Annotated in this window: 63 protein-coding genes, 1 tRNA gene and 1 riboswitch (2 of these 65 only partly in view); of the genes, 28 read left to right on the plus strand and 36 right to left on the minus strand. The window is 62.1% G+C overall.

Annotated features, from left to right (window positions below):
• The 3 genes in view from LCM24_RS07835 to ispG are tightly spaced (at most 22 nt apart) and all read right to left on the minus strand, a layout consistent with a single transcriptional unit that may run on beyond the window.
• A protein-coding gene (locus LCM24_RS07835) for an NAD(P)-binding protein (protein ID WP_224803529.1) crosses the window boundary here: on the minus strand, positions 1-538 show its start. The gene continues 881 nt to the left of window position 1, outside the view; only the first 538 of its 1419 coding nucleotides appear in the window; the start codon lies at positions 536-538; the stop codon falls past the left edge of the window.
• Positions 539-560: 22 nt separating this feature from the next.
• Complete coding sequence (locus LCM24_RS07840; protein WP_224803530.1) at positions 561-1052, minus strand: thioredoxin family protein; 492 nt, start codon at positions 1050-1052, stop codon at positions 561-563.
• Positions 1049-2188 (minus strand): flavodoxin-dependent (E)-4-hydroxy-3-methylbut-2-enyl-diphosphate synthase, encoded by a 1140-nt coding sequence (ispG, locus tag LCM24_RS07845; protein ID WP_224803531.1) that lies wholly within the window; start codon positions 2186-2188, stop codon positions 1049-1051. The genes LCM24_RS07840 and ispG overlap by 4 nt, the downstream gene beginning before the upstream one ends.
• Positions 2189-2258: 70 nt before the next feature.
• Here ispG and LCM24_RS07850 point away from each other — a divergent pair, with 70 nt between their 5' ends.
• Positions 2259-3260: a zinc transporter ZntB gene (locus tag LCM24_RS07850; RefSeq protein WP_224803532.1), complete on the plus strand. Its 1002-nt coding sequence runs from the start codon at positions 2259-2261 to the stop codon at positions 3258-3260.
• Between the two features lie 127 nt (positions 3261-3387).
• On the opposite strand, the gene LCM24_RS07855 is transcribed toward LCM24_RS07850, so the two are convergent.
• The 5 genes from LCM24_RS07855 to LCM24_RS07875 all read right to left on the minus strand — a co-directional run bounded on the left by LCM24_RS07855 (position 3388) and on the right by LCM24_RS07875 (position 7237).
• The gene (locus tag LCM24_RS07855) at positions 3388-5169 is read right to left on the minus strand and encodes a DUF885 domain-containing protein (RefSeq protein WP_224803533.1); all 1782 of its coding nucleotides are present in this window, start codon (positions 5167-5169) and stop codon (positions 3388-3390) included.
• A 75-nt stretch (positions 5170-5244) separates the two neighbouring features.
• The gene (locus LCM24_RS07860) at positions 5245-5886 is read right to left on the minus strand and encodes a DUF1109 domain-containing protein (RefSeq protein WP_224803534.1); all 642 of its coding nucleotides are present in this window, start codon (positions 5884-5886) and stop codon (positions 5245-5247) included.
• A 2-nt stretch (positions 5887-5888) separates the two neighbouring features.
• A complete protein-coding gene (locus tag LCM24_RS07865; protein ID WP_224803535.1) occupies positions 5889-6419 on the minus strand; it encodes a sigma-70 family RNA polymerase sigma factor in 531 nt (176 codons plus the stop codon).
• Positions 6420-6444: 25 nt separating this feature from the next.
• Positions 6445-6903 carry a DoxX family protein gene (locus tag LCM24_RS07870; RefSeq protein ID WP_224803536.1) on the minus strand — a complete coding sequence of 153 codons (459 nt, stop codon included), beginning with the start codon at positions 6901-6903 and terminating at the stop codon, positions 6445-6447.
• A 46-nt stretch (positions 6904-6949) separates the two neighbouring features.
• Positions 6950-7237: a DUF2282 domain-containing protein gene (locus LCM24_RS07875; protein ID WP_412093800.1), complete on the minus strand. Its 288-nt coding sequence runs from the start codon at positions 7235-7237 to the stop codon at positions 6950-6952.
• Between the two features lie 182 nt (positions 7238-7419).
• Between LCM24_RS07875 and LCM24_RS07880 the strand changes: the two genes are divergently transcribed.
• The 3 genes from LCM24_RS07880 (at position 7420) to LCM24_RS07890 (ending at position 9422) form a co-directional block, all read left to right on the plus strand.
• On the plus strand, positions 7420-7707 hold the full coding sequence (locus LCM24_RS07880) for a hypothetical protein (protein ID WP_224803537.1): 288 nt from the start codon (positions 7420-7422) through the stop codon (positions 7705-7707).
• 99 nt (positions 7708-7806) lie between these two features.
• On the plus strand, positions 7807-8655 hold the full coding sequence (locus LCM24_RS07885) for a DUF692 domain-containing protein (RefSeq protein WP_224803538.1): 849 nt from the start codon (positions 7807-7809) through the stop codon (positions 8653-8655).
• Positions 8652-9422: a DNA-binding domain-containing protein gene (locus LCM24_RS07890; protein ID WP_224803539.1), complete on the plus strand. Its 771-nt coding sequence runs from the start codon at positions 8652-8654 to the stop codon at positions 9420-9422. The genes LCM24_RS07885 and LCM24_RS07890 overlap by 4 nt, the downstream gene beginning before the upstream one ends.
• Here the strand turns inward: LCM24_RS07890 and LCM24_RS07895 are convergent.
• Both LCM24_RS07895 and LCM24_RS07900 read right to left on the minus strand, forming a co-directional pair.
• Positions 9419-10381 carry an SDR family NAD(P)-dependent oxidoreductase gene (locus tag LCM24_RS07895; protein WP_224803540.1) on the minus strand — a complete coding sequence of 321 codons (963 nt, stop codon included), beginning with the start codon at positions 10379-10381 and terminating at the stop codon, positions 9419-9421. The genes LCM24_RS07890 and LCM24_RS07895 overlap by 4 nt on opposite strands.
• Before the next feature lie 110 nt (positions 10382-10491).
• The gene (locus LCM24_RS07900) at positions 10492-11739 is read right to left on the minus strand and encodes a mechanosensitive ion channel (protein ID WP_224803541.1); all 1248 of its coding nucleotides are present in this window, start codon (positions 11737-11739) and stop codon (positions 10492-10494) included.
• Positions 11740-11850: 111 nt separating this feature from the next.
• Here LCM24_RS07900 and LCM24_RS07905 point away from each other — a divergent pair, with 111 nt between their 5' ends.
• Positions 11851-12954: an isoaspartyl peptidase/L-asparaginase family protein gene (locus LCM24_RS07905; RefSeq protein ID WP_224803542.1), complete on the plus strand. Its 1104-nt coding sequence runs from the start codon at positions 11851-11853 to the stop codon at positions 12952-12954.
• A gap of 196 nt (positions 12955-13150) precedes the next feature.
• A complete protein-coding gene (locus LCM24_RS07910) occupies positions 13151-13600 on the plus strand; it encodes a hypothetical protein (protein WP_224803543.1) in 450 nt (149 codons plus the stop codon).
• 57 nt (positions 13601-13657) lie between these two features.
• On the opposite strand, the gene LCM24_RS07915 is transcribed toward LCM24_RS07910, so the two are convergent.
• A complete protein-coding gene (locus LCM24_RS07915; RefSeq protein ID WP_224803544.1) occupies positions 13658-14551 on the minus strand; it encodes a prephenate dehydratase in 894 nt (297 codons plus the stop codon).
• A gap of 133 nt (positions 14552-14684) precedes the next feature.
• Between LCM24_RS07915 and LCM24_RS07920 the strand changes: the two genes are divergently transcribed.
• Entirely contained in the window at positions 14685-15389 is a 705-nt protein-coding gene (locus LCM24_RS07920) for a c-type cytochrome (protein ID WP_224803545.1), read from the plus strand.
• 71 nt (positions 15390-15460) lie between these two features.
• Here LCM24_RS07920 and LCM24_RS07925 read toward each other — a convergent pair whose 3' ends face one another.
• Positions 15461-16123, minus strand: coding sequence for an RlmE family RNA methyltransferase (locus LCM24_RS07925; protein WP_224803546.1), 663 nt, complete (start codon positions 16121-16123; stop codon positions 15461-15463).
• Positions 16120-17358, minus strand: coding sequence for a Ppx/GppA phosphatase family protein (locus LCM24_RS07930; RefSeq protein WP_224803547.1), 1239 nt, complete (start codon positions 17356-17358; stop codon positions 16120-16122). The genes LCM24_RS07925 and LCM24_RS07930 overlap by 4 nt, the downstream gene beginning before the upstream one ends.
• 176 nt (positions 17359-17534) lie before the next feature.
• On the opposite strand from LCM24_RS07930, the gene LCM24_RS07935 reads away from it, so the two are divergent.
• From LCM24_RS07935 to LCM24_RS07975, 9 genes are all read left to right on the plus strand, one after another.
• Positions 17535-17608: transfer RNA gene (locus LCM24_RS07935), tRNA-Gln, on the plus strand.
• 104 nt (positions 17609-17712) lie between these two features.
• Positions 17713-19086: an MFS transporter gene (locus LCM24_RS07940; RefSeq protein ID WP_224803548.1), complete on the plus strand. Its 1374-nt coding sequence runs from the start codon at positions 17713-17715 to the stop codon at positions 19084-19086.
• 49 nt (positions 19087-19135) lie between these two features.
• A complete protein-coding gene (locus LCM24_RS07945) occupies positions 19136-20002 on the plus strand; it encodes an AraC family transcriptional regulator (RefSeq protein WP_224803549.1) in 867 nt (288 codons plus the stop codon).
• Between the two features lie 75 nt (positions 20003-20077).
• Positions 20078-20183, plus strand: a riboswitch (TPP riboswitch).
• Between the two features lie 34 nt (positions 20184-20217).
• The gene (thiC, locus tag LCM24_RS07950; protein WP_224803550.1) at positions 20218-22122 is read left to right on the plus strand and encodes a phosphomethylpyrimidine synthase ThiC; all 1905 of its coding nucleotides are present in this window, start codon (positions 20218-20220) and stop codon (positions 22120-22122) included.
• Positions 22119-22607, plus strand: a complete 489-nt coding sequence (locus LCM24_RS07955) for a hypothetical protein (RefSeq protein WP_224803551.1) — start codon at positions 22119-22121, stop codon at positions 22605-22607. The genes thiC and LCM24_RS07955 overlap by 4 nt, the downstream gene beginning before the upstream one ends.
• Positions 22608-22928: 321 nt before the next feature.
• Entirely contained in the window at positions 22929-24386 is a 1458-nt protein-coding gene (locus LCM24_RS07960) for an AAA family ATPase (RefSeq protein WP_224803552.1), read from the plus strand.
• Positions 24387-24566: 180 nt separating this feature from the next.
• Positions 24567-25082 (plus strand): hypothetical protein, encoded by a 516-nt coding sequence (locus LCM24_RS07965; protein WP_224803553.1) that lies wholly within the window; start codon positions 24567-24569, stop codon positions 25080-25082.
• 303 nt (positions 25083-25385) lie between these two features.
• Positions 25386-25790, plus strand: a complete 405-nt coding sequence (locus LCM24_RS07970) for a nuclear transport factor 2 family protein (protein ID WP_224803554.1) — start codon at positions 25386-25388, stop codon at positions 25788-25790.
• A gap of 102 nt (positions 25791-25892) precedes the next feature.
• Positions 25893-27377, plus strand: a complete 1485-nt coding sequence (locus LCM24_RS07975; protein WP_224803555.1) for a serine hydrolase domain-containing protein — start codon at positions 25893-25895, stop codon at positions 27375-27377.
• 3 nt (positions 27378-27380) lie between these two features.
• Here the strand turns inward: LCM24_RS07975 and LCM24_RS07980 are convergent, their stop codons facing one another.
• Together LCM24_RS07980 and LCM24_RS07985 are read right to left on the minus strand one after the other, a co-directional pair.
• On the minus strand, positions 27381-27950 hold the full coding sequence (locus LCM24_RS07980; RefSeq protein WP_224803556.1) for a lipocalin family protein: 570 nt from the start codon (positions 27948-27950) through the stop codon (positions 27381-27383).
• Positions 27951-27998: 48 nt separating this feature from the next.
• A complete protein-coding gene (locus LCM24_RS07985) occupies positions 27999-28418 on the minus strand; it encodes a pyridoxamine 5'-phosphate oxidase family protein (protein ID WP_224803557.1) in 420 nt (139 codons plus the stop codon).
• Between the two features lie 157 nt (positions 28419-28575).
• On the opposite strand from LCM24_RS07985, the gene LCM24_RS07990 reads away from it, so the two are divergent.
• On the plus strand, positions 28576-28920 hold the full coding sequence (locus LCM24_RS07990) for an HPF/RaiA family ribosome-associated protein (RefSeq protein ID WP_090477610.1): 345 nt from the start codon (positions 28576-28578) through the stop codon (positions 28918-28920).
• A 210-nt stretch (positions 28921-29130) separates the two neighbouring features.
• On the plus strand, positions 29131-29343 hold the full coding sequence (locus tag LCM24_RS07995; protein WP_224803558.1) for a cold-shock protein: 213 nt from the start codon (positions 29131-29133) through the stop codon (positions 29341-29343).
• A 293-nt stretch (positions 29344-29636) separates the two neighbouring features.
• Here LCM24_RS07995 and LCM24_RS08000 read toward each other — a convergent pair whose 3' ends face one another.
• Entirely contained in the window at positions 29637-30314 is a 678-nt protein-coding gene (locus tag LCM24_RS08000) for a hypothetical protein (protein ID WP_224803559.1), read from the minus strand.
• Positions 30315-30538: 224 nt separating this feature from the next.
• Here LCM24_RS08000 and LCM24_RS08005 point away from each other — a divergent pair, with 224 nt between their 5' ends.
• On the plus strand, positions 30539-31117 hold the full coding sequence (locus tag LCM24_RS08005; protein ID WP_224803560.1) for a fasciclin domain-containing protein: 579 nt from the start codon (positions 30539-30541) through the stop codon (positions 31115-31117).
• A gap of 80 nt (positions 31118-31197) precedes the next feature.
• On the opposite strand, the gene LCM24_RS08010 is transcribed toward LCM24_RS08005, so the two are convergent.
• A complete protein-coding gene (locus LCM24_RS08010) occupies positions 31198-31749 on the minus strand; it encodes a hypothetical protein (protein ID WP_224803561.1) in 552 nt (183 codons plus the stop codon).
• A 111-nt stretch (positions 31750-31860) separates the two neighbouring features.
• On the opposite strand from LCM24_RS08010, the gene LCM24_RS08015 reads away from it, so the two are divergent.
• Genes LCM24_RS08015 through LCM24_RS08025 form a run of 3 tightly spaced genes read left to right on the plus strand, consistent with a single transcriptional unit; the run spans position 31861 to position 33711 of the window.
• Positions 31861-32784: an alpha/beta hydrolase fold domain-containing protein gene (locus LCM24_RS08015; RefSeq protein WP_224803562.1), complete on the plus strand. Its 924-nt coding sequence runs from the start codon at positions 31861-31863 to the stop codon at positions 32782-32784.
• Complete coding sequence (locus LCM24_RS08020; RefSeq protein WP_224803563.1) at positions 32781-33200, plus strand: COG3650 family protein; 420 nt, start codon at positions 32781-32783, stop codon at positions 33198-33200. Before LCM24_RS08015 ends, LCM24_RS08020 begins: the two co-directional genes overlap by 4 nt.
• Before the next feature lie 58 nt (positions 33201-33258).
• Positions 33259-33711, plus strand: coding sequence for a DUF3429 domain-containing protein (locus tag LCM24_RS08025; RefSeq protein ID WP_224803564.1), 453 nt, complete (start codon positions 33259-33261; stop codon positions 33709-33711).
• Positions 33712-33719: 8 nt separating this feature from the next.
• On the opposite strand, the gene LCM24_RS08030 is transcribed toward LCM24_RS08025, so the two are convergent.
• A complete protein-coding gene (locus LCM24_RS08030; protein ID WP_224803565.1) occupies positions 33720-35126 on the minus strand; it encodes a S41 family peptidase in 1407 nt (468 codons plus the stop codon).
• Between the two features lie 234 nt (positions 35127-35360).
• Between LCM24_RS08030 and LCM24_RS08035 the strand changes: the two genes are divergently transcribed.
• Positions 35361-35942, plus strand: coding sequence for a YbhB/YbcL family Raf kinase inhibitor-like protein (locus tag LCM24_RS08035; protein WP_224803566.1), 582 nt, complete (start codon positions 35361-35363; stop codon positions 35940-35942).
• 35 nt (positions 35943-35977) lie between these two features.
• Positions 35978-36229, plus strand: coding sequence for an SWIB/MDM2 domain-containing protein (locus tag LCM24_RS08040; protein WP_221537994.1), 252 nt, complete (start codon positions 35978-35980; stop codon positions 36227-36229).
• A 3-nt stretch (positions 36230-36232) separates the two neighbouring features.
• On the opposite strand, the gene LCM24_RS08045 is transcribed toward LCM24_RS08040, so the two are convergent.
• Both LCM24_RS08045 and LCM24_RS08050 read right to left on the minus strand, forming a co-directional pair.
• Positions 36233-36634 carry a DoxX family protein gene (locus LCM24_RS08045; protein WP_090477625.1) on the minus strand — a complete coding sequence of 134 codons (402 nt, stop codon included), beginning with the start codon at positions 36632-36634 and terminating at the stop codon, positions 36233-36235.
• Entirely contained in the window at positions 36631-36921 is a 291-nt protein-coding gene (locus LCM24_RS08050; protein ID WP_224803567.1) for a DUF427 domain-containing protein, read from the minus strand. The genes LCM24_RS08045 and LCM24_RS08050 overlap by 4 nt, the downstream gene beginning before the upstream one ends.
• A 76-nt stretch (positions 36922-36997) precedes the next feature.
• Between LCM24_RS08050 and LCM24_RS08055 the strand changes: the two genes are divergently transcribed.
• Complete coding sequence (locus LCM24_RS08055) at positions 36998-38272, plus strand: dipeptidase (protein ID WP_224803568.1); 1275 nt, start codon at positions 36998-37000, stop codon at positions 38270-38272.
• Positions 38273-38275: 3 nt separating this feature from the next.
• On the opposite strand, the gene LCM24_RS08060 is transcribed toward LCM24_RS08055, so the two are convergent.
• The 10 genes from LCM24_RS08060 to LCM24_RS08105 all read right to left on the minus strand — a co-directional run bounded on the left by LCM24_RS08060 (position 38276) and on the right by LCM24_RS08105 (position 46183).
• Positions 38276-38605: a DUF3140 domain-containing protein gene (locus LCM24_RS08060; protein WP_224803569.1), complete on the minus strand. Its 330-nt coding sequence runs from the start codon at positions 38603-38605 to the stop codon at positions 38276-38278.
• On the minus strand, positions 38605-38796 hold the full coding sequence (locus LCM24_RS08065; protein WP_224803570.1) for a DUF3008 family protein: 192 nt from the start codon (positions 38794-38796) through the stop codon (positions 38605-38607). The genes LCM24_RS08060 and LCM24_RS08065 overlap by 1 nt, the downstream gene beginning before the upstream one ends.
• A 4-nt stretch (positions 38797-38800) precedes the next feature.
• The gene (locus LCM24_RS08070) at positions 38801-39028 is read right to left on the minus strand and encodes a DUF2945 domain-containing protein (RefSeq protein ID WP_090477636.1); all 228 of its coding nucleotides are present in this window, start codon (positions 39026-39028) and stop codon (positions 38801-38803) included.
• A 17-nt stretch (positions 39029-39045) separates the two neighbouring features.
• On the minus strand, positions 39046-39345 hold the full coding sequence (locus tag LCM24_RS08075) for a hypothetical protein (protein ID WP_224803571.1): 300 nt from the start codon (positions 39343-39345) through the stop codon (positions 39046-39048).
• A 76-nt stretch (positions 39346-39421) separates the two neighbouring features.
• Complete coding sequence (gene dapD / locus LCM24_RS08080) at positions 39422-40246, minus strand: 2,3,4,5-tetrahydropyridine-2,6-dicarboxylate N-succinyltransferase (protein ID WP_224803572.1); 825 nt, start codon at positions 40244-40246, stop codon at positions 39422-39424.
• A gap of 48 nt (positions 40247-40294) precedes the next feature.
• Complete coding sequence (locus tag LCM24_RS08085) at positions 40295-41380, minus strand: phosphotransferase family protein (protein WP_224803573.1); 1086 nt, start codon at positions 41378-41380, stop codon at positions 40295-40297.
• The gene (locus LCM24_RS08090; RefSeq protein ID WP_224803574.1) at positions 41380-42468 is read right to left on the minus strand and encodes a Zn-dependent alcohol dehydrogenase; all 1089 of its coding nucleotides are present in this window, start codon (positions 42466-42468) and stop codon (positions 41380-41382) included. Before LCM24_RS08090 ends, LCM24_RS08085 begins: the two co-directional genes overlap by 1 nt.
• A complete protein-coding gene (locus tag LCM24_RS08095; RefSeq protein WP_224803575.1) occupies positions 42468-43814 on the minus strand; it encodes an acyl-CoA dehydrogenase family protein in 1347 nt (448 codons plus the stop codon). The genes LCM24_RS08090 and LCM24_RS08095 overlap by 1 nt, the downstream gene beginning before the upstream one ends.
• Before the next feature lie 72 nt (positions 43815-43886).
• Positions 43887-45323: an MFS transporter gene (locus LCM24_RS08100; RefSeq protein WP_224803576.1), complete on the minus strand. Its 1437-nt coding sequence runs from the start codon at positions 45321-45323 to the stop codon at positions 43887-43889.
• A complete protein-coding gene (locus tag LCM24_RS08105) occupies positions 45323-46183 on the minus strand; it encodes an SDR family NAD(P)-dependent oxidoreductase (protein ID WP_090477654.1) in 861 nt (286 codons plus the stop codon). The genes LCM24_RS08100 and LCM24_RS08105 overlap by 1 nt, the downstream gene beginning before the upstream one ends.
• Positions 46184-46362: 179 nt before the next feature.
• Here LCM24_RS08105 and LCM24_RS08110 point away from each other — a divergent pair, with 179 nt between their 5' ends.
• The 3 genes from LCM24_RS08110 to LCM24_RS08120 are packed head-to-tail and all read left to right on the plus strand — an operon-like array spanning position 46363 to position 49508.
• Positions 46363-47544: an acyl-CoA dehydrogenase family protein gene (locus LCM24_RS08110; protein WP_090477656.1), complete on the plus strand. Its 1182-nt coding sequence runs from the start codon at positions 46363-46365 to the stop codon at positions 47542-47544.
• A 3-nt stretch (positions 47545-47547) separates the two neighbouring features.
• The gene (locus LCM24_RS08115) at positions 47548-48687 is read left to right on the plus strand and encodes an acyl-CoA dehydrogenase family protein (RefSeq protein ID WP_224803577.1); all 1140 of its coding nucleotides are present in this window, start codon (positions 47548-47550) and stop codon (positions 48685-48687) included.
• Between the two features lie 14 nt (positions 48688-48701).
• Complete coding sequence (locus tag LCM24_RS08120; protein ID WP_221562471.1) at positions 48702-49508, plus strand: SDR family oxidoreductase; 807 nt, start codon at positions 48702-48704, stop codon at positions 49506-49508.
• Between the two features lie 83 nt (positions 49509-49591).
• Here the strand turns inward: LCM24_RS08120 and LCM24_RS08125 are convergent, their stop codons facing one another.
• From LCM24_RS08125 to gmk, 6 genes are all read right to left on the minus strand, one after another.
• On the minus strand, positions 49592-50176 hold the full coding sequence (locus tag LCM24_RS08125) for a JAB domain-containing protein (RefSeq protein WP_224803578.1): 585 nt from the start codon (positions 50174-50176) through the stop codon (positions 49592-49594).
• A 5-nt stretch (positions 50177-50181) separates the two neighbouring features.
• Complete coding sequence (locus LCM24_RS08130; protein ID WP_224803579.1) at positions 50182-50613, minus strand: hypothetical protein; 432 nt, start codon at positions 50611-50613, stop codon at positions 50182-50184.
• A gap of 35 nt (positions 50614-50648) precedes the next feature.
• Positions 50649-50975, minus strand: coding sequence for a hypothetical protein (locus LCM24_RS08135; RefSeq protein ID WP_224803580.1), 327 nt, complete (start codon positions 50973-50975; stop codon positions 50649-50651).
• A gap of 44 nt (positions 50976-51019) precedes the next feature.
• Positions 51020-51526: a helix-turn-helix domain-containing protein gene (locus tag LCM24_RS08140; protein ID WP_224803581.1), complete on the minus strand. Its 507-nt coding sequence runs from the start codon at positions 51524-51526 to the stop codon at positions 51020-51022.
• 113 nt (positions 51527-51639) lie between these two features.
• On the minus strand, positions 51640-52398 hold the full coding sequence (locus LCM24_RS08145; protein ID WP_224803582.1) for a helix-turn-helix domain-containing protein: 759 nt from the start codon (positions 52396-52398) through the stop codon (positions 51640-51642).
• Positions 52399-52400: 2 nt separating this feature from the next.
• Positions 52401-52933: the 3' portion of a guanylate kinase gene (gene gmk / locus LCM24_RS08150; RefSeq protein WP_224803583.1), read on the minus strand. The gene runs 115 nt beyond the window's last position; the window shows 533 of its 648 coding nt (coding positions 116-648); the start codon falls outside the window, past its right edge; its stop codon occupies positions 52401-52403.

Consider the following 52933-nt stretch of genomic DNA (forward strand, 5'->3'; position numbering starts at 1 on the left):
CGGGGTCGCGCCATAGGTCCGGCAGCTTGCCGGGTACTTCGACCCGCACGCCATCGCTCACCTCGAACTTGCGCTTGTGCGTGGTGGGCACCGAGGTGGCGAAATAGGTGGTGTCGACCAGCCTGCGCTTGACCGTCACGCCGGTCTCTTCCCCCGAAAGCACATTCCGGAAGCGGTGATCGCCAATGTATTCGCAATTCGGAAAATAGCGGACGCGCCCCGTCGGCAGCAGGTGATCGCGCATGACCGACTGGAAATAGGCGACCACTTCGGGACCGCTCGCCTGTTCGAAAAAGCCCTTGTTGGGCCCGCTTTCGTCGATCCGGTCGGTGCCGAGCGGCACGCCTTCGACCCCGTAGAGCGCACTCGGCTGGTGCAGTGCGACGAAGGAATAGGCGTCGTTCCAGTGACCGCCGGGCGATGAATGCTTGTCGACCATGACGACATCGCAATCGGGGTCCTGCGCCAGCAGCGTGTCGACGAAGGACAGTGCGGTCGCACCCGCGCCAATGACCAGATAGTCGGTTTCAAGGGTCATCGGCATATTCCTTTGCAATTCGTCAGCTGGCGAGGCGGGCAAGCTCGTCGTAGATTTCGTCTTCGCTCCGGCTGGCGGCGTTGCGCCAGCTAGTTGCAGTCTCGGCATTTACGAGGGTCCCGGACCCGTCGATCACCAGCACATTGGGCGTGCCGGGCAATTCATCGAGGCCGAAGCGCTGCGCAATGTCGAGATTGTGGCCATCGCCCGTCTGCGGCATCCCGACATTGACGAAAACGAGTTCGTATTCCTTCGCGATCAGGTCCTGGAAGCGCGGCGTCTCCAGCCATCCGGCCAATGCGCGGCTGTCATGGCACCAGTTGGCGCCCATCACCAGGAGAACGTGTGTGTCGTTTGCTGCAGCGCTGGAAAGCGCTGCATCGACTTGCGCCGAAGGGTCCTGCATTACTGCGAAGGAACGCGCCTCGGGATGGTCCAGTGCCGTCTCCGCCTCAGCGGTCGCGCAAGCCGACAGGGCAAGCAGCGCCGTGACGGCAAGGCCGGTGCGGATCACTCGGCAGCGACCTTGTGCGGGTCGAATGCCTCGGCTTCGCCGGCCTCGATCTTCGCGGCTTTTTCCTCGACGAGGCGGACGATGTGGTCGAGCATGTCTTCGCTCTCGATATGGTGGTCCTTCACGCCCGAGAGGTAGACCATGTGCTTGCCCGAACCGCCGCCGGTCAGGCCGATATCGGTTTCGCGTGCTTCGCCGGGGCCGTTCACCACGCAGCCCAGCACCGAAAGGCTCATCGGCGTCTTGATGTGCTCAAGCCGCTTTTCGAGCGTTTCGACGGTGCGGATCACATCGAAACCCTGGCGCGAACAGCTGGGGCAGGAGACGACGCGAACGCCGCGAGTGCGCAGGCCCAATGCCTTGAGCATTTCGAAGCCGACTTTCACTTCCTGCTCCGGCTCTGCGGACAGCGAGACGCGGATGGTGTCGCCGATGCCGGCCCACAGCAGGCTGCCGATACCGATGGAACTCTTGACCGTGCCGCCGATCAGGCCGCCTGCCTCGGTAATGCCGAGATGGAGCGGGCAGTCCACGGCCTCTGCCAGCCCGTGATAGGCTGCGACCGCGAGGAACACGTCGCTGGCCTTCACCGCGACCTTGTATTCGTGAAAGTCGTGGTCCTGCAGCAGCTTGATATGGTCGAGCGCGCTTTCGATCAGTGCCTCGGGGCAAGGCTCGCCGTACTTCTCCAGCAGGTCCTTCTCGAGGCTGCCTGCGTTCACGCCGATGCGGATGGCGCAGCCATTGGCCTTTGCCGCACGCACGACTTCGGCGACGCGCTCGGAAGAGCCGATATTGCCTGGATTAATGCGCAGGCAGGCCGCGCCCTTGTCGGCCGCTTCGAGTGCGCGCTTGTAGTGGAAGTGGATGTCCGCGACGATCGGCACGTTTGCCGCGCGCGTGATCTTGTCGAAATTCGCGGTCGATTCCTCGGTCGGGCAGGACACGCGGATGATGTCCGCGCCCACGTCCTCGCAGCGGCGGATCTGGTCGATCGTCGCGGCCACATCCTCTGTCGGGGTGTTGGTCATGGTCTGGACCGTAATCGGGGCATCGCCGCCGACGGCGACGTTACCGACCATGATCTGGCGGGACTTGCGGCGCTCGATATCGCGCCAGGGGCGTACGGAAGACATGGAGAGCGATATAGAGACGCTTCGATGAAGGGGCAATGACAGGCAGCATGACTTGCGGCATGAGAGCCACATGAGCGAAGCGACAGACGACGTAATGACCGATAGCGCCCTACTGTTCGGGCGCGTGCTCGACGGGCAGGGCGGGGCGCGCCCGATCGAGTGGGAAGAGGCCATGGCCTGGCAACCGGCTGCGCCCGAAGAGGTGCTATGGCTGCATATCTGCCGCAACCGGCCGGGGGTGCAGCAATGGCTTCAGGACCAGCTGGGCGTGCCCGAACCCACGGCCGAACTGCTCACCAGCGACCAGACCCGCCCGCGCGCTTTCAGGGAGGGCGAGACGCTGGTCGGCACGCTGCGCGGGATCAACTTCAATCCCGGCGCGCAGCCGGAGGACATGATTTCCATGCAGCTATGGTGCGACGGCCGCCGCCTCATCACGCTGCGCCGCCATCCGCTGCAGACCCCGCGCGAGGTCATGGCGCAGCTCGATCGCGGGGTCGGCCCACCGGACGCGGGTGCGACCATCACCCTGCTGGCCGAGCTGATGATCGCCCGCATGAGCCAGTCGATTGTCGACATGAATTACGTCCTCGACGAGCTGGAGGATGACGATCCGGAAGAACATGCCGAAGTCATGCTCAGCCGCATCTCGACGATCCGCCGCAATTGCCTCGGCCTCAAACGCCACATGGCCCCGCAGCACGAAGCGCTGGAGCAGATCAGCCGCGAAGCGCCATATTGGTTCGAGGAACACGACCGGCGCGAAATCGCCGAATCCATCGCGCGCCTGCGCCGCTATCTCGACGATATCGACATCAGCAAGGAAAGCGCCCTGGTCCTGCAGGACGAATTGCGCGCCCGCAGCCTCGCCAGCAGCGAGCATGCGACCTACATGCTCACCATCGTGGCGGGCATCTTTCTGCCACTGGGCTTCCTCACCGGCCTGCTCGGCATCAATGTCGGCGGGATGCCCGGCATGGACGATCCCGACGCGTTCTGGGCCGTGGTCGCGCTGTGCCTGTTCCTGTTTATCGCGCTGATCGTCGTCTTCAGGCGCCTGCGCTGGCTTTAGACGGCTGCAAATGCAGGAGCGCCCCGCTTCCGGTGCTCACGTGCATTTTGCACGCTGCGCTCCGGGTCGTGGCGCTCCCACATTTTCGCTCGTCTATCGCCTGCGCAGAAACGCGGTTTAGAACCCTTTAGCCCCCGGCCATCTGCGAGGGGATGAATTCCTCGCGCACGGCCTTGGCGATCAGGTCGAGCGGGATGATGCCCTGGCTGAGCAGGAAGTCGTTGAAAGCGCGTTCGTTGAAGGCCGCGCCCAGCGCCAGCTCGGTTTCCACGCGCAGGTCGATCAGCTTGCGATAGCCGTAGTAATAGGACCCTGCCTGGCCGGGCATGCGGAACTGGTAGCGATCGAGTTCTTGCTTGGTCATGCCGGGCGAGAACAGCGCTTCTTCGCGCAAGATCCGCTCTGCCTCTGCGCGCGACATCAGGCCGAGGTTGAGCGCCGGATCGAGGAAGGCGCGGGCCGCGCGCAACAGGCGGAACTGCTGCGCGATGAACTGCCCCTCGATCGGTTCGTGCGGCATCATTTCCGCTTCGGCATAAAGCGCCCAGCCTTCGACGTTCACGCTGTTGAAGGCGTAGAGCATGCGCGCGAGGCTGACGCCCTGTGCGACGAGGGCCGCGAACTGCATTTCATGCCCCGGGCGCGCTTCGTGGGCGCTGAGCGTCCAGCTGGCGGCGGGGAAGTTGAAATCGTCATAGGCGTCTTCCGCGCTTGCAGTCGGATTGCCGACGGTGAGGACGAACGTGCCTTGTTCCCCGGTATTCCCGATCAGGCGCGGCGGGCGCATGTGCGGGGCCGGCTGCGCAGCGCTTTCCGCCTCGCTCGCAACACGCATGTTCATCTCGTAATCGGGAAGTGAGACGATGTCGTGCGCGCGGATCTGGGCTTCCAGCTTCGCGTTCACATCGCGGTAGAAATCCTCGATCTCGTCATTGGGAATGGTCATTGCCTTCAGGCCGGCCATGACCGAGGCCATGTCGGTCTTTTCCCAGCCGTATTTGGCGGCGATCTGCGGGGCGAGCGCTTCCATCTGGGCCCGTATTTCGTAGAACCCCCGGCGCGCGCGACTCATCGCTTCGCGCGGGTCCATCTCGATCCCGACCTCGCGCAGGCGCAGGGCATAGAGTCCTTCCGGCAGGCGCGGATCGGTGCGCGCGGCAGGGACCACGGTTGCAGCGGTCCACTCTCCGTAATCGGTGAGCTGGGCCTCCATCGCATCGAGCGCTTCTTCCGCACCTTCGATCTCGAATTTGGCGAACAGCTCGCGGATCCCGGCGACGAAGGTCGGGATCTTGCCGACCGATTCCTCTACCTCGACGCGGTAAGGGCCCATCTTGCCTTCGCCGCGGCTGGCTTCGAAGCGGGCCTTGGCCAGCTCGGTCATCGGCTGGGTATCGGGCCACAGCCCCGTGTAGCGCTGCAGCAGTTCGAGCGCCTTGGCGCGGCGGTGCTCTGCGGTCTGGTCGGACAGGAGCTGACCGATATTGCCGAACATGGCCTGCCCGACTTCTGCGAATTCGAGCATTTCGCGATTGCTCAGCTCGATGCGCTCATTGTCCATTTCGAGCGAGTCGATCAGGATCTGGAGGTCCTGCAGGACGTAGGGGTTGGTTTCGACCTGCTTGGCCGCTTCATATTCCGCGATCAGCGCACGCGAGGCGGCGACATAGCGCTCGTCCCGGTCCAGCGACATGTCGTTGACCAGCCCGTCATACTGCTCATAGCCCGCCGATGACGCGCCGGTCGGGAAGAAGCTGGCCTGCAAGGCGATCGCCTTCTGGGTGTAGGCATTGCTGGTTTCGACCCAATCAGGCGTAACGGGCGTTTCGGCGGCATCCTGGGCCAGCAGCGGGGCGGCGGGCAGGGCCGATGCGGCGGCAAGGGCGATGGCGGCGGCGAAAGTCTTCATGGGTATTCCCTCCTGTTGGCGGAGGGACTGCCGAGCCGCGCGCCGCTTGGCAAGCGCCGGCCCGACGAATGCGCCTTACCAGCGGACCAGCGGCGGTATCGCAAATCTGCCGGCCAGCGCCATCAGTGCGACGGGTGCAATGTGCCAGATGCCGAGGTGGTCGATCGTGTCGATCGGGCACGCGAGGCCATAGGCGAAGCTGCCGATCGCGCCCGCTGCAATGCCCGTATATGTTCCTGCAGCATTCAAAGAAACCGGCGCACCGCGGCGCAGCCACAGCACCAGCGCTGTCGCGGTCACAAGGCCAAACGCTGCTCCGGCAAGAAAGCAGTCGAGCCCGTAGGCGTCGTGCGACAAGGCCGAGAACAGGCCGGCTGCACCCAGCATGAGTAGCGCCGTCAGCGGTAGCAGGGCGAGCATTGCCGACGACCAGCGCGCGCCATCATGGGTGTTGCCGACGCGCGGGCTGGCCATGCGCAGGACGGCTAATGCCGCTGCTGCTCCAACCATGCCGAGCATTCCGTTGGCGATGAAGAAAACTCCTGACGCCTGGCCGGAAACGATGCCGCGCCACAGCCCGTCGAGCAATTCGACGAGGATCACCGTTGCCACTGCTGACAACGCCACCAGTGCGATGCCGTGCGTGAGCCGGATCGGCTCTACCGGCGCGAGATCCTCCGCCAGATCGTCAATAAGGGAGTTCGGAACCCGGTTCATTGTCATTCGGCCTTTTCTACGAGCGCGGACAGCTTTTTCAGTCCGCGATGGATATTCACTTTGACCAGGCTTTCGCTCTGGCCGGTCTTGGCGGAAGCTTCGGAAATGGTCAGCCCTTCGATCTTGACCAGCTCGATAACCTCGGCCTGCTTGTCGGGGAGGTGGACGAACAGCCGCTCAAGGCTCATGCGGGCCATGACGGCCTCTTCCTCGCTGTCCTCCGGCGCGTCGTGATCGCCAAGCTCGTCTTCGGCGCTGCGATAGACTTTGCGCAGATGGTCGATCCAGCGATAGCGTGCGATCGCGGCAAGCCAGGGATAGAAGGCTCGCGCCGGATCCCAGGTCGCGCGCTTGGTATGCACCGCCATCATGACTTCCTGCACCAGATCGTCGAGCTGGGCGGGAGCCACGCGTTTGCGGAAATAGCGTTCGAGCCACAGCTGGATTTCGGACAGCAGCGCCCGGTACATTTCGCGATCGCCGTTCTGCGAGGCGGCCATCATCTGTGCCATCGTGGCTTCATCGGCGATCATCGCGCGTCCTCCCCCGACCTTGCTATCACTTGGCCCGTCGCGAGGCGAGCGGCGCATCTAGCGAGATGGCTCCTGCCCCGCGCGACACCAGCACGGCTGCCATCGCGACCCACACGATGTGCGTGGTCCACCAGGCATCGGGATAGACGAAGAACTGGATCACCAGCGTCATCACCAGAAGGGACAGCGCCGCGAAGCGGGTGCACAGGCCGAGCACCAGCAGGACGGGAAACAGGTGCTCGGCATAGGTCGCCATCGGCGCCGCTATGTCGGCCGGTATGGGCAGGCCGGTATACTCGTATTCGAACAGGAAGAAGGCGTTGTCGCTGATCGACAGCGCAGTTCCTTCCTCCACCTTGGTCCGCCCCGATCTCCAGAAAATCCCGGCCAGCGCGATGCGGGTCAGCAGCAGCGCAAGGCCTTCCGGCAGGCGCGAGGCCAGCCAGTCGGTCAAGCGGTCGTAGGGGGTCAACAGTCTCTGCATGCGTCACCTGTCGGCTGGCCGGTAGGGGAGGAAAGTGGGAAGCAGCTCAGCGCTTGATCGCGGTTAGCGACCCCTTGCCCTTGGGGGTCTTGATGGTTTCGCAGGTGCCTTTCTTGACCAGCTTCCAGGCGTTGCCCTGGTAATCGCGGGTAGATGTGCCGGCGCAGCTGGTGCCCGGTCCGGCGGCGCAGTCGTTTTCGCCAGCCTTGGCGACGCCGTAACACTTCTCCATCGCGGGGCGCTTCTGGGCGGCTGCCGGGCTGGCGACCATGGTGGTGGCGACGCCGGCGGTAAGGGCGAGCCCGGCGATGCGGGCGATCGATTGGCTGTTCATGGCAAGTCTCTCTCGAATGATGCGTCCGGGCGATTGTCGCCGGAACTGGCCAGTCATTCGGAAGCGATCGCCGCACGGTTACCGGATCGGGAAAATTTTTCCGGCTGTAACCGCCGCCGCAGCCGGTGCGAACGATCCTGTGTGCACCGACGCACGATCAAGATCACAAGGAACCGGATGCCATGACACTCGCAACCCGCAAGACCGCTACTGCTGCTGCGGCGGCAGCTTTCGCCCTCAGCTCGATGAGCGCACTAGCCGCGCCTGCCCCCGCCGGCAGCAGCGGCGCAGCCATCAATTCGGACGATGTGGTCCATTGTTACGGCGTGCACAGCTGCAAGGGCCAGGCCGACTGCACGACCAGCGAAAACGCCTGCAAGGGCCAGAACGAATGCAAGGGTCACGGCTTCAAGGCAATGAAGGCCGGGGAATGCCTGACCAAGGGCGGCACCATCGGCGATATCGGCTGACGTCCCAACCAGTTTGGCGGCCCGGCCGCGGCGGAAACCGACCCCTTCTTCCGCCCACGTCCCTCGCCGGGCCGCCATCCCCTCACGGAAGCTTCCTGCATGAGCGTTATCGAGCCATTTCACGGATACGGCCTGGGCTTGCGCCGCACGCATTACGCCGACTTCCTCGAAACCGAGGTGCCGGTCGATTTCGTCGAGGTGATCTCGGAAAACTACATGGTGGAAGGCGGCAAGCCGCTGCGCATCCTCGAGGAAATTCGCGCCCGTCATCCGGTGATATTGCACGGCGTTTCGATGTCTGTCGGATCTGCGCAAGGTTTGGACGAGGACTATCTCGACCGGCTTGCCGCTCTGGCGCGAAGGATCGACCCGCTATGGGTCTCCGACCACTTGTGCTGGACCCGGACGAGCGCACACAATTCACACGATCTCCTGCCCCTGCCGCTTACGGGAGAGGCGTTGGACGTCGTGTGCGCAAACATAGATCGCGCGCAGGAAAAGCTTGGCCGGGCAATGCTGTTCGAAAACCCGTCGAGCTATCTCACCTTTCCCGAGGACGAGATGAGCGAATGGGCTTTCCTGTCGGAAATGGCGCGGCGAACCGGCTGCTATCTCCTGCTCGACGTCAACAATGTCTATGTCAGCGCACAGAACCACGGGTTCTCTGCGAGCGAGTATATCGCGGGCCTTCCACTGGACCGGGTGCGGCAAATCCACCTTGCAGGCCATACACCTGCGACGGAAGAACGATCGCTCGTGATAGATACGCACGACCGCGAAGTCTGTGACGAGGTCTGGGATCTCTTTCGTGAAGTGACAGCGCTGATGGGGCCGGTTGCCACCATGATCGAGCGTGACGATGCGATCCCGCCGCTTCCTGAACTGCTTCACGAGCTGGACCGGGCGCGAATGATTGTGGCGGCCGAAGATCGCCCGAGGTCTGCATGAACACGCTCGCCCGGAGGCAGGCCGAGATAATGGCAAGCCTGCTCGATGAAGAGCGACCGCTTCCAGCGGACCTTGGTCCGCGGCACGAAGCGGGCTTGGAAATCTACCGCAACAATTACCGGACTGCCCTGGTCGAGGCCCTGCGATCGACATTTGAAAGGACGCAGCGCCTGGTCGGCGAAGATAGCTTTGCGCGCGCCGCGGCGCACCACCTCATCACCTCTCCGCCCTCCAGCTGGACGCTGGACCTCGCGGGGCGCGGGTTTGCCGATACCTGCGCGGATCTTTTTCCGCGCGATCGCGAAGTTGCGGAACTCGCCTGGCTTGAATGGGCGATGCACCTCAGTTTCGTCGCGCGCGATGGTAGTCCGATGGGCCTTGCCGGATTTGGGCAGGCGACGGCAGGGTTTGACCCGGAAGAATGGGAGCGGCTGGCCTTGCGGTTCGTGCCCGGAATTGCCCTTCGCACCGTGCACCACGATTTGAAAACCCTGTGGTCCTCGCTTGCCGGGGGCGAGGGTGAGGCGGGCATCGTCCCGCTCGACACCCCCGCCACTGTGATCGTGTGGCGCGAGGCCGAAAGGCCCGTATTCATGGCTGTCACCCGGGGCGAAGGCGACGCGCTGGCGGCGATGATTGCCGGAGGTAGCTATGGCGAAGCCTGCGCCGCGATGGTCGAGGCGCTCGGGCACGAGCAGGCAGTCGAAACCGCCGGCGCGATGCTCGGCCGCTGGCTCGGCGAAGGGCTTGTCGAGAGACTTGCCTAGTAGGCGAAGCTTTCGCCGACCATTTTCTCGCTCATCGACCAGAGTCGGTCGGCCCTGTCGGGATCGATCGCATAGCTGCGCACGCCGCCACCGGTGCTTTCGTCGTCCTGGTCGGCGACATGGCAGTTTTCGCAATAGAGGCCGCCATTGCCCTCAAGCTCTTCCGCAGTCGCGGCCCAGCAGGTCGTCGCCGCGCCTTGCGGGATGGTCTTGAACGGCTCCGGCGTTTCGCCGCGCTCTTCCGCGTTCTTGCGGATCCGCTCCATGAGATCGGCCATGTCCTGATCGCTCATGTGGCGGCCGAGGTTGGTCATAATGCCGCCGGGATGCAGGGAATAGGCGTGGATGCCCTTGTCGGAGAGCCGCTTTTCAAGCCCCACGGCGAACAGGACGTTGGCCGTCTTTGACTGGCCGTAGCTCACCCACTTGTCGTAATCGCGGCTTTCGAAATTCGGATCGTCGAAGTCGACCGGCGCAATGTGGTGGCCGCGGCTCGACAGGTTGACGATGCGCGGACGCTCGCCCTTTTCCAGCAGGGGGACCAGCAGGTTGGTCAGCAGGAAATGGCCGACATGGTTGGTGCCGAACTGCATTTCGAAACCGTCGGCAGTCTTCGCCTGGTCGCAGGCCATGACGCCAGCATTGTTGATGAGGAGATCGATCTTCTCGAAGCGCTCGTTCGCTTCGGCGGCTGCCTTGCGGATGCTGTCGAGCGAGGCGAGGTCGCATTTGAGCGTGTCGACTTTCGCGCCGGTCTGTTCCGCGATCGCATCGGCCGCCGCGGACAGCTTGGTCGCATCGCGGCCGGACAGGATGATGTGCGCGCCCTTCGCGGCCATCGCACGCGCGGTTTCCTGCCCCAGCCCTGAATAGCCGCCGGTCACCAGTGCGGTGCGTCCCGACAGGTCCTTGCCTTCGAGAACGTCGTCCGCCGTGCTTTCGAAACCGAATTCGCTCATCGCTGTCTTCTCCCTTGTAGGGGCCAGCGTAGCAGAAACGAAAAGGGGCGCGAGAGCTTTCGCCTCGCGCCCCGATCCTGCGTCCCCTTGGGGTCTCTTTTTGGCTTTGCTTATGCGCCCGGAGGCAGCGGATCGTCGCTCTTGGGAGCAGCCGCCTTGCGCCGCTTGGGCTTGGGTGCCGCAGCGCTGCCGCCGGCCAGATCGTTATCCATCTGGTCGAGCTTGCGCGCCGCCCAGTCCCGGCCGCCTAGGCCGAAGGCAAGCGCGCCTGCAACCGCGATGCCTGCGATCAGGATCGTCAGCGCATTCGCCGGGATCATGCCGCCGATGCCGGTGAACTGCAGGCCCATGAAGACGAACAGGATGATCGTCGCCCAGCGAACGATGGTCGCTGCCGTCGAATTGCCTGCATCGCCCGCGATAAGCCGTGCGAGCATGTTGGCGATCAGGAAGCCGAAGGCGATGACCACCGCTCCGAAGATCACGCGCCCGCCGAGTTCGAGCAACTGATCGAGGATGCTCGTCAGTTCCGGGAAGCCGAGGATGCGTGTCGCGGCAATCGCGAAGAACAGGATGATCGCGACCTGGGCGATGCGGGCGATGATACCGCTCGCAGTGGTGCCTTCGGCAACCAGTCCGCTTTCACCGAGCGCCCTGTCGACGCCGAGACCGGGCAGGACTTCCTTCACGATCTGGACCACGAACTTGCTGATGAGATAGCCGATACCGAGCAGGATCGCCGCAGCGATGATGTTCGGGATCGCAGCAAAGATCATCCGCAGCATGTCCGAAGCCGGGTCGCTGATCGACTGGATTTCCAGCTGCTCGAGCGCGGCGATTGCGACCGGAATCGCTATCAGGACGTAGACGATCGTGCCGATGGTCTTGCTGATGGCGGTATTGCCGGTGACGTTGTCCACGCCGCCGCGATTGGCCCATTTGTCGAAGTCCACCGTCTGCAATGTGGTGACAACCAGATCGCGGACGATCCGCGCCACCATCATGCCGATGAAGAAGATCAGGCCGGCCCACAGCAGGTTCGGCACGAAATCGACCACGTTTTCCAGCAGGCTGTCGATCGGTCCCGCGACCCCGCCGAGTTCGAGGATATTGAGAATGATCAGCAGGCCGAACAGCCAGATCAGCAGTCCCACGATCTTGCCGAGGGATTCGCCGAGGCTGGCACCGTTGCCGGTCCCGCGATTGAAGAATGCGACATTGTCGACGAGCTTGGCGAAAGCCCATTTCGCCGCCCGCGCGGCCAACCATGTAATGACCAGGGCGATGACTGCGTAAAGCAGCTTCTCACCCAGCTCCATCGCGACCTGTTGGTCGAATTTGTATCTGTCGAAAATCACGAAACCTCTCCCCTTCTGGTTTCCGTAGCGTCGCCCTGTATCACGATGACGCATTCATACAAAAAGCGCGCGGGGGGTGGAGTGGATAACTTTGCCTGCTATCACTCTCGCATGAGAGGATTTTTCACCCGCTTCGCCCTCGTTTTCTCGGCTCTCGCGTTCGCCGGACAGGTCCCTGCGACGGCCCGGGACAGTGAACCTGCCGAAACGCGCTGGTCCTTCGCCATCCATGGCGGTGCAGGCACGATCTCGCGCGAGGACATGACTCCGCAAGAAGACGCCGCGCATCGCGCCGCCCTGCAGGCCGCGCTCGATGCTGGGGCGAAGGTGTTGGATGAAGGCGGCACGGCGATGGACGCGGTCGAGGCCGCCATCCTGCTCCTGGAGGACGAGCCGCGCTTCAATGCCGGACGCGGCGCGGTCTATACTTGGGAAGGCAGCCACGAACTCGACGCTTCGATCATGGACGGGGCGACCCGCGATGCAGGCGCGGTGGCAGGTGTCACCAACATCCGCAATCCGATCCTGCTGGCGCGTAAGGTCATGACCGATAGCCCGCATGTCATGCTGGCCGGCAAGGGCGCGGAGGACTTTGCCGTGGAGCAGGGCATCGAGATCGTCCCGCCGAGCTATTTCGACACCGAACGGCGGCGAGAGGCGCTTGAGCGGATGAAAGCGCGGCAATTGTCCTCGCTCGATGTGGACCTCAAGTTCGGGACGGTCGGTGCAGTGGCGCTCGACCGCAATGGCAATATGGCGGCAGGTACCTCCACCGGCGGGATGACCGGCAAGCGCTGGGGCCGCGTGGGCGATGCACCGATCATCGGTGCGGGCACCTATGCCGACAACCGGTCCTGCGCCGTCTCGGCGACCGGCTGGGGCGAATATTTCATCCGCGTCGGCGTGGCGCATGAAATTTGTGCTTTGCTTCGGGCCGATCGCCAGGCGGCACGCAGCGCCGCGGAGTGGGACGCTTCGCGGGCGGCTGGACCGGACGCGGTCGTATTTGTTTCCGGAGTTGAGATGCCAGTCCGAGCTGCTCAGAATGTCGCCGACGATGTCATGGACGACGTCAAAGAGCTCGGCGGCGATGGTGGGGTCATTTTGGTCACGCCCGAGGGCCACGCGCTCTTCAGTTTCAACACTGCGGGCATGTATCGCGGCCGGGCGACGAGCGACGGGCTCAACGAGGTGGCGATCTACGGCGACGACTAGCGCCGAGTCGCAGCGACGAAGGCAATGGAAGGGCAGCGCAAACCGGATTTTGAATCAGGTAATTAGCCTCCGCTTTTGACTCGGTTCGGGTTGAGGCGCACCTTGCCTCCAGCGTTGGGGGACATCCAAATCTGTAGGGCCGCATGGTCCTGACGCCACTCACGGGTCGCAGCACTCGACTGAGAAGGAGTCAGGTATGAAGCACCTTATCAAGACCGCAGTATTGGCATCCACGCTGGCTTTTACCGTCCCGCAGGCGGCGCAGGCGCAGGACGAGTATCCGTTGACGGGTGCAGAATGGATCGAGATCACCGGGATCGATATCCATGACGGCGCTGGCTACAAATATGCCACCCACCTTGCCGATGCATGGCGCAAGAACATGGATTACTCGGTCGAACAGGGCTGGATTGAAAGCTACGAGATCTGGAGCAACACCCATGCCCGCAAGGGCGAGCCGGACCTGTGGCTTATCACCCGTTTCGACCAGTTCGCGACCAATGCGGAATATGAAGAACGCGGCCGGAAAGTGCGCGCGATGATGCAGCGCACGATTACCCAGCTGAATTCGGAATCGGGCAACCGCGCCGAATATCGCACGATCCTCGGCGATGTCCTCGCCAAGCGGCTGGTCTGGCGCGACTGATAAATTAATCCCCCCAGGAGGGCGGGCTGCCTGCGAGCGGCTCGCCCTTTCTCGGGCTCAACCGCGCTTGCGCGCGCGCTGGTAGCTGCCGAGCAGGCGCACCGAATTGCACTGGAAGGACAGTTCCTCCAGCGCCGCATCGACGCGGGGATTTCCCGGTGCACCCTCGATGTCGCAATAGAACATCGTGGCGGCAAAGCTCGCGCCCTTCTGGTAGCTTTCCAGCTTGGTCATGTTGACGCCGTTAGTCGCGAAGCAGCCCAGCGCCTTGTAGAGCGCAGCGGGCACGTTTTTCACTTCGAAGATGAAAGTGGTCATCGCCTCTTCATCGGCCAGCTCTTCTGCCGAGCGCGCATCCTTGGCGAGAACCACGAAGCGCGTCGTGTTGTCCTGCGCATCCTCGACCGCGCTTTCCACGATCTTCAGGCCATACAATTCCGCCGCCATCGGCGGGGCGAGGGCGGCGATGGTCGGGTCCTGTTCTTCCGCCACGAATGCTGCCGCGCCCGCGGTGTCGGCATGGCTCATCGGGACGATGCCGCGTTCGCGCAGGTAGATGCGCGACTGGCCCAGCGCCTGGGGGTGGCTATAGGCCGCCTCGAAGGGCCCGTCGCCCGTCGCCATCAACGCATGGGTGATGGGCATGAAATGCTCTGCCACGATGGACAGCCCGCTTTCCGGGAGCAGGAAGTGGATATCCGCCACGCGGCCGTGCTGGCTGTTCTCGATCGGGATCATCGCGCAGCCTGCCGCGCCAGTCTTTACCGCATCGAGCGCATCCTGGAAGCCGAGGAAGGGCAGGGGCAGTGCGTCGGGCGCGAATTGCATCGCCGCCTGGTGCGAATTCGATCCCGGCGCTCCCCCGAACGCGATCGCGCGTTCCGGATCGGCGGCGGCGGCTTGGCGCATGGAATCGACCATGGCGAGTGCAGGCTTGGCGAAATTACGCATGGGGCCGTGCTGCTAAGCCGCGACTGTGCCTATCGCAAGCGCTATTGCGCAGCCTGCACTTGCGCGAGCGCGGAGAGGGCACTAGAGCGGCGCCCAACCACAGACCTTTCGGATTCTTGCAGGCTTTCAAGCAATGGACGATCGTTTCAATACCGCTTCCGGTTGGGTGCTCTTCGCCGGTATCGTCGCTCTCGGGGCGTCGATCGCATCGGGAATGTACTTCCACGCCGACGACAACAGCTATCCCGAAGGCGAAGACTTCGGCTACTTCGTCAAGGGCGAAGAAGCCGGCACGGAAGAAGCAGGGCCTGATCTCGGCACGCTTCTGGCCAGCGCGGATGCTGCAGCCGGCGAAAAGGTTTTCGCCAAGTGCACGGCTTGCCACACTATCGACCAAGGCGGCGCGAACGGCATCGGCCCGAACCTTTACGGTGTCATGGGCACGGCGATCGGTTCGCACGCTGCCGGCTTCGCCTACAGCTCGGCCCTCACCGACAAGGGCGGCCAGTGGACCTGGGAAAACATGAACGAGTGGCTCAAGAGCCCGCGCGGATTCGCTGCCGGCACCAAGATGAGCTTCGCCGGTCTTTCCAAGCCCGAAGATCGCGCCAACGTCATGGAATTCATGGCGACCTATGGCGGCGCCCCGGCGAAGCCCGAACCGGCTCCGGTCGAAGAAGCCGCTGCCGAGGGTGAAGACGCCCCCGGTGCAGGTCCCGGCCCCGTCGAAGGTGCCGAAGCAGGCGCAGCCGAAGCAGCAGGCGCGATGAGCGCGGACCAGCCGGTCCCCGCAGCCAATGCAGCGGGCGACAATGAAGGCGCGACCAAGATCGACTAAGCCTTCGCTCCCACGAATTTAAGGAAAGCCCCGCTCCGGCGGGGTTTTTCGTATCTGGCGCAGGCGCTGCGTCAGACGCCCTTGAAGCCCTGCGCGATGACGTACCATTCGCTCGAGCCCTTGCGGCTCGCAGGCGGTTTGGCGTGCTTCACGGTCTTGAAATGCTTCTTGAGCAGGTCGAGCAGGTCCTTGTCGGTGCCGCCCGCAAGAACCTTGGCGAGGAAGGTGCCGCCTTTTTCCAGGTTCTCGACCGCGAACCATGCCCCTGCCTCGACCAGCCCCATGGTGCGCAGGTGGTCGGTCTGCTTGTGGCCCACAGTGTTGGCGGCCATGTCGCTCATGACGAGGTCGGCCTTGCCGCCCAGCGCCTCTTCCAGCACGCGCGGCGCATCGTCGTCCATGAAATCCATCTGGAAGATGGTGACGCCTTCGATCGGCTCCACTTCGAGCAGGTCGATCCCGACGATATCGGCCTTGGGCACGACCTTGCGTGCGACCTGGCTCCACCCGCCCGGCGCGATGCCGAGATCGACGATCCGTTTCGCGCCCTTCAGGATGCCGAATTTCTCGTCCATCTCGATCAGCTTGTAGGCGGCGCGGCTGCGATAGCCGTCGGCCTTGGCCTGTTTCACATAGGGATCGTTGAGCTGGCGCTGGAGCCAGCGTGTCGAGGATTCACTGCGTTTCTTGGCGGTGCGCACCCGCGTGTCGCGATCCTTGCCCGAACGGCTCATACGTCCTGCTCCCTCATGCGTTGCAGGGCGACGCGGCTGCGCTCCCCGTCGGCATCGGCGGCCATCAGGCTGCGCAGGATGCCTTCGCGAATGCCGCGATCGGCCACGCCCAGCGTTTCGGACGGCCAGATGTCGAGGATCGATTCCAGGATCGCGCAGCCTGCAACGACCAGATTGGCGCGGTCGTCACCGATGCACGGCAATTGCTGGCGCTCCTGTCCGCTCATCCGCGAAAGACGGGTCGAGATATTGCGCATCGCCTGCGATTCCAGGATCAGCCCGTCCACCGCCCGGCGGTCGTACTGCGGCAGCTCGAGGTGCAGGCTTGCAAGGGTGGTCACGGTGCCGCTCGTGCCGAGCAGGCGAATGGGGTGTTCGCCCCCGATATGGCTTTCGATACGCTGCGCGAAGTCGGCGAAACTGTCGCGAACCGTCCGGCGCATCCGGTTGTAGCGGTCGAGCCGGGTTTCGAGGCTTTCGTCCGATCCGGTCACCGTATCGGTAAGGGATACGACGCCCCACGGCACGCTCATCCAGTCGAGGATGCGCGGGACCGCGCCGCTCGGTTCGACGAGGACCAGTTCGGTCGACCCGCCGCCGATATCGAAAATCACCGCAGGACCCGGCCCGTCTTCCAGCAGGATATGGCATCCAAGGACCGCCAGGCGTGCTTCTTCCTGCGCCGAGATGATGTCGAGCACGATGCCCGTTTCCTCGCGCACGCGCTCGATAAACGCCTCGCCGTTAGAGGCGCGGCGGCACGCTTCGGTTGCGACCGAGCGGGCGAGGTGGACGTGGCGGCGGCGCAGTTTTTCCGCGCAGACGTGCAGGGCGGCGAGCGTGCGCTCCATCGAAGCGTCGGACAGCTTGCCGCTCGCGGCCAAGCCTTCGCCGAGGCGCACGACGCGGCTGAACGCGTCGATGACGGTGAAATTCTCGCCCGAAGGCCGCGCGATCAGGAGGCGGCAGTTATTGGTGCCGAGATCGAGCGCGGCATAGGCCTGCCGCCGCTGGTGCGGACGGGCTTGCGATTGCTGTTGCTGCTTTGGTTTGTCGAAAGGATTGCGCGGCTTTTCCCCGGCACGCGGTTGCGCCGCGCGGGAGGCCGGTTTGCGGCCTTTCTTGCCATCGGGCCGGGAAGGGCGCTTGTAGCGGAAATCGGCTACCTTGCCGGACGTGCCGCCCCTCTTTTTCCCATGCCCCCTTTTACTGTCCGGCGGAGATTGATCCGCCATGGGGTATCTTCTTTCTATCCTCCCGCACGAACCATCGCGCACGGGGACTTGGCAATGATGCTAGCGACGAGTGGGCCTGGGGGCAAGCACAAGGGTTGACCTAGGGAAGGAGCGAAACTAAGTGCGCCTCCTCTCCCGGCATCGCTTGCGATTCTCGCGCATGCCGGTGATGATGATGCCCCGTCGTCTAATGGTAAGACTACGGACTCTGACTCCGTCAATTGAGGTTCGAATCCTCACGGGGCATCCAGTTCTTCCTTCCGGCACATCCAGGCAGCGGCTGCATATTGTCGCTTTCTTTCAAGCGCACTTGCACGCCAGGCGCGATCAAGGCTCGGGGAAGGAGCTCGCCTGATGGGTGCAATCGTCGACGATCCGAAGCTGGTCTATCGCAGGACCCTGTGGTTCTATGCCCTGACCACGATCCCGCTGACGGCGATGGGCACATTCGTCAGCAATTTTTATTTCATCTACGCCACCGATGTCCTGTTGCTCGCACCTGCGGTTGTCGGATCGCTGATCGCCTTTGCCCGCATCTACGACGGCGTCTCCGACATCGTGATTGCGACCTGGAGTGACCGCAGCGAGAGCAGGCACGGGAGGCGCCGGCCTTTTATCCTCGTCGGCGGGCTGATGTGCTCGATGTTCTGGATCCTGTTCCTCTTGCCCGAGGGGCTGAGCACCACGCAGAAAATCCTGTGGGTATTCATCGCCCATATCTGGATACAGACGGCCCTGACGCTGCGCAGCATCCCGATCCGTGCGCTGGGTATCGAATCCGGCAAGACTGCCCAGCAACGCACGATGTTCGGGATCCTCGTCCCGTTCCTGACCATCCCCGCGGTCGTTGCGGTCAATTTCGCAGGGCAGGGCGCGCTGCTGGCGGACGATCCCGCCGCAACGATCGCCCCCTGGGTCATTGCCGGGAGCCTTTTGCCCGCGATCCTTACGCTGGTTGCATTTCCGCTACTGAAGGAGCTGCCCACGCGGCATCGCAGCGTCGAACGCAATGTCTGGAAGATGTTCAAGGAAGTGCTGGGCGTGGGATACCATCGCCAGCTGATTGCCGTGCAATTTGCCGAAAGTTTCGCTTTCACCAGCCTGGCCTTCAGCGTGCCCTATATGCTGCGTTATGTCCTCGATCGCCCGGACATGATTGCCGTGATCTTCGTGACCTATCTCGTCATCCAGCGGATCGTCGGGTTCGCCTGGTACAAGATGATCCCGCGTTGGGGCATGCGTTCGATCTGGAGCAAGGGGCTATGGATGTGGATGCTGGTGTTCGCCTGCATCCCGCTGGTCCCCTGGGGCGGCTTCCCGCTCTACTTCGCGCTTGCCGCACTGGCAGGGATCGCCGGAGGGGCGGCGGCGGTAAATTACGCGATGCTCGGCGATATCGCCGACTATGACGCACGGGTTTCCGGGCGCGAACGCCAAGGTATCTACATGACGATCTATCGCCTGGTCGGGAACATCGGCGGCGCGGCGACCGGTTTTGCGCTTGGATGGCTGCTCCAGCTCAGCGGCTACGTGCCGAACGGCGAACAGGGCGAGACCACCATTGCCGCAATCATCGCCTCCTCCAGCATCCTTCCGATCATAGGTGTTGCGATCGGCCTCGCAATCCTGTCGCGCTACAGGCTTTACGAACGCGAAGGCATGAGCGACGGCAAGCGCCAGGATGACGGCGCTAAGGGCGCAGAATTCGGTAGCCGCGCACCGGCCTGAGGGCGCCCGCTATTTGACACGCGTACAGCGGCGCGCATGATGCGGGCCGATGCAGATCCCCATTCGCATGCCCGACGAGCGCCTTGCCGCCTACGTCGATGTGTACGGCCACTGGCCGGTGCCGATGGAGAACATCTCCACCTTTTCGCCGGGTCTCATCGCCTTCAACCTGTCCGGCGTGCACCTCGAAGTGAATGGCGAGGTGCGGACAGAGCCGGTCATCATGGGGATTTCGACCGAGCCGACCCATATTCGCTATACGATCGATGGCGGTGCTCTCGTTTCCCTGCGGGTCCGGTCCAGCGCTTACGACCTCTTGTTCGACATCGATCCCAGCGCCCAAAGCGGTATCGTGGCCATGGATCCGGAACGCCATCCCCGCCTGGCGCAGGTCCACGCGGCGCTGAAAGCAGCCCCGCCCACGGTCGAGGGCTGGTTTGAAGCGCTGGATAGGGCCCTGCTCGACCTCCTGCCGCTCGCCAAGCCATCGGGCCTGGTCGGCAGGATGATCGAGACGAGCATCGAGACAGATGGCACTCTTGGAGTGGCCGAGATGGCCGACCGGCTTGGTTGCACGGTCCGCACGCTCGAAAGGGCGTGCAAGCGGCGCTTCGGGCGTTCGCCGAAGCGTTTGCTGAGGGGGCATCGCCTCAGCCTCACCATGCAACGGGAGGCGTTGGCGGACGAGCGCGTCGAGCTGATGCCCGATTTCGCCTATGCCGATCTGCCGCATTATCTCAACGAGATGCGCAAGATGACAGGTTTGAACCGCAAGCAGATGAGCGATGCGAAGCTGCTCGGCAACGACTTTCCCTATGCCTATCTCTGGCCCGACGGGTCGGTGGCCGCAACGCCGGAGGACCAGGAGCGATGGCACGCGGAAATGCAGCGCCGCTATCGCACCAATCCGGGCTAGTCAGCCTCCTGATCGCGATCGACTTCCCAAGTGACGTGACTGTGCTGGACTCGGCCTCGCCGCGGTTCTAGAGAATTTGCATCCCCGGGGAGCCATGAGGCTGAGAGGGCGGTTGAAGTCCGCCGACCCGTCGAACCTGAACCGATTAGCATCGGCGGAGGGAGTGGAGCGGCGCCAGAATACCGCTCTTCCTCCGCCTTATGGAGAGAGCACGCATGGCCGACATCAATAGCAAATTCGACATCGGCGTCACCACCGGACCCATTCGCGGCAGCCGCAAGGTCCACGTCGGCGCCAAGTCGGGCAGCGGGGTGCGGGTTGCCATGCGCGAGATCGACCTCGAGGGCGGCGAGCCCAGCGTGCGCGTCTACGACACCTCCGGCCCCTACACCGATCCCGATGCCACCATCGACATCCGCCAAGGCCTCGAACAGAAGCGCCGGGAGTGGATCCTCGCCCGCCGCGATGTCGAGGAATATGACGCACGCGAAGTGAAGCCCGAAGACAACGGCCAGCTTGGTCCGGATCGCAGCGGCGGCGTCCCCGGCTTCCCCAATGTCGCGAAAAAGGTGCTGCGCGCCAAGCCCGGCATGAACGTCAGCCAGATGCACTACGCCCGCCGCGGCATCATCACGCCCGAGATGGAGTATGTGGCGGAACGCGAGAACCTCGGCCGCGAAATGCTGCGCGAGGAAGCCGCCCGCCTCACTGCGCGCAACGATGGCCAACCTTGGGGCGCCGAGCTCCCCGACTACGTCACCCCGGAATTCGTCCGCGAGGAGGTGGCACGCGGCCGCGCGATCATCCCCAGCAACATCAACCACCCCGAGACCGAGCCGATGGCAATCGGGCGCAACTTCCTCGTCAAGATCAACGCCAATATCGGCAACTCCGCCGTGGCCTCCGACGTGGCGAGCGAAGTCGACAAGATGGTCTGGTCGATCCGCTGGGGAGCCGACACGGTGATGGACCTCTCCACGGGGCGCAACATTCACGACACGCGCGAATGGATCATCCGCAACTCGCCCGTCCCCATCGGCACCGTGCCGATCTACCAGGCGCTCGAAAAGGTCGGCGGCATTGCCGAGGACCTGACCTGGGAAATCTTCCGCGACACGCTGATCGAACAGGCCGAACAGGGCGTCGACTATTTCACCATCCACGCCGGCGTCCGCCTGCCCTATGTCCCAATGACCGCCAAGCGCGTCACCGGCATCGTCTCGCGCGGCGGCTCGATCATGGCGAAATGGTGCCTCGCGCATCACAAGGAGAGCTTCCTCTACGAGCGCTTCGACGAGATCACCGAGATCATGAAGGCCTATGACATCGCCTATTCGCTGGGCGACGGCTTGCGCCCCGGCTCCATCGCCGACGCAAACGACGAAGCCCAGTTCGCCGAGCTCTACACGCTGGGCGAGCTGACCAAGCGCGCCTGGGAGCAGGACGTGCAGGTGATGATCGAAGGCCCCGGCCACGTGCCGATGCACAAGATCAAGGAGAACATGGACAAGCAGCTGGAAGCCTGCGGCGAAGCGCCCTTCTACACGCTTGGCCCCCTCGTCACCGATATCGCGCCGGGTTACGACCACATTACCAGCGGCATCGGCGCGGCGCAGATCGGCTGGTACGGCACCGCCATGCTCTGCTACGTCACGCCCAAGGAACACCTCGGCCTGCCCGACCGCGACGATGTGAAAGTGGGCGTGGTGACCTACAAGCTCGCCGCCCACGCCGCCGACCTTGCCAAGGGCCACCCCGCCGCCAAGGTCCGCGACGACGCGCTCTCCAAGGCCCGCTTCGAATTCCGCTGGCGCGACCAGTTCAACCTCAGCCTCGACCCCGACACGGCCGAGCAATACCACGACCAGACCCTCCCCGCAGAAGGCGCCAAGACCGCCCACTTCTGCTCCATGTGCGGCCCGAAATTCTGCTCGATGAAGATCACGCAGGAAGTGCGCGACTTCGCGGCGAAGCAGAACTCGGACAGCTACCTCGCGAGTGAGAACATCAAGCGCGAGACCTCAGCCGAAGAAGCCGCGGAAGCGGAGAAGGGCATGGAGGAGATGAGCGAGGTGTACCGCGAGAAGGGCGAGAAGTTGTATTTGCCGGAGCAATCGTGAGGAAACTCCGCTCTACCATCGCAGCCGCGCTCGCGCTGATCGCGGCTCCGGCTGCAGGCCAGGCGGGTGAGGCTGAGCCGCCGAGCTACACCGATCCTCTCCCGTCCGAGCCGAGGGACATCGTGGCCGCTTTCCTTCGCGATCACACCGCGTGGAACGCGTTCGCACGGGAGCATTACGACCGGACGGGCGATTACACTGTGCCCGAAACCGCCTACCGCCGCCTGATCGATCTCTACTGCGGCCCGCAAAAACCCCACCAGGGAATCGTGTTCAGCAGCAATGCCCGCTACGATGCGCAGCGGTCCGAAATCCTCGAAGAACGCGAGGAAGATGGCCGCCGCATCGTCACCATCCGGCACACGGGCGCCAACGACTTCGTGACGGTGCACCACTTCGCTTTCTTGAAGGGCGACGGGCGCTGGCGGCTCGAAGAGCTCTATTATTACGACGACTACGGAGAAGAATGGCTGCCCAGCCTGTGAAGGGGACGGGACGCGACTTCGCGGCGTAGCAGAACTCGGACAGCTATCTCGCGAGCGAGAGCATCAAGCGCGAGACCTCAGGGGAAGGGGCCGAGGAAGCGGAGAAGGGCATGGAGGGAGTCGGAACGCTCCCTCGGAGCGCGAGACGTGCAAAGCACAAATGAGCGAGAATTACCGCGAGTAAGGTGAGAAGTTGTATTTGCCGGAGGGGTGAGGCCTTTACTTTATCGTAGTATTAGTTAGCCCATCCTCTCGAATAGAGAGAGGGGTTTCTAAATGGCGGGGCGAATAAAAATACGGGGTCTGAGGAACGTTAGCTCGTTGGATTTCGACTTGCCTGAGCGAGGGGTGTGGTTGCTCACGGCAAGCAATGGTGGCGGTAAGACGTCGCTTCTGGCGTGCATTAGACGTATTGGTCACTCTAACGCATTTCAGCTTCACTTTCCCGCCTCACTTCAATCTGATCGACTAGATAACCATTTGCAGGGAAGCATTACGTATGAAGTGGACGGTGAAGAAGTAGAATACGCCTATCGCGGTGAGCGTTGGACGCCGCGCCCCAGGGCAAACTCTGTTGTGCTTGACGAGTTTGGATACCCCGAAGTGACCTATATTGGCGCGACAGCCGACCGGATCACCCCGCGACCGGACGATTTTGACCCCTCCCGAGTGAGAGCAGTGCCTCAGGAAATCATTCGGGCCGCCAACGAAATTTTTGAAACTGAGAAATTCAATAATCTTCGAAAAATCAATCTTACACGTGGGACAGGCAATGATGCGTTCGTGATGTCTCTTGGCGGAACTCCGCAGAAGTATCATTCAGAACGCCACTTTAGCCTTGGCGAATTGTGCATCTTGAAGCTTCTGAAATTACTGCGAGATGTTCGGAGTCGTTCTCTCATCTTGATTGATGAGTTGGAAATGGCCCTGCATCCGCGGGCACAGGTGCGTTTACTACGCTATCTCGAGCAGCAAGCGCGAAATAAACGTCTGTGTGTAATCTTCTCCACCCATTCGGTGACGCTTCTCAAATCAATTGATCGTCGTAGGATTATCTATCTTGAAAGCGACGGCGCTGGAAATATCGAACCAGTAGTCGGTTGTTTTCCCACTTACGCGATCGGAAACATCTCATCTGATGAGGAGGTGGTTCCAGATGCAATCTATTATGTAGAAGATGATTTCGGAAGGGATGTCGCAAGAGCATTTTTTGCTCGGTATGCGGATGAGCGGTTTGAGGATCCCAATGCTCGTCCTACGGTCCGTTTTTCTCCAATTGGCGGCTTTGTTCAAACAGTTAAATTCTTGGGTGAAAGTCGAGCTAGCTTGCCCGACCACTGTCGCCAGCATGCTTTACTGGACGCCGACGTTTCAGATGAAACTTTGCAGCAATGGCAGAGAAATGAAAATCATCGCATGCTAGCTGACTTTCAGGACCTTCAGGGCCACATCCACTTCCTGCCCTGGACGCCCGAGAATGGTATAGTCGAGCACGCTCTCGCAGATCTCGCTGGATTTGAACGTGCCTTGAGAAGAAAATTCAACGACAATCGCATTCGAATTCGGGACACCATTCAGCAATTCGACGATACCACGCAAGGTCCACAGAGGAGAGCTTCTGCAAAAAATGCTTGCTCTGCTCTGATTGATTATATTTCTGACCGTGTGAATCGGCCCCGTGAGCGGGTGCAGGAAGAAGTGGCGGAAACGTTTGCTTTGTCAGCTTGGGAGGAGAACAGAGCGGAATTCTTGGCCTTATTCGGCCGGACACTAAGTTAGGCTGGGCCCCTCCGGCACTGGCTTTTCCACTAGCGCCCTGACACCGCTCGGCGTGGTGTGGCCGGCGACTATCTCGTGATAGCCAATGCCCGCTTTGCGAACTTTTGTTGTCCTATCGCTGTGCTGCTTAAGGACGGACTTCCTTCTTCACGGTATCGCGCATGGGGGTAGGGCGGTAGTATGAATCCCGATCTCCTCAAGCGCCTAGAGCAGGCCCTGTTTGGCCAGAAGCTTGTGACGAATTCCATGCGCGGAGTCTTGGTCGAAGCAATGCTGGCTCAGGTTCTCGAGCCTGAATGGCGATGGTGCTCGGCCGATTGGGCTTCGCATGATTTCGAGAATGCCGATGGTGTGCGGCTGGAGGTCAAGCAGTCAGCCGCGCTGCAAAGTTGGCATCGCCCAGACGACAGTCCCAGCCGTGGCAGTTTCGATATCGCACCGCGTACGGGACGCTACGAAGGCGCACGCTGGCTCGATGAGCCGGGCCGGGTGGCGCAAATCTATGTCTTCGCTTGGCACCCGATTGCCGACCATGACCTCGCCGATCATCGCGAACCGTCGCAATGGCAGTTTTTCGCGGTGAGGGCGGACGACCTTCCAGACCAAAAGACCATCGCACGATCGAGGGTCGCCGCGCTCGCCAAGCCTTGCTCGATCGATCAGGTTGCCGCTGAAGTTAGCGCCCTGCTCGGATAACGCCCCGAACTTTCCTACTCCGCAAGAATCTGCCCTATTATTGCGGATGAGCACCCGGCAAAGCCTTAAGCTGTCTCTCCCCAGCACTCGTCACGGGGCTCGGCCGTCCGGCGCAGCAGACCTTTGCTCCCCCCATTGTGTCAACTTCGCGCCGCACCCCCAGAACCGCACAATCATGCGGGTTTGCGCCCGAAAGTGCCGGGTGACAGGGTGTCGCCTTTGTCGCCTTCGCTCCGCCCTCCTGCGGCGGCGGGCCGGCACGCCCTACTTGACGGGACGGGGCCGGAGGGGGAAACTCGCGTGATGACCCAGACCGAAACCAACCGCGCGCTCATCACCAAGGCCTACGACGGACTGGCGAAGGGCGATCCGACGCATTTCACCGCCCTGTTCGACGAAAATATCGAATGGCGTGTCATGGGCTCGTCCGCCTGGTCGAAACATCTGAAGGGCCTGGAGGCGGTGGAGCGCGACCTCGTCGGGCCGCTCTTCGCGCGGATCGACGGGCCCTATCTCACCACGGCAGAACTGATCCTCGCCGATGGCGACCGCGTGGCCGTGATCGCCAAGGGCAATGCGGCCACGGTCGACGGCGCGCGCTACGACAACGACTATTGCTTCGTCTTCCGCCTGGAGGACGGCAAGATCGTCGAAGTGCGCGAGTATATGGACACGATCCTGGCCGACGCGGCACTAGGGGCGGGCTAGGCACGGCTTTCGATTACAGGTGTAGACATAGCGGTGGGGTGACGCTACCCCGTGAGCAGTTTCGATTGCTTGCGAGGGGTTCCAGAAGTGCCGAAAACGATATTGGCCAGCGCGCTGCTGGCCCACGCAGCGCTCGCGGTCGCACTTCCCGCAACGGCATCGGCCCGGGCGGAGACCGACGGGGAAAACCGCTCGGTCGAAGCGGGCGGCGCCCATGACGAAAGGATCGCGGCGATAGAGCAGGGCCTGCGTCCCGCTCTCGGAGCGAAGGGCGAGCCGGGTCCGGTCTGGACGCTGGCGGAAAGGATGGCGCACCACCGCGTGCCCGCCATCAGCATAGCGGTGGCGATCGACGGCAAGCTGGCCTGGGCGAGGGCTTACGGGGTGGCGCAAGCGGGGGGCAGCGAGGCGGTCGACACCGACACGCTGTTCCAGGCCGCGTCCCTGTCGAAACCCGTCGCGGCGCTCGCGGCGCTGACGCTGGTCGACGAGGGAAGGGTCGATCTCGATGCGCCGGTGAACGACTATCTCTCCTCCTGGAAAATCCCGCAGAACGCCTTCACCGCGCAGCGCCCCGTCACCTTGCGCCACCTGCTGTCGCATCGCGCAGGGACGACCGTCCACGGGTTCCGGGGCTACGATATTGCGGAGGTCTATCCGTCGAGCGAACAGGTCCTGACGGGAGCGGCGCCCGCCAACACCCAGCCCATCGTGGTGAACAAGATGCCGGGTGAGAGCCGCCGCTATTCGGGTGGCGGGTACCAGATCGTCCAGCTCCTGATCGAGGATGTCGCGACAACCCCTTTCGCGGATTACGTGACAACCCATGTCCTCGAACCCGCCGGATTGTCGCTCAGCAATTACGATTACGTGCAGCGCAGCGACAATGTGGCGCGGGGGCACCGGGGCAAGGCGTCGCAGGCGATGGGTGGGCACGGCTATTACGCCTATCCCGAAATGGCGGCGGCCGGGCTGTGGACGACGCCGAGCGAGCTTGTGCTGCTCGGCGGCAAGGTGGCCGATGCGCGATGGAAATCCGCAGGGTTGGTCTCGAAAGAGTTGGCGAACCAGCTGGTCCCGGACAGCGCGGATGATCCGGGTCTCGGCTTCGGGCTAAACGCGCCCGGCGACGGGATCGTCTTCGTCCACAACGGGCATAATCCCGGATACAGTGCGCGCTGGTTCAACTATGCCGACGGCAGGGCGAGCGTGGCGATCCTCACCAATTCCGATACCGGAGGCGACCTGATCCGCGAGGTGGCGAGCGCGATCGGTCACGTCTACGGCTGGAGGCAGGACGCGTTCGAGGAGCGGGAAACGCTCGCCGTTCCCTCAGGCTGGCTAGACGCGGTTTCGGGCGGATATGCCTTCGATAGAGAAGCGGCCTCCCCGTTCGTCGAGATCGAGGTTGAAGACGGCAAGCTGTGGATCGAGGGCGAGCTCGCCGAGCGTTCACCCTTCTACGCCACCTCGCGAACTGAGTTCTTCATCCCGTCGGGCTTGAACTTCACTATCGAGCTTGGTCCCGACGGAGACGTGGAGGCGCTCGATATCGAAGGCGAGATACGCCTCGTGAAGCTGGACTGATCCTTACGGCTCGTTTGCCGGTTGCTCGGTCTTGCGCACCAGGCTCCAGTCGTAGCCCAATTCCTTCACCCGCTGCTCCAGCAGGGTGCGGGTCGCAGTGTCGGGTTGCGGCTCGCGGGTAAGCATCCACAGGTAGCGGCCACTCGATTCGCCCACGATGGACCAGGGGTAAAGGTCGTCGGCGCCTTGCTCCCCGCGGTCGAGAACCCAGTAGTCGCCATAGAATGGGCCGAAGAAGCTGACCTTCAGCTTGGCGCCCGCGCTGTCCTCCACGATCTTGGCCTTGCCGGTCGACTGGTCGAATTCACCGTCGAGGCTGTCCCTGTAACAGGAATTGACGACCTTGATCTTGCCGTCGTCACGCAGGGAATATTCCGCCGTCACGCCTTCGCACCCTTCCTGGAACGGCGCTTCGTAGCGGGCGTATTCGTACCACTTGCCGAGATAGGCTTGCGTCTCGATGGGTTTTGCCGGTTGCGGGACGCTGGCATTGCCGACAGGGCCGGGCCTGCCGACGCAGGCGGCGATGAGGGCAAGGGCCGGGGCGAGTAGCAGGGAGCGAATGGGTGTCATGGCCGATATAATCGTGCCATTTTCCTCCGGTTCCCGACAGCGCGGAGGTCAGGGCTTCAGTTCGCCCTGCTCGCGCCCTTCCCACCATGCGATGCGGCGGGGGCTGACCTCGATCAGGATTAGCCCGTCGGTATCGAGCCCGTTTTCGAACCATTTTTCGAGGTCCTTGACCCAGTGTTTCTCCAGCGCAGCGCGATCGCGATGGAGCTTGCCGGTGCCCTGGACCGAGCAGTAGAATTCACCGCTGGTGTAGGTGGCACCGCATTCGTCGGAACGCTTGAGGTCGTCGTCAATCCGTCCGTCATCGGTGGCGAAATGAAAAGTAGTGCCGTCGCTCTCGCTCACGTCCTTGTTGTTCGACATGGGCCGCGCGGCAATCGCGCCCTCTTCCCCCGTCTTGGTGACCAGCATGGCGACATCGATGGATTTGAGTTTTTCGGCGATCTGGGCAAGCGAACGGTCGGACATGGGGTTCTCCGGCTGGGGGGATAATGCCAAGTCAACGGGTGGATCTGCGATTGGTGCCCGGCCGCGCGGATGCATGCGATTGTGCTGGAAAGCGCTGTAAAAGCACCCATATCGATAAGTGAGGCGGGTTAGAGAGAGAACACAAAGGAGCTTACCCATGCAGGTCCAGTTCAATTCCGACAGTTCGGTAATGGGCACGGAAAACGTCGCAGAACGCATTGAAGCCAGCGTGCGTGACAAGCTCGCAAGGTTCGAGGACCGGCTCACACGGGTGGAGATCCATGTGCGTGACGAGAACGGGCCAAAGCACGGAGCCGACGACAAGGCCTGCATGATCGAGGCGAGGCCCCGGGGCGGTAAGCCCATCGGGGTCACCGAACACGCATCCAAGGTCGACGATGCGGCCAGCAAGGCTGCGCGCACGCTCGCCCAGCGGCTCGAAAGGCAGTTCGGCAAGGCTGAGCGGCACGGTCACGATGCGCGTCCCGACAAGGTTCTGTAATTAAATTAGGCGTTTCAGCGAGGGCATGATAGTGCGCCCTCGCTGACGTCGAAATTTGCGACGGACTTCGGATTTTGAGGACCGCCGCCTGCCTTTCTCCAAGGGCCCCGGCGTAAACCAGACGACGTTTTCCTTTCATCGGACGATTTGACGCACGACCCCCGCGGCACGTTGCTGCGCGGGTAAATACGTTCTTGAAAGGAACACCCAATGGCCAAGACCGGCACCGTAAAATTCTTCAACACCGACAAGGGCTACGGCTTCATCCAGCCCGACGACGGCTCACCCGACAGCTTCGTCCACATCACCGCTGTGCAGGCCGCCGGCATGCAGACGCTCGACAAGGACCAGCGGGTCAATTTCGAAGTCGAACAGGGTCGCAACGGCAAGGAAAGCGCCGTGAACCTCTCGGCCGCCGACTAACGCTCGACGACATTCTCGCGCGTCGCAAAGGATCAAACCTTTTTGCGACGCGCGGTACTTTTCAATTTGTCGTTGGAGCCAGACCAGATGAGCCAGACTTACGAATTCTACGCGGCGCGGGCACGCGAAGCAGCCGCCGAAGCAAAAGCCGCTACCCTGGACAATGTGCGCGACAGGGCACTCCGGTCCGAGGCCACGTGGCTCGGCCTTGCGCAGCAAGCTCGCGCTGTGGCGAGCAGACGTGAGAAGATAGAACGAGAGAAGGCTGCAGAACGAGAAGCAGCTGAGCTCAATTAGCGCGCCGGCCCACCGCGAAACTTGCGACCTGGCCACCAGTCGGGGTCGAACCATTGGCACTGCAGGTCCGGGCGCGCATCGGCCAAGGCCATGAACCCGTCGAAAGTGGAAACGGCTTTGGCACAATCGAGTAGCTTGAGCTGCCGACACGTGATCAGCGGCGACAGGTCCTTGTCCTTCACCGACGCGCTGACAAGCGACAGCTTCTTGAAAACGAAGCCATCGAGCGGGTCCAGGCTTTCGAGTTTCTGGGTAGTGTTTATGGATCCGTCGAGAGCGAGGCTTTCAAGCCTGTCTTTAAGCGGATGCATCCACCTGAGATTGTATAGATGTTTGGCATTCTCGATCGCCAGGTGCTTCAGGCCGAATAGCTTCGTAAGCGGTGTGAAGTCCGAGATGTTTCTCGGAGAGTCGACTTTAAGCTTCTCTAGCCTCCTCAGCTTGGTAAGCCCTTGAAGGGTCTCGGCCGTGACGGGCCAGGACAACTCAAGTTCTTCGAGTTTTTCCAATTGGCAAATCTCGTCAAGGTAATCCTGGTTGACCGCTCCTGCCACGAGGATTCGCAATTCGGTCCTGGTGGAAATTCCCCGGAAGGAATTGTTCTTTCGATGGTGCACCCCGACACGAGATGCCGGGCCTATCCCGAGCTGATCGCTGAATTCGTCGCGTTCCATTAGCCCTCCGCATTCCCCAAGGCTTAATTCGCATTCCCGGTTCCAGATACACGATGATCGCAATCGATCAGCCGATTCTGTTCAATTCGTCGATAGAAATGCTCATCTCGCCACATTCCCGACAAAATCGGAACAACCCTGTATTCCTCTTCGTTTGTTCTGCGAAGCGCCAGTCGGGTGGGCCGGCTGTTTTTGCGCTGTAAAAGCATACAAAGGGTACACACATGAAAAAGCTGACTATTGCTCTCGCTTCTGCCGCCTCGCTCGCGATCGCCGCGTGCGCCGAAGAACCGTCCGACAATGCGGGTTATGATGACAATGCCGCTGCCGACCAGATGACGAATGACGACATGGCCCCGGGCACGATCGTCGAAGTTGCACAGGGTGATGAAACCTTCTCGACGCTGGTTAGCGCCGTGACCGCGGCCAACCTCGGCGAAACGCTGTCGGGCGAAGGTCCCTACACCGTGTTTGCGCCGACGAATGATGCGTTTGCCAAGATTCCGGAAGCAACGCTGACCGAGCTGACGACCAACGATACCGAAACGCTCGGCAACATCCTGACGTATCACGTCGTGGAAGGTAACGTCGACGCCGCTACGCTGACGCAGGCGATCACCGATGCAGGTGAAGGCGGCTACACCATCAACACCGTGAACGGCGGTACGCTGACTGCCAATGTGGTGGACGGTAATGTGGTGCTGACCGACGCTGCCGGAGGCACGTCGACCGTGACTTCGACCGATGTCGCCGCATCGAATGGCGTGATCCACGTGATCGATACGGTCCTGATGCCTCAGTAAGCTGAGGCTTCCATTCCAAACTAAGAAGGCGGCCCTGCGATGGGCCGCCTTTTTCATGTACAGTGATAAGAAGAAGAGCCTTAGTACCGCCTGTCTTCCAGGGCGGCCGCGACATCGATCGACTTGGCGTTGCCGATCCGCACCTCGCCCGAGTTTGCCTGGATCGCAGCGGGCTCCGGCTGCGCAGGAGTAACGGCATGCGTCTGTTCGGGAGGCTGCTGCTGCGGAACATACCCCGCCGACATCTGCTGCGATCGATCTGCGTTCAGGTCGCTGTGAGCCAAACGCTCGACATCCGCGTCGGAATAATACTGCTCGACACTTGCAAGCGTAGCCTGCTCCTGGCGGTTGGCCCGGAGCATGGAACGTGCGTGAGCGGTGTCCCGATACCGGCCATGCAGTGCAAGTTCGGCAACCGGAATCGTTCCTTCGTCGGTCTGTAGCGGGTATTGGTTCGGTGGCCGCTCGGAGGCTTGGCGCGGTGTTTGAGGCACGAATGCAACCTGCGCTTCGGGCAAGCTATCCTGCGAAGAGCGCGCAATGATCGGGCTGTCGCCGATAGCACTACCGCCGACCGCGCCACCGACTGCCACGACTGCCGCGGCGACTAGGAGGTGGGGACTGATCTTCATGCAAAAACAACAAAACGCCCCCCCGATGGGTTCCCGCAGGCGAGGCTTGGCCTGCTGGAGTGTTTCCTCCACCTTCGCTAACGTCCGTCCTGGATATTGAGGGAGCGATTGATGGTCAGTTTGCGCGCGCGTGTTTTCGAATTTGTCCTGCCCTTGCTCGGGATCAAGCGCTTCTTTTCCCAGCCCGACAAGATGGACAAGAGGATTGCCAAGATGCGCCGGGCAAAATCGCCCCGCCCCTCAAAGAGTGCGCACAGCGACTTCGTGATTAGTGAGGACACAAGCAGAGGCTACCCGCTTGTCACGCTGGACCCCCGCGAGACCGGCGAAAAATCGGGTCTTCATCTCCTGTATTTTCACGGCGGCGGTTACGTCATGGATATCGCCGCGCTGCATTGGGACGCGATCGTTAAGCTCTGCAGTCTCGCCGGGGCATCGGCGAGCGTTCCGATCTATCCTTTAGCGCCGGAAGTCACCGTCCAGACCACGCTCCCGGCAATGCGGGCCTTGTACGACGAGCTGGCGCAGAAATATGGCGCCGGGAATATCGCAATTGCGGGCGATAGCGCCGGCGGCGGCATGGCGCTGGCGCTGGCACAGGATCTCGCCAAGGACGGCGAGACGCTGCCGAATTCCCTCACGCTGTTCTCGCCATGGGTGGATGCCAGCGCGTCTGGCGAAGGATTGGCCGCGATCGACCCTTATGATAAAATGCTCTCGCCCCAGGGGCTGGAAGCGTGCGGCAGGCGGTATGCGGGCGGGCTGGACCTCGAAGACACAAGGCTTAGCCCCCTGTTCGGAAATCTGGACGATTTGCCGCCCACCGCCATTTTCGTCGGCACGCGCGACATCCTGCTGGTCGATGCCCGCCGCCTGCGTGACAGGATGGAAGCCGCCGGAAACCCGCCTGCGCTTTATCGAGAAGCGGATCGCATGCAGCATGTCTGGATGATACTGCCGATACCCGAAGGCGCCGCAGCGCTTGAGGAAGCGGCGTCGTTCATGCGGAAAATGCACAAGGAAGCTGCGCAGTGAAAACCATACCCACCCTTCTATCGCTCGCATTCCTGGCCGGGTGCGGGGCTGGAAACAGCGAGATCGAAGACGCCGAGGCCTTCTCCGGGATTGCGGATGACGAGACCGTCAGCCTCGCGGGGACAGAACCTTTCTGGAGCGTCGAGGTCGAGGGCGATGAAGCTATTTTCAGCAGTCCCGAAAACCTTGAAGGTACCAGTTTCCCGGTCGAACGTTTCGCGGGTCTCAACGGGATCAGCTTCTCGGGCCGCCTGGAGGGCGAGAGCTTCGATGCGATGGTGACACCCGGGGATTGTTCCGACGGGATGAGCGATCGCACCTATCCCTATACGGTCACGATTTCATGGGGGGCGGATCAACTGGTCGGGTGCGGCTACACAGACAGGCAGCCGTTTTCCGGGCCCGAAATGCCTTGATCGCGCGGAATTGCGAAAGCTTTTCGGAACCGAACGCCGGATAGAAAGCTGACGAAGAATGCGTGAAATTCCAAGCTATCCGAAGTGGCTCGGCCTGGCAGGCCTATTGCCGCAAATGGCCTGCGTGGCAATCGTCCTGTTCGGTCCCGAGGCTTGGCACGATGCGGCTCGGGGGATCGCTGCTGTCTACGCCGCCCTCATCCTGAGCTTCCTTGGAGGCATGTGGTGGGGCATGGCGGCGGGTGCACCCGCTGCCGAAAGGCGCAGCGCTTTGGGCTGGATCTGGATCGCGGCCGTTACGCCCAGCCTCTTCGCCCTTGCTAGCCTTGCCCCGATGGTTGTCGGGTCGAGCACGCCGGAACCGACTCTGGTCATGCTGGGCGCTGCACTCCTGATCAGTCTCGGCGTGGACGAACGTCTCGGCCGACTGGCGCCGCCATGGTGGATGCAGCTGCGGGTGCCGTTATCCGTGCTGCTCGGATCGGCTACGATCGCAACTGCGCTGGCGTAACACCCGGATCAGTAGAGACCGGGGTTGGTCCTCTCGAATTCGCTGGGACGATCCTTGACCAGCAGCCGGCGCTTGGGAGTCCTCGACTGGGCACTCTGGACGCCGGTGATCGACGTGCAGGAGCGTCCGGCCATGAAATCGAGCGCGGCGCTGATCGAAGGTTCGGCAGGGTCGCCCAGCGGCTCGAAGATATTGTCTGGTGCCGCGCAGGTCTTCTGGACCACGCTAGCGAGTCCATCGAAGTACTCGCCCTGGTCGTTGGCATTCACCGTCTTGAACGTCACGGCCCGCAGGCGATCGTCGCAGGCCGACCGGTCGAAGGCAAACTGCCCCACTGGCTTGCCGAACGTATTGGAGCCGACCAGAGCGAGATTTTCGCCGAGGTAGGGGATGAAGGAGTTGGTCACCAGCTCGCTGGCAGACGCGGTGCTTCGCGTGCCGATCACGGCAAGTTTCGTGACGGCAATCTGCTCTGGAATGTTCTGGAATAGCTCGGTCGAATTCTCGGCGCTCTTCGACGGACGAAGGACGGTTTTCGAGAAGACTTGCCCTTCAAGCCCTTCGGCCATCAAGTCGCCCAGCGTGTTGGCGACATCTACCAGGCCGCCGCCGTTATAGCGTAGGTCCAGGATAATCTTGGTGATGCCCTGCGCCTTCAATTGCTGGAATGCGGCGCGCAATTGCGAGTCCGCGTCCTGGGAGAAGAAGGTGCGCAGGTTGATGTAGCCGACGTTGTCGGTGCCATCGTTGAGGATAACGACGCCGTAGCGATCCGAAATCGGGTCGAGCGTGTAATCGGCTTTGGTCACGCTGACATTGCGCGTCACTCCGTCAGTGCCGCGAATAGTAAAGTCGCGCCTCACTCCCGGGTCGCTCGGACCAAGGGCATTGAGCACTGCGTTGGTGCCGCCGCTCTGAAACAGGGCCTCTACGGATTGCCCGTTGATCGAGAGGATTTCGGTGCCGCGGTCGAAGCCTGCGTCGAAGGCGGGCCCTGTCTCGTATACTTCGGCTGCGAAGAGCCTGCTCACGCCGTCGGTGGTAAGGCGGATGCCGAGGCCTGCGCGCGAACCCTGGAGAGCCTCGTTCTCTTCCTGGATGGAAGTGAGATAGGTGAATCCCCGGTCCTTGTTCTGCGCCGCAGCCTGCGCGACCAGGGCATCGATGTAGCTTTGCACATCGGAATATTGAGCCTTGTTGACGTTGAGGTTCAGCAAGTCGGGGAAGAGATACCATTCGTTGAGGACGTCGCGCGCCCAATCCTGCCGGGCCGACAGGGAGCAGGTCGTATTCCCGCCGCCACCGCTGCTTCCGCCGCCAACAATAGGACCTGACGGACTGCTGTCGCCGCCCCCTCCGCAAGCGGCAAGAGACACGGCAAGCGTAGCAGTCAGAATGGTGCGACCCACAGGCATAGTATTTCCCTCCAGAACCCCGGCGATTACCGCCGCAAGGCTGCCTAGTGATTGCGCAATTAACCCCCTGTGAGCAAGAGCGCGGTGTCAGTTATCGCCTTTCGGTGGAAAACAGGGCGTTTTTCTCCTCAAAACGGTGCAAATTCGCTCTCCCGTGGTGGCGTTTCCTCCGGCGCTGTGCCTAGTCTTGGCGGCTAATCGGGGCATTGCGCCCGAAATTACGGAGTTCGAGTGGTGAGTACGGTGGTTCCAGACTGGATCCAGAAGGCTGTCGGAGAAGGCGAGGTCAAAGCCGAATTGACTGCAGCCCGTGTCGCGGAAGAGAAGGCGCTGGCCCGGTCGGGCTTCTCTTTGACCAGCCCTGCGTTCAAGCATGGCGGCGAACTCGATCCCAGCTTCACCGCTTGCGAAGACGACGCAGTCGCCCCGCCGCTGGAATGGACCGCGCCGCCCCCGGGTTCGCAGGAACTGGTCCTCGTCGTCGAGGATATCGAGCGCGGCGACGTCCACTGGCTCGTCTGGGGCCTCAAGGCCCAGAAAGGCGCCCTGTTCGAAGGCGAAGTGCCGCCGCGCACTGGCAAGAACGCGAAGGGCAACTCCGAATGGTTGCTTCCCGACCCGCCTTTGGGGGTCCAGCACCGCTACGCCTTCCAGCTGTTCGCGCTCGACCTGCCGCTGACGCTGATGCCGGGCGCGACACACGAAGACCTGATCAAGACCATGGCGAACCACGTCACCGCGGTCGCGATCCTCACGGCCTGTTTCGAAGGCCATGAGGTCGAAGAATGGGATGCCGAAGATGAATTCGACATCTGATAATACCAAGAAAAGCCAACTGAAAGGAACCTGAAATGGCTGGCAAGAACAACGCACTGCAAAAGCCGGTGAACCTCTCGCCCGAGCTTGAGAATGTGGTCGGTAAGGGTCCGATGACCCGCGCCCAGGTCACTTCCAAGGTGTGGGATCACATCAAGGCGAACAACCTGCAGGATTCGAAGGATCGCCGCATGATCAATCCCGACGACAAGCTCGGAGCCGTCATCGGCAAGGAACAGATCTCGATGTTCAAGATGACCGGTGCTGTTTCCAAGCACATGAGCTGATCATCAGGTTGGGCGGCGTCGCGGCCAGTCCGTGACGCCGCCGACCCACAAGGCCAGCCAGATCAGGATCGGCTGGGCCACCATGCGGGGCACATGATAGGCAAGCCCCAGGCCGTTATCTTCGCGCGCCATATCCATCATGAAATGATTGATGTTCGCCGGAAACACGCAAAGCGCATAGAGCGCCAATCCTATCCCGCCCCATCGCCTCAGATTGCGCGACCACGGTTGCACCAGCGCGATTGCGCCCGCGATTTCAGCGATGCCCGTCCAGAACACCACGGCTTCGGGGGCCGGGACGGCATCAGGCATGATCGTCAGGAACGGGGCGGGATCGGCGATATGCGCCCACCCCGCCAGCGCATAGAAGGCGGCCAAGATCCAGCGCAGCGCGACACGGATCACTCTTCGACTACCTCGACGCCGTTACCGAAAGCGATGTGATCCTTGATCTCGCCCGCCGCATCCTTGGGATTGGGATAATACCAAGCGGCATCGGTGTTGATGTCGCCCCCCGCATTGATCGAGTGATATTGCGCCACGCCCTTCCAAGAACACACGGTCGTCTTGTCGCTTGGCACCAGCGCGCTGCGGGCTACCGAGGACGGGGGGAAATAATGATTTCCTTCCACGACCAGTGTATCGTCGCTGCGCGCGATTTCCTCGCCGTTCCAACGTGCCGTTACAGTCATACCTAGGTCCTTTCATTCGCGCTTTGTATCGCTACAACAGCCGCCGGACACGCCCCGTTCCGAGGAGAGATATTACATGATCCGTATCGCCGCAGCATTCCTTGTGACGTCATGCCTTGCGACTAGCCCGGTCGACGCGCAGGACAGGGCCGATGCCGTCGCTGCCGCCGCGCTTGAGGCGGCGCCGGTATGGGACGGCCACAACGATGTTCCGATCCAGCTGCGAGCTCGGTTCGACAATCGGATCAACGATTTCGATTTCAACGATACGCTGGACACAGCCACGGATAGGCGCGCTGCCATGCATAGCGATCTCGTGCGTCTTCGCCGCGGCAAGGTCGGTGCGCAGTGGTGGTCGGTCTATGTCAGCGCTTCCTTGCCCGAACCCGAAGCGGTGCAGGCAACGATCGAGCAGATCGACGTGACCAAGCGCCTCATCGCGGCCAATTCGGATGCCATGGCGCTCGCGCTGACTGCCGACGATGTCGAGGCTGCCATGGCCGATGGCAAGATCGCGTCGCTGATGGGGATGGAAGGCGGGCATTCGATCGGCAACAGCCTGGCCGTGCTGCGCCAGATGTACGCGATGGGCGCGCGCTACATGACGCTGACGCACGGTCGCACGCTGGACTGGGCGGACAGTGCCACCGATGCCCCGCGTCATGGCGGGCTGAATGAATTCGGGATGGACGTGGTGCGCGAAATGAACCGGATCGGCATGCTCGTCGATCTCAGCCACGTAAGCGAAGAGGCCATGCATGACGCGCTGGACGTGGCAGGGGCTCCGGTCATCTTCAGTCATTCTGGTGCGCGCGCGGTGACCGGTCACCTGCGCAACGTTCCCGATAGCGTCCTCGCGCGCCTGCCGCAAAATGGCGGGATCGTCATGGTCGTCGCGCTGCCATGGTTCATCACCGAAGACCTGCGCCAGCATGCCGCGAACAAGGCGGCGGAAGTGGCGCGGCTCAAAGCGCTCTATCCCGGCTTGCCGGACACCGTGGCCGCAGAGCTTGCGCGGTGGGAGGCGAACAACCGGCAACCCGTGTCGACCATCTCGGACATGGCCGACCATATCGATCACGTGCGGGATGTCGCTGGGATCGACCATATCGGGATTGGCGGCGACTATGACGGCATGCCGACCGGCCCGGTCGGGATGGAAGACGTAACCGGATATCCCGCGCTCTTCGCCGAACTGGCGCGCCGCGGATATTCGCAGGCTGATCTCGAGAAGATATCGAACCGCAACATGATGCGGGTGATGCGCGAGGCGGAAGCCTATGCGGCAAGCCGCTCGGGCGCCGCGCCTATCGAGTATGCGGTTGGCGCCCCGCGCGCGGCGGAAGACTGATCCCTATTTACAGGGGTCGTGACCCCAGTTCTTGAGTGAATAACGCCAGTCGCTGTTCTCGATATCGCCGGATGGTTTCTGCGCAAGGTGACGGTGGATATAGCCGATCACCTTGTTCATGTGATCGTACTGATCGTCTGACAGCTCATCCTTGTTCGTGCGCTTAATCGCGACGATCCGGCGACCCGACTTGTGACCGGTGCTTTCACCGCCATCGCTGTCGCCGACCGATCTGGATTCCTCGGTGTCGAGCCATTCTTCGAGCTCCTTCGGCTGCATGTTCACGCAGTCGTAGAACTCATCGTAGACGTCGTCCTTCTTGTCTTGATCCATCAATCGTTGTCCGCAGTTTCCGGCAGGTCGGAACGGTCGGTGGAAGCCATTTCCTCCAGTTCGCTCTCGGACATGCTTTCGTACATTTCCACGGAAGCACCCTGGAGATCCGACTTGTCGGTTTCGCCGCGCTTGGCCGCAAGGGCGGCGCCCGCAGCTTGCTGCTGCGCCTTGGATTTGGCTTTTGGCATGGTGTCAGTCCTGCGCTTCGAGCTCTGAACCAAGCTTCAGGACTTCGTCGCCGTCTTCCTGCTTGATTAGGTAGGCGGGATTGTCCTCGCTGCCGTCACGGGTGACTTCGCTGCCCTGGAGGGTGCGAGTGACCTCACGTTCGAACCGGTCCTTGATCTGGCCCTTTGCAGTGCCATTGCCCCAATCCCACTTGACGTACTGATCGGTCTGGAAACTGTTCGAATTGCTCATGAGGTCACCTCGGTCACTTAGTTTTCAATAACTTCGATCCCGTCCTCTTGGGTAACTTCGCCGCCGTCGCCGGGTTCCCCGTCGATGCCGACAATGCTGTCGGTGCTGTCGCCACCTTCCATCGACGAAATCTCGCCGCTTACGGTTGCTTCTTCTTCGATATCGCCCTGCGTCATCGCCGGAATGATCCAGACGATCGACATCAGGAGGACGGCAAGGATCAATCCGCCGGCGAGGACCCAGCGCACGACGCCTTCCTTGGAGCCGCCGCTTGCTTCCTGCTCGTCGATATGAATTTCGTCACCTTCTTTGTGCACGCGAATACTCCCTGTTTTGCGCGATCCCGCGTTTCAGGGCTTTCTACGGTCAAAGCGGGCTTATGTTCCGCCCGGGTCAGTCGCGCAGGAGGTCGTTTATCCCGGTTTTCTCGCGCGTCTGGGCGTCCACGGTCTTTACGATGACCGCACAGGCGAGGCCGGGGCCGCCGTCTTTGCCCGGCAGCGAACCGGGCACGACGACCGAGTAGGGCGGGATGTGGCCGCGAATGACCTCGCCCGTGTCGCGGTAGACGATCTTGGTGGACTGGGTGATGAAAACGCCCATGGCGACGACGCTGCCTTCGCCCACGATCACGCCTTCCACGATTTCGCTACGCGCGCCGATGAAGCAGTTGTCGCCGATGATCGTCGGGTTTGCCTGCATGGGCTCGAGCACGCCGCCGATCCCTGCGCCTGCCGAGATGTGGCAGTTCTCGCCGATCTGCGCGCAGCTGCCGATGCTGGCCCAGGTGTCGACCATCGTGCCTTTGCCGACATAGGCGCCGATGTTGACGAAGCTCGGCATCAGGACGCAGCCCGGTGCAATGTAGGAGCCTTCGCGGGCGATGGCGCCCGGTACCACGCGGAAACCCGCCTCGCGGAAACGCGCATCGTCCCAGCCGGCGAACTTGCTCGGCACCTTGTCGAAGGCCGGATGACCGGCGCTGCCGCCTTCCATGACGACATTGTCGTTGAGGCGGAAGGACAGGAGGACGGCTTTCTTCAACCACTGTTTGACCGTCCAGCCACCTTTGCCGTCGGGTTCGGCCACGCGGCCTTCGCCGCTGTCCAGCAGAGCAAGACCGGCCTCCACCGCTTCGCGCACCTCGGTGCTCTGCGGGGTGACGTTGGCGCGGTCTTCCCACGCGGCTTCGATGCGGCTTTCGAGGTCGGCGCTCATGCTGGTCTCCGTATAGATTTCGGAGAGGTCGTTAGCAGCGTTCCCGCGCTAGTCCATCCCCGCGGCCACAGCGAAGTCATAGGCGCGGTCGACCAGCGGTCCGACCCTTTCGCTCATCGCCTTGGCGTGGGCACTGGATGCGGTGCCGTCGATGACCCGCTTCTTGATGCCCTGCATGATGCCGGCGAGCCGGAACAGGTTATAGGCGAAGTACCAGTCCATCGGCGGGACCGGATAGCCGGTGCGCGCGACATAGCGATCGACCGCTTCCTGCTGCGTGGGAATGCCGAGTTCCTCGAGGTCGAGGCCCAGTACACCCGCGCGCCCGTCTGCGGGGTTATGCCAGTTGAGCATCAGGTAGCTGAAGTCCGCGATGGGATCGCCCAGCGTCGACAACTCCCAGTCGAGCACGGCGAGGACCTTGTTCTCGTCTTTCTCGAAAATGAGGTTGTCGAGCCGGTAGTCGCCATGGACCACGCTACTCTCGTGCTGCGGGGGGATGGTCTGCGGCAGCCATTCGATCAGCCGCTCCATCTTGGGCATATGCTCTGTTTCGGAGAGCTTGTACTGCTTGGACCACCGCGCGATCTGGCGCGCGCAATAATCGGTCGGTTTGCCGTAATCGCCGAGGCCGATCTCGTCCGGCTTGCGCAGGTGCAGGTCCGCCATCGTGTCGATCATGGCGTTGTAGATTGCGCGCCGGTCGGCAGGATCGACGCCGGGCAGGGCACCGTTCCAAAGCGAGCGCCCGTCGGCAAGGCCCATGACGAAGAACTTCGATCCGATCACATCCGGGTCTTCGCAAAGGCCGTAAGTCTTCGGCACCGGAAAGCCGGTCGGACCGAGTGCATGCATGGCCTTGTATTCGCGGTCCACCGCATGCGCGCTCGGCAGCAATTTGCCGAAGGGCTGGCGGCGCAGGACGTAGGAGCGCCCCGGCGTATCGATCCGGTAGGTCGGGTTCGACTGGCCGCCCTTGAACTTCGAATATGAGATTGGCCCTTCGAAGCCTTCGACATTGGCTTCGAACCACGCGGTCAGCCTGTCCATGTCCAGCTGATCACGTTCCGGCACCTCGATGGTGCCGACCATTTCCTTGTCGAAATCGATTTCCGGCATGCCCGTATCGCTCATCAGTCGAATACCACCACGCTGCGCGCCGAATGGCCGGCCTTCATCTTCTCGAACCCGTCGTTGATCTTCTCGAGCGGAATACGCTCGGCGATGATCGTGTCGAGATCGAGCAGGCCGCGCATGTAGAAATCGACGAGACGCGGCAGGTCGACCGGGAAATGATTCATCCCCATGATTGCACCCTGCAGCTTCTTGCCGGAGAGGAGGTCCATTGCGCCGAGGCCGACCTTGCAGTCGAGCGGCATCATGCCGAGGATCGTCGCCGTACCGCCGCGGCGCAGCAGCTTCACGGTAAGGTCTGCCGAGGCCTGCCTGCCCACCGCCTCGATCGCATGATGCACGCCGCCTCCGGTCAGTTTCATGACCTGTTCGACGGCATCGTCCGCCATGGCATCGATTGCGTGAGTTGCGCCGAGGACCTTGGCCAGTTCGCGTTTTTCCGGAATGGGATCGAGCGCGATAACCTTGCCGGCGCCTGCGATTTTCGCGGCGTTGATCGTCGCGAGGCCGACACCGCCGCAGCCGACGACGGCGACAGCTTCACCGGGCACGACCGAGCAGGCATTGAAGATCGCGCCGGCACCCGTCGTCACCGCGCAGCCGATAATGGCAGCGCGGTCCAGCGGCATGTCCTTGTCGATCGCGACGCAGGCATTCTCGTGGATCAGCATCTGTTCGCAGAATGCGGACAGGTTGAGCATCTGCGCCACCGGTCCGCTGCCGTCCGCCCGCATGATGCGCGGGTCAGCCGTCTGGCTGCGACGCGTGTCTGCGCCCATGCACAGCGCCATGCGGCCCGTCACACAGAACTCGCAGTGACCGCAAAATGCCGACAGGCAAGACACAACGTGATCGCCGGGCTTGACGGTCTTCACTTCGCTGCCGACCGCGCGCACTACGCCCGCCGCCTCGTGGCCCGGAATGGCCGGGAGGGGGTGGGGGTAGGAGCCTTCGATGAAGTGCAGGTCCGAATGGCACAGGCCGCAGGCCTTGGTGTCGATCAGCACTTCATGCGGGGCCGGATCGGCGAGTTCGACCTCGCCGATCGTCAGGCCGCCGACCTGTTCGAGGATTGCCGCCTTTGCCATTAGCGCGTCGCTCCTACGTCGCCCGAGCTGAAGCCTGCAGCAGCGCTACCGGCACTTGCCGAATGCGCATTGCCGCCACGAAGTGCATTGGAAGTGGGGCCTTCCTTCGGCATGTGCTTGGCGAATTCCATGCGTGCGATCGAGCGGGCGTGAACCTCGTCCGGGCCGTCTGCCAGGCGCAGGGTACGCTGGTGGGCATAGGCATTGGCGAGGCCGTAATCGTCGGACACACCGCCGCCGCCATGGGCTTGGATCGCATCGTCGATGATCTTGAGCGCCATATTCGGTGCCTGCACCTTGATCATGGCGATTTCCTGCTTGGCCGATTTGTTGCCGACCTTGTCCATCATGTCGGCGGCCTTGAGGCAGAGCAGGCGGGTCATGTCGATGTCGATGCGGGCACGCGCAACGCGCTCTTCCCAGACCGAGTGCTTGTAGATCGGCTTGCCGAAAGCTTCGCGCTCCTGGAGGCGCTGGCACATCTTGGCCAAGGCTTCTTCGGCGACGCCGATGGTACGCATGCAGTGGTGGATGCGGCCCGGGCCGAGGCGCCCTTGAGCAATCTCGAAGCCGCGACCTTCGCCGAGCAGCATATTCGTGACCGGGACGCGTACGTCCGTGAGCTCGACTTCCATATGACCGTGCGGGGCATCGTCATAGCCGAAGACGGGGAGGTGGCGCAGGATCTTCACACCCGGTGCGTCCATCGGCATGAGAATCATCGATTGCTGCGCGTGGCGCTTTGCCTCGAAATCGGTCTTGCCCATCACGATGGCGACCTTGCAGCGCGGATCGCCCACGCCGGACGACCACCACTTGCGCCCGTTGATGACATATTCGTCGCCATCGCGCTCGATGCGGGTCTCGATGTTCGTCGCGTCGGAGCTGGCCGTGAACGGCTCCGTCATGAGGAAGGCGGAACGGATGCGGCCGTTCATCAGCGGCTCGAGCCACTCTTCCTTCTGTTCGCGCGTACCGTAACGGAAGAACACTTCCATGTTGCCGGTGTCCGGCGCCGAGCAGTTGAACACCTCCGAGGCGAAACCGATGCGGCCCATTTCCTCGGCGCACAGCGCATACTCGAGGTTGGTGAGGCCTGGGCCTTCGAAATCGAAGGTCTCGTCGACATGGTGGTGGCTGTCATTGCGCGGCGGCATGAACAGGTTCCAGATGCCCTGGTCCTTGGCCTTGGCCTTCAGGTCCTCGACCACCTGGATGACTTTCCAGCGATCGCCTTCGGCGTCCTGTTCCTTGTAGGTGGGAACGGCGGGGCGGACATGGTCTTCGATGAAGTTCCTAACCCGGTCGCGCCAGTAGACTTGCCTCTCAGTGGGTTCGAAATCCATCGTAATGTCCTCTCATCAAATAAGTTGCGTTGCGAAACTGGCAGAGCGAGCCAGCCGCGCCAAGGGGGTAATTCACGGAACCGAAGTGCCCGCGTCGATATCTCCGCGCGCCACTGCATCCAATGCGGCGATGCGCGCTTCATGCTGGGCACGGTCGATCGGGAAGCGGCCGAGCCAATAGGCTGCGACGAATGCCAGCACGACCATCGCACCGCCGTAAAGCAGTAGCATCTCGCTCAGCACTTCGAAGGAAACCGAACCGGGGCGTGCGTTCTCCGGCATTTGTGCGGCGCTGATGATCTGGCCGGTCAGCAGGATGCCGACGCCGGTTGCGCATTTCTGGACGAACCAGTTGCCTGCATAGAAGCTGCCTTCCGCGCGGCGACCCGTCCGTTCTTCGTAAGCCTCTACGATTTCGGCAATCATCGAGGATCCCGAGATCATCACGACGATGCCGAACAGGTTGGCGAACACGAGGAAGGCGAACACCAGCGTGGTCGACAATGCGGTGCCGGGTTCCGGCCAGAAACCGAGCAGGAACAGGGTGTAGGGTGTGAGCCCCAGGACCATCGAGGAGATCGAACCGATGACGGCGCTTTTCGGCTTGCCCCAGTCGCGGTGCATGGGGCCGACAACGAAGAACATCATCACGACGCTGACGAACAGCACAATCGGATAGATGATCAGCTCGACCCGGTCGAACTGCCAGACGAACAGGTTGACGTAGTTCGTGATCGAAAACGTCATGCCCTGGCTGACGTAGGCGGCCAGCCCGCCGGCTACGAAAATGAGGAAGGCGCGTTCGGAGAAAGCATCGCGTATTTCGTCGAAACTGCCCTTGATGCTGAATGGCTCGGGTCGCTTTTCCGGCAGCCTGGCGACGAGATAGTGCTGGCCGAGGGCAGAGCCGACAACCGAAACGAACATCAGCCCGGCCCCGAACAGGCCGAACATGCTGTATCCGCCTGCCTGCAACATCCCGTCCTGCCCCGGCATGAAGACCGTGTACGCGAGCAGCATCATGAGGATGCCGCCGATCCATCCCGACAGATAGCGATAGCGGAACAGCGTGGTGCGCTCGTCGTAATCGGCGGTAATCTCGGGCACGAGGCTGACCGAGGGGACTTCACAGGCGGAGAGCAGTACTCTCACGACAACAGCGATGCCCAGCAATTCCCAGAAACTGGGTGTGCCGTCGATGACGGGGTTCCACAGCACGGCCCATGCCAGTGCCAATGGAAGCGCGGCAGTATAGAGCCAGGGCAGTCTCCTGCCCCAGCGAGTATAGGTGCGATCGGACAGGTTGCCGAGGATCGGATCGATCACGGCGTCGAACAGCAGCGCGGCGCCCAGGGCCAGGCTGACCATTCCGGCGTCCATGCCCAGGACCTGGTTGTAGAATATCAGCAGGAAAAAGCTGAAGCCGCTGTCCTTTACGCCGAAGGCGACCGCGCCGAAGCCGTGAATGAACTTCAGCCGTTGGGGCAGGGGGCCGTCGACGAACGCCATCAGTTCGTCCTGCCCTCCTTCTCCATGGCCTCGAGCGCTTCGAACATACCGGGCGTTTCGGGGTCCCAGCTGTGCCGCGGACCCAGGGTGATACCGCCATCGACGACGATGGACGCACCGGTGATGAACTCTGCCGCCTCGCTGGCGAGAAACGCAACCGTGCCGGCAATATCGCGCGGCTGGCCGCCGCGTGCGACCGGCTGGGCATGGGAAGACATCTGCGCAATGACCTGCTTGGCCATGCGTTCTGCCTCACCGGTGAATTCGAGCGAGCTGGTGAAGATATTCGTATTGATGAAGCCCGGCTGCACCGCGTTCACCCGGATGCCGTATTGGGCAAGGTCGGTGGCGGCGCACTTGGTCAGGTGAAGCACGCCTGCCTTGGCGACAGCATAGGCGGTCGGCGAATAGCCCGGACCTACTGCGGCAACGCTCGACACATTGACGATGTTGGCGCCCTTGCGGCCCTTCATATGCGGGACTGCATAGCGGATGCCCATGGCAACCGATCGCATCAGAAGATCGAAGGTGCGGTCCCATTCGTCGGGCTCGATCTCGTCGATCGGCGCACGAGCGCCGCCGGCACCGGCATTGTTGAACACGACATCGATACCGCCGGTCTCCTTTGCGGCTTGGTCCATCAGCGCCTTGATGTCGGACGGATCGCACACATCGCAGCGCACGAAACGGATGTCGTCCGCGCTGCCCGCGACGAGTTCGGCCCCGCCGTCCTCGTCGATATCGGATGCGAAAACGATCGCACCTTCGCTTGCGAACAGGCGCGCGGCGTCGGCCCCGATGCCCGATGCGGCACCGGTAATGACTACGGTCTTGCCGGAGAATCGCCGGGACTCGGCCATGCTCTCTCTCCTCGTTTTCCTCGCCTTTCAGCTTAGGCGAGCCATGCCTGCCGTCAACGTAATCCGGCTGACGCTACGGCATGGCGCTTCACCGTGATCGCCCTTGCGGCGCGCCGCCGAATCACCCTAACGTAAACGTCAAGTCGCAAGACGAGAGAGAACCAGAGAGGAGCCCCGATATGTCGGATCACGAAGCGTTCCGCGCCGAAGTGCGCGAATGGCTCGAAGCCAATTGTCCGCCCGAAATGCGCCAGCCCGTAAAGGACGAAGACGACGTCTACTGGGGTGGCCGCAATGCCACTTTCAAGAATGACGCGCAGAAAGCGTGGTTCGAGGCCTGCCGCGACAAGGGCTACACCGTGGCCGAATGGCCGGAAGCCTATGGCGGTGCCGGTCTGACGCCGGCCGAAGGCAAGATCCTACGCCAGGAAATGTCGCGCATCGGTGCTCGTCCCCCGCTGTCGAGCTTCGGTATCTGGATGCTCGGCCCGGCGCTGCTCAAATTCGGCACCGAAGGGCAGAAACAGAAATTCCTCAACGAAATCGCTCGCGGCGAAATCCGGTGGTGTCAGGGTTATTCCGAACCGGGCAGCGGCTCCGACCTCGTGTCCATGCAGACCTTCGGCGAGGACAAGGGAGATCACTGGATCGTCAACGGCCAGAAAATCTGGACCTCCTATGCCGATGAAGCCGACTGGATTTTCTGCCTCGTCCGCACGGACAAGGAAAACAAGTATCAGGGCATCACCTTCATGCTGTTCGACATGACCAGCGACGGTGTCTCGACCAAGCCAATCAAGCTGATCAGCGGCAACAGCCCGTTCTGCGAAACCTTCATGGACGATGTGAAGGTGCCCAAATCCTATGGCGAAGACATCCCCGGCTACGTCGGCGAAATCAATCGCGGCTGGGATGTTGCGAAGTACCTGCTCGGCCACGAACGCGAGATGATCTCGGGCGCCGGCGGCGGCGATCGCACCGCGGCCATCGGTGCGGCGATGAAGCGCATGAGCGGTGAACTCGACGCAGTGCTGCGGGCAGAACTGGCCATGTTCGACGTCGACGCGCTGGCCTATTCGGCCATGGGCGAGAAATTCCTCGACGAGATGAAGGCCGGCAAGGGCCATCCCGCACAGCCCAACATGATGAAATATGTCGGGACGGAGCTGAACAAGACGCGCCACGAATTGATGATGGCAGCTGGCGGCAGCAGGGCCCTGGAATGGGAAAGCGAGGAAACGCGTGGCGGCAAGCCCGCGCGCAACTGGCTGCGTACCAAGGCCAATTCCATCGAGGGCGGCACGAGCGAAGTCATGCTCAACGTCATTTCCAAACGCATTCTCGACCTGCCGGGAGCCTGATCCATGCCGCTTTATCACGACGACGACCAGGCCATGCTGGCCGAAACCGCAAGCCAGTTCATGGCCGAAGAAGGTGGCATCGCAAAACAGCTGCGCCACTGGCGTGACCGAGACTGCAAGGACGGCTTCGGCCACGGCCTGTGGAAGCAGTTTGCCGAAATGGGCTTCACTGGCATGCTGGTGAGCGAAGACGATGGCGGGCTTGGAATGGGCAGCTATGAAGCGGGCATCGTGCTCGAGGAAATCGGCCGCAATCTCACGCCGTCGCCCTTCCTCGCCAGTTCGGTGCTGGCTGCAACCGCGCTCAAGCACGCTGATAACAATGCACGTGAACGGTGGCTTCCCGGCCTTGTTTCCGGCGACCATGTCTACACCGTCGCCATCGACGAAGGTGCCAAGCACCGCCCTGAAACCATCAAGACCAAGGCGGAAAAATCGGGCAACGGTTTCAAGCTGACCGGCCAGAAGGATTTCGTTCTCCATGGTGCAAGTTCCGACATGCTCGTCGTGGCTGCGCGCACCTCCGGTAGCGATGACGATGCAGACGGCATCACGCTTTTCGCCGTGCCCAAGGACGCGGCCAACATGAGCCACGATGCGGTGCGCCTCGTCGACAGCTCGATGGCCACCCACACGAAATTCGATGGAGTCGAGCTCGACGGCGATGCCGTGATCGGTGAAGTCGACGGCGGACGCGAGATCCTCAACGCCATGCTGACTGCAGGCCGCATCGGTGCCGCCGCAGAAGGCGTCGGTGTCGCCAGCGGGGCGATGGACATGACCGTCGATTACCTCAAGCAGCGCAAGCAGTTCGGCAAGCTTATCGGCGAATTCCAGGCGTTGCAGCACCGCGCAGCGCATCTCTATTCCGAAGTCGAGATCGCCCGTGCAGTCACGATGAAGGCGGCGCAGCTCCTCGACGGCGGAAGCGAGAAAGCCGATCTGATGGCTTCCGTTGCCAAGGCCAAGGTCGCCAAGGCTGCAGGCCTCGCAGTCAAGGAAGGCGTGCAGATGCACGGCGGCATCGGCATGACCGACGAATACGACATCGGCCTCTACATGAAGCGTGATCGCGCGCTGCAGGAATTCCTCGGCGACATGTACTACCACGCAGGCCGCGTGGCCGACATGAGCGGCTATTGAGCGGGAGAGAGACAATGACACTCGAAGATATGTTCAGCCTCAAGGGCCGCAACGCGCTGGTCACCGGCGGCAGCCGCGGCATCGGCCGCATGATCGTCGAAGGCTTCCTCGCTGCAGGATGCGAGCGGGTCTACATCACCGCGCGCAAGGGCGGTGAATTGCACGAAACCGCCGAGGAACTGGGCGAGCGGGTCGTTCCGATCCAGGGCGACATCTCGACGCTCGAAGGGATCGACGAACTGGTCGCGGAAATTTCCGGCCGCGAAACCAAGCTCGACATCCTCGTCAATAACGCCGGGGCCGCCTGGGGTGCCGATTATCTCGACTTTCCAGAAGAGGGCTGGGACAAGGTCATGGACCTCAATGTTAAGACACCGTTCTTCCTGACCCAACGCCTGCACAAATTGCTGACTGCCGAAGCAAGCCAGGACAAGCCGGGCAAGGTCATCAATATCGCCAGCATCGACGGCCTGCGGATCAATCCTTGGGAGACCTATTCCTACCAGGCATCGAAGGCTGCGCTGATCCACCTGACGCGCCGCATGGCCGCACGACTGGTCAAGGACCATGTCTACGTGACAGGTATCGCTCCGGGCGCATTCCCGTCGAACATGAACAAGGTCGCGCGCGACCATGCCGAAGCGAGCGCTGCGGGAATTCCGAACAAGCGCGTCGGAGACAAGTTCGATATGGGCGGCAGCTGCGTCTACCTCGCCAGCCGTGCGGGCGATTATACGGTCGGTGAAACGATTGCAGTCGATGGCGGCATCGTGAATGCGCACCTGCCGACGCACTTTGCCGATCCGGCGGGCGGCCGCTGACACCTTCTCTGTGAAACGTATGAAATCGGGGGCGGTCGAAGCGGTTCGACTGCCCCCGACTTTTTTCTACGCCTCGGTGGGCCTCACGCGAGCAGCCCCAGCGTGCGCATGCTGGTGATATCCGCCGCCCCGATAATAAGGTGATCTTCGAGCGTGATGCCCAGGCTACGGGCATACTCGTCCAGTCGCCTGGTGCTGGAAACATCGTTTTCGCTGGGGGATGCACAACCCGAAGGGTGGTTGTGAGCGATAATCATGCGCTTGGCGTCTCTCTTGAGAGCCTTGGTGAAAAGTTGACGCAAGGACAGGCGCAGTTGCCCCTTATCGCCTTCTGCCACCAGTTCTTGAGAGATTACCCGGCCCGCGGAATCGGCAAAGATTGCCACCATGCGTTCGGTTTCCAGACGGCTCATTGAATCGAACAGCTTCTGGCGCAGCTCGCTCCGCGTTTCGGTCAGCGGTTCGTTGGGGACAGGCTCTTCCTGCGTCAGGCCCAGTCGGACCAACCAGCGGGCCAGGACCATTCCGAGCGTCCAACGCTGAGGACATACCGGACCGACCGCTTCGCGATCATTGGCTTGCATACCGTGAAGCGAGACAACCGGGCTGAACTGGCTCAGTAGCTGTTCCGCCGCCTTCCCCGGATCGGGATGGCGACCTTCCAGCATATTCGTCAGCCGTTCGAGGCGGTTCTCACTCGGCTCGCGTGCAAGTATGTTCCCAAAGCCGTCAGGCCGATTGCCATCCAGTACGGCCAGCGCTCCATGACGGCGTACACCAAGGGATGAAGATCGGCGTCCAGCGCGCGCAACAGATGCGCGAGGACGGAGAGTAGCTGGACCCCACTTACCCATAGCGGCCACCAACGGTCGGCACGCAACGCGACTGTGAGGATGAGGCCGAAACCGATGCAGTCGAGTACGACCCGATACCAGGGAATCTGGTCATAGTCGGTCCACCATCCGACAAGAACGCCGTATAGAGTGTTCGCGGCCAGCATCCCTAGAAGGACCAGCGCGATATGCCGTTCCGGCCTGCCGCCCTTTCTCAAGGCGAAAAGGACGACGAGAAGGATCAGCGCGACTTGCAGGAGGAACCTGGCCATCCATGCGCGCTGACCTATCTCGTTCGAAAAAGCAATCAGCTGGCATTTGCGGCGACGCCCGTGGTGAAGAACTCACGGTCGGGACAGGTCGGTTCTTCAGGGCCATTCACCTCGCGGGCGATATCCGCGAGCTGACCATGGACACGCATCGCGGCGGATTGAGCCGAAAGAAGCCCGTCGACCAACTTGCCCATGCGCAAGAGCGCTGCCTGGCTATCGTGCACATCTGAATCGATATCGCGCTGTGCGATAGCTGCGGTGTGCATCAGGGAAAGAGATTGAATGAGTGCGTCGGAAACGGCGCTCTCTGTCGATTGCATCTGGCGTGTGAGCCGGGCGGTGGCGGAGTTACGGTCAAGCATTGCGATCCTCGTCTTGGCATTTGAATGCCGGGGATCGACGACCGTCAGCTGAGCAGGTCCCCCAGGACATTGCCTGCTGCCACCACCAGCACGAAGGCTGCCGCGGCAAGGAAAGCGGCCATCAGGACCAGCAGAAGTCGCCAGCCCACGCTCAGATCAGACGGTCTGATCCCCGACCGCAGCCGGCGAGCCTGGCTCTCTCTTGTTTCATGCGACCCGAGGACCAGAGCATCGCCAAAGACAAGCGTTTCGCCTGTCGACTGCGTGCTTTCTTCTGACCCCGAATCCGGATTGTTTTCGACGGTGAACTGCCCACCGGTGATTGAATGACACCTCTCTTCCCACTCGCGAAACTCACGCACTAGCCTCTGGCGGGGCATCGCATCGAGCTGCATACGTACGGCATCGATACGCTTGTCTACCGAGTGGGGAGAAATTTCGAGCTGGCGCGCGATTTCCTTCGAGGTGAAACCTTTCGCGGCAAGAACCAGCGCCTCGCGCTGCTTGTCCGTTAGGCGATCGAATACCTCGTATGATCTTTGTAGATCCATTCGCCTTAACCTTAGCTTCTTCCCTGCCCCGCGCCAATACTCGGGACGGGAAGAAGCGTCGGAATCGGCAGTATACCTTTTTTTGGGCGGTTCCTGTTCTGCTGCCGGCCAGCTTACTTGATGAAGTACCCGACCACGCCCCAGCTGCCTTCTTCCAGGCTCATGACGACGGTTTCCGTAGTCCCGCTCGCTTCTGCGAAATCCGTCCCGAACGTGACAATCATGTATTGCCCTTCGGGCGCTCCCGGCAAAGCGGAGTGGGCCGAAACGGTCTTGAGTTGGCGCGACACCAAAGCGCCTAACGGTTCCCGGACGGGCGCCGCCTGTGCCTTCCACATTTCGGCGGTCACTGCGGACTGGAACATCGGCCCGGCCTGCGCCCAGCTTTGTGCATAGTCGCCATTGTCGATCAGGCGCACCCAATTGCGCGCTGCGGTCTCGATTACCGCGTCCTGAGCACTCGTTTCGGTCGCGGTCTTTTCGGCCTCGGCCGATCCGGCCGACGAAAGGATAAGTGCGGCTGCGATGGCTGCTGCGAACATAGGAATACCTCCGATAATCCAGGGGAGGTATGACCTTTCCCCCGGCTGTTGCGATGGGGTCGGAGTATCCACATCCACAGCCGCCGGGGGCATCCCTATTTGTTCGGTCCCAAATCTGGAGGTGGGCTGCGCTTCCGTATCCCCCAAGATTCTCGCGGCCTCCCGGCTGGTCGAGACCCCAAGTTTCTTGCGGGCTTCGCGCAGGTAGTCATTGACGGTGTGAACCGAAAGATCGAGTTCGATGGCAATGCTCTTGGCCGTGTGGCCGCCGAGCAGCAAGCGGAGGACTTCGCGTTCGCGATCGGTCAGGCTCGCCACTCCGTCAGCCATGATCAACTCATCAATTCGCGCACGAAGGGGATGAGGCCGGTCTGGCGCTGTCGTTTCATGCGTTCGGCGTCCAGGATTTCGCGAACCTTTGCGAAACACGCATTCACGTCCTCGTTGATGACGACGTAATCATAGGCGTCCCAGTGACTGATTTCCGCCCTCGCACGCTCCATGCGCGCATCGATCACTGCCTTTTCGTCCTGCCCGCGCGCTTCGAGGCGGCGGCGCAATTCATCAATGCTGGGCGGCAGGATGAAGACCCGAACGACGTCCTGCTGGTCCTTCTGGTACAGCTGCTGCGTCCCCTGCCAGTCGATGTCGAAGAGAAAGTCCTGCCCGTCTTTCAGCGCGGCACGGATGCGGCCCTTCGGCGTGCCGTAGCGATGGCCGAAGACCGTCGCCCATTCGTAGAAATCGTCTTCCTCGACCATGCGGTCGAACTCGGCATCGTCCACGAAGTAATAGTGCACACCGTCCTTCTCGCCAGGGCGGGGAGGGCGGGTGGTGACACTGACCGACAGTTTGATCTCGTCAT

It is taken from the genome of Qipengyuania aquimaris, assembly GCF_020171965.1.
Classification (GTDB): domain Bacteria; phylum Pseudomonadota; class Alphaproteobacteria; order Sphingomonadales; family Sphingomonadaceae; genus Qipengyuania; species Qipengyuania aquimaris_A.

Coding starts and splice junctions, on each gene's coding strand:
- LCM24_RS07970 (WP_224803554.1), top strand. CDS start 25,386: ATGACCCAGACCGAAACCAACCGCGCGCTCATCACCAAGGCCTACGAC.
- LCM24_RS08070 (WP_090477636.1), bottom strand. CDS start 39,028: ATGAGCAATTCGAACAGTTTCCAGACCGATCAGTACGTCAAGTGGGAT.
- LCM24_RS08125 (WP_224803578.1), bottom strand. CDS start 50,176: ATGCTGGAAGGTCGCCATCCCGATCCGGGGAAGGCGGCGGAACAGCTA.
- LCM24_RS08115 (WP_224803577.1), top strand. CDS start 47,548: ATGCCGCTTTATCACGACGACGACCAGGCCATGCTGGCCGAAACCGCA.
- thiC (WP_224803550.1), top strand. CDS start 20,218: ATGGCCGACATCAATAGCAAATTCGACATCGGCGTCACCACCGGACCC.
- LCM24_RS07885 (WP_224803538.1), top strand. CDS start 7,807: ATGAGCGTTATCGAGCCATTTCACGGATACGGCCTGGGCTTGCGCCGC.
- LCM24_RS07940 (WP_224803548.1), top strand. CDS start 17,713: ATGGGTGCAATCGTCGACGATCCGAAGCTGGTCTATCGCAGGACCCTG.
- LCM24_RS07855 (WP_224803533.1), bottom strand. CDS start 5,169: ATGAAGACTTTCGCCGCCGCCATCGCCCTTGCCGCCGCATCGGCCCTG.
- LCM24_RS07890 (WP_224803539.1), top strand. CDS start 8,652: ATGAACACGCTCGCCCGGAGGCAGGCCGAGATAATGGCAAGCCTGCTC.
- LCM24_RS08140 (WP_224803581.1), bottom strand. CDS start 51,526: ATGGATCTACAAAGATCATACGAGGTATTCGATCGCCTAACGGACAAG.
- LCM24_RS07995 (WP_224803558.1), top strand. CDS start 29,131: ATGGCCAAGACCGGCACCGTAAAATTCTTCAACACCGACAAGGGCTAC.
- LCM24_RS07985 (WP_224803557.1), bottom strand. CDS start 28,418: ATGTCCGACCGTTCGCTTGCCCAGATCGCCGAAAAACTCAAATCCATC.
- LCM24_RS08050 (WP_224803567.1), bottom strand. CDS start 36,921: ATGACTGTAACGGCACGTTGGAACGGCGAGGAAATCGCGCGCAGCGAC.
- LCM24_RS08090 (WP_224803574.1), bottom strand. CDS start 42,468: ATGGCAAAGGCGGCAATCCTCGAACAGGTCGGCGGCCTGACGATCGGC.
- LCM24_RS07945 (WP_224803549.1), top strand. CDS start 19,136: ATGCAGATCCCCATTCGCATGCCCGACGAGCGCCTTGCCGCCTACGTC.
- LCM24_RS07860 (WP_224803534.1), bottom strand. CDS start 5,886: ATGAACCGGGTTCCGAACTCCCTTATTGACGATCTGGCGGAGGATCTC.
- LCM24_RS07870 (WP_224803536.1), bottom strand. CDS start 6,903: ATGCAGAGACTGTTGACCCCCTACGACCGCTTGACCGACTGGCTGGCC.
- LCM24_RS08135 (WP_224803580.1), bottom strand. CDS start 50,975: ATGCTTGACCGTAACTCCGCCACCGCCCGGCTCACACGCCAGATGCAA.
- LCM24_RS08085 (WP_224803573.1), bottom strand. CDS start 41,380: ATGAGCGATACGGGCATGCCGGAAATCGATTTCGACAAGGAAATGGTC.
- LCM24_RS07990 (WP_090477610.1), top strand. CDS start 28,576: ATGCAGGTCCAGTTCAATTCCGACAGTTCGGTAATGGGCACGGAAAAC.
- LCM24_RS07850 (WP_224803532.1), top strand. CDS start 2,259: ATGAGCGAAGCGACAGACGACGTAATGACCGATAGCGCCCTACTGTTC.
- LCM24_RS07965 (WP_224803553.1), top strand. CDS start 24,567: ATGAATCCCGATCTCCTCAAGCGCCTAGAGCAGGCCCTGTTTGGCCAG.
- LCM24_RS07920 (WP_224803545.1), top strand. CDS start 14,685: ATGGACGATCGTTTCAATACCGCTTCCGGTTGGGTGCTCTTCGCCGGT.
- LCM24_RS07905 (WP_224803542.1), top strand. CDS start 11,851: ATGAGAGGATTTTTCACCCGCTTCGCCCTCGTTTTCTCGGCTCTCGCG.
- ispG (WP_224803531.1), bottom strand. CDS start 2,188: ATGTCTTCCGTACGCCCCTGGCGCGATATCGAGCGCCGCAAGTCCCGC.
- LCM24_RS08120 (WP_221562471.1), top strand. CDS start 48,702: ATGACACTCGAAGATATGTTCAGCCTCAAGGGCCGCAACGCGCTGGTC.
- LCM24_RS08010 (WP_224803561.1), bottom strand. CDS start 31,749: ATGAAGATCAGTCCCCACCTCCTAGTCGCCGCGGCAGTCGTGGCAGTC.
- LCM24_RS07865 (WP_224803535.1), bottom strand. CDS start 6,419: ATGATCGCCGATGAAGCCACGATGGCACAGATGATGGCCGCCTCGCAG.
- LCM24_RS08095 (WP_224803575.1), bottom strand. CDS start 43,814: ATGGATTTCGAACCCACTGAGAGGCAAGTCTACTGGCGCGACCGGGTT.
- LCM24_RS07880 (WP_224803537.1), top strand. CDS start 7,420: ATGACACTCGCAACCCGCAAGACCGCTACTGCTGCTGCGGCGGCAGCT.
- LCM24_RS07895 (WP_224803540.1), bottom strand. CDS start 10,381: ATGAGCGAATTCGGTTTCGAAAGCACGGCGGACGACGTTCTCGAAGGC.
- LCM24_RS07980 (WP_224803556.1), bottom strand. CDS start 27,950: ATGACACCCATTCGCTCCCTGCTACTCGCCCCGGCCCTTGCCCTCATC.
- LCM24_RS07875 (WP_412093800.1), bottom strand. CDS start 7,237: ATGAACAGCCAATCGATCGCCCGCATCGCCGGGCTCGCCCTTACCGCC.
- LCM24_RS08060 (WP_224803569.1), bottom strand. CDS start 38,605: ATGGATCAAGACAAGAAGGACGACGTCTACGATGAGTTCTACGACTGC.
- LCM24_RS08100 (WP_224803576.1), bottom strand. CDS start 45,323: ATGGCGTTCGTCGACGGCCCCCTGCCCCAACGGCTGAAGTTCATTCAC.
- LCM24_RS08055 (WP_224803568.1), top strand. CDS start 36,998: ATGATCCGTATCGCCGCAGCATTCCTTGTGACGTCATGCCTTGCGACT.
- LCM24_RS08105 (WP_090477654.1), bottom strand. CDS start 46,183: ATGGCCGAGTCCCGGCGATTCTCCGGCAAGACCGTAGTCATTACCGGT.
- LCM24_RS07910 (WP_224803543.1), top strand. CDS start 13,151: ATGAAGCACCTTATCAAGACCGCAGTATTGGCATCCACGCTGGCTTTT.
- LCM24_RS08030 (WP_224803565.1), bottom strand. CDS start 35,126: ATGCCTGTGGGTCGCACCATTCTGACTGCTACGCTTGCCGTGTCTCTT.
- dapD (WP_224803572.1), bottom strand. CDS start 40,246: ATGAGCGCCGACCTCGAAAGCCGCATCGAAGCCGCGTGGGAAGACCGC.
- LCM24_RS07925 (WP_224803546.1), bottom strand. CDS start 16,123: ATGAGCCGTTCGGGCAAGGATCGCGACACGCGGGTGCGCACCGCCAAG.
- LCM24_RS07930 (WP_224803547.1), bottom strand. CDS start 17,358: ATGGCGGATCAATCTCCGCCGGACAGTAAAAGGGGGCATGGGAAAAAG.
- LCM24_RS08025 (WP_224803564.1), top strand. CDS start 33,259: ATGCGTGAAATTCCAAGCTATCCGAAGTGGCTCGGCCTGGCAGGCCTA.
- LCM24_RS08145 (WP_224803582.1), bottom strand. CDS start 52,398: ATGGCTGACGGAGTGGCGAGCCTGACCGATCGCGAACGCGAAGTCCTC.
- LCM24_RS08005 (WP_224803560.1), top strand. CDS start 30,539: ATGAAAAAGCTGACTATTGCTCTCGCTTCTGCCGCCTCGCTCGCGATC.
- LCM24_RS08130 (WP_224803579.1), bottom strand. CDS start 50,613: ATGGCCAGGTTCCTCCTGCAAGTCGCGCTGATCCTTCTCGTCGTCCTT.
- LCM24_RS08110 (WP_090477656.1), top strand. CDS start 46,363: ATGTCGGATCACGAAGCGTTCCGCGCCGAAGTGCGCGAATGGCTCGAA.
- LCM24_RS08015 (WP_224803562.1), top strand. CDS start 31,861: ATGGTCAGTTTGCGCGCGCGTGTTTTCGAATTTGTCCTGCCCTTGCTC.
- LCM24_RS07915 (WP_224803544.1), bottom strand. CDS start 14,551: ATGCGTAATTTCGCCAAGCCTGCACTCGCCATGGTCGATTCCATGCGC.
- LCM24_RS08065 (WP_224803570.1), bottom strand. CDS start 38,796: ATGCCAAAAGCCAAATCCAAGGCGCAGCAGCAAGCTGCGGGCGCCGCC.
- LCM24_RS08000 (WP_224803559.1), bottom strand. CDS start 30,314: ATGGAACGCGACGAATTCAGCGATCAGCTCGGGATAGGCCCGGCATCT.
- LCM24_RS08040 (WP_221537994.1), top strand. CDS start 35,978: ATGGCTGGCAAGAACAACGCACTGCAAAAGCCGGTGAACCTCTCGCCC.